This is a genomic window from Rhodococcus sp. NPDC003382, from assembly GCF_053589135.1.
Genome location: NZ_JBSFRH010000002.1, coordinates 113,367 through 168,713, shown reverse-complemented (window position 1 = coordinate 168,713; position 55,347 = coordinate 113,367). Strand labels below are relative to the sequence as shown.

At 69.0% G+C, this 55,347-nt stretch carries 54 protein-coding genes (2 of these 54 running past the window's edge); 30 read left to right on the top strand and 24 right to left on the bottom strand.

Annotated features, from left to right (window positions below; genetic code table 11):
• A protein-coding gene (locus tag ACWDUD_RS02720) for an SEC-C domain-containing protein (protein WP_450108244.1) crosses the window boundary here: on the top strand, positions 1 to 580 show its end. The gene continues 1,307 nt to the left of window position 1, outside the view; only the last 580 of its 1,887 coding nucleotides appear in the window; its start codon lies beyond the left edge, outside the window; its stop codon occupies positions 578 to 580.
• A gap of 20 nt (positions 581 to 600) precedes the next feature.
• On the opposite strand, the gene ACWDUD_RS02715 is transcribed toward ACWDUD_RS02720, so the two are convergent.
• The 3 genes from ACWDUD_RS02715 to ACWDUD_RS02705 are packed head-to-tail and all read right to left on the bottom strand — an operon-like array spanning position 601 to position 4,486.
• Positions 601 to 1,203 (bottom strand): DUF305 domain-containing protein, encoded by a 603-nt coding sequence (locus ACWDUD_RS02715; RefSeq protein WP_450108243.1) that lies wholly within the window; start codon positions 1,201 to 1,203, stop codon positions 601 to 603.
• Positions 1,200 to 2,732: an LVIVD repeat-containing protein gene (locus tag ACWDUD_RS02710; RefSeq protein WP_450108242.1), complete on the bottom strand. Its 1,533-nt coding sequence runs from the start codon at positions 2,730 to 2,732 to the stop codon at positions 1,200 to 1,202. The genes ACWDUD_RS02715 and ACWDUD_RS02710 overlap by 4 nt, the downstream gene beginning before the upstream one ends.
• Complete coding sequence (locus ACWDUD_RS02705) at positions 2,729 to 4,486, bottom strand: alpha/beta fold hydrolase (RefSeq protein ID WP_450108241.1); 1,758 nt, start codon at positions 4,484 to 4,486, stop codon at positions 2,729 to 2,731. Before ACWDUD_RS02705 ends, ACWDUD_RS02710 begins: the two co-directional genes overlap by 4 nt.
• A 44-nt stretch (positions 4,487 to 4,530) precedes the next feature.
• Here ACWDUD_RS02705 and ACWDUD_RS02700 point away from each other — a divergent pair, with 44 nt between their 5' ends.
• Positions 4,531 to 5,169: a TetR/AcrR family transcriptional regulator gene (locus tag ACWDUD_RS02700; protein ID WP_450108240.1), complete on the top strand. Its 639-nt coding sequence runs from the start codon at positions 4,531 to 4,533 to the stop codon at positions 5,167 to 5,169.
• Positions 5,170 to 5,383: 214 nt separating this feature from the next.
• Positions 5,384 to 6,742: an NlpC/P60 family protein gene (locus ACWDUD_RS02695; RefSeq protein ID WP_450108239.1), complete on the top strand. Its 1,359-nt coding sequence runs from the start codon at positions 5,384 to 5,386 to the stop codon at positions 6,740 to 6,742.
• Between the two features lie 87 nt (positions 6,743 to 6,829).
• Here ACWDUD_RS02695 and greA read toward each other — a convergent pair whose 3' ends face one another.
• Together greA and ACWDUD_RS02685 are read right to left on the bottom strand one after the other, a co-directional pair.
• On the bottom strand, positions 6,830 to 7,324 hold the full coding sequence (greA, locus tag ACWDUD_RS02690; protein ID WP_450108238.1) for a transcription elongation factor GreA: 495 nt from the start codon (positions 7,322 to 7,324) through the stop codon (positions 6,830 to 6,832).
• 220 nt (positions 7,325 to 7,544) lie between these two features.
• Entirely contained in the window at positions 7,545 to 7,979 is a 435-nt protein-coding gene (locus ACWDUD_RS02685) for a DUF4307 domain-containing protein (RefSeq protein ID WP_197257235.1), read from the bottom strand.
• Between the two features lie 152 nt (positions 7,980 to 8,131).
• Here ACWDUD_RS02685 and mca point away from each other — a divergent pair, with 152 nt between their 5' ends.
• The 3 genes from mca to ACWDUD_RS02670 are packed head-to-tail and all read left to right on the top strand — an operon-like array spanning position 8,132 to position 11,360.
• Positions 8,132 to 9,010: a mycothiol conjugate amidase Mca gene (gene mca / locus ACWDUD_RS02680; protein WP_197257234.1), complete on the top strand. Its 879-nt coding sequence runs from the start codon at positions 8,132 to 8,134 to the stop codon at positions 9,008 to 9,010.
• Positions 9,007 to 9,315, top strand: a complete 309-nt coding sequence (locus tag ACWDUD_RS02675) for a hypothetical protein (protein WP_248676129.1) — start codon at positions 9,007 to 9,009, stop codon at positions 9,313 to 9,315. The genes mca and ACWDUD_RS02675 overlap by 4 nt, the downstream gene beginning before the upstream one ends.
• Before the next feature lie 50 nt (positions 9,316 to 9,365).
• Positions 9,366 to 11,360 carry a thioredoxin domain-containing protein gene (locus ACWDUD_RS02670; RefSeq protein ID WP_450108237.1) on the top strand — a complete coding sequence of 665 codons (1,995 nt, stop codon included), beginning with the start codon at positions 9,366 to 9,368 and terminating at the stop codon, positions 11,358 to 11,360.
• Positions 11,361 to 11,364: 4 nt separating this feature from the next.
• On the opposite strand, the gene ACWDUD_RS02665 is transcribed toward ACWDUD_RS02670, so the two are convergent.
• Complete coding sequence (locus ACWDUD_RS02665; protein ID WP_197257231.1) at positions 11,365 to 12,027, bottom strand: TetR/AcrR family transcriptional regulator; 663 nt, start codon at positions 12,025 to 12,027, stop codon at positions 11,365 to 11,367.
• Between the two features lie 188 nt (positions 12,028 to 12,215).
• Here ACWDUD_RS02665 and ACWDUD_RS02660 point away from each other — a divergent pair, with 188 nt between their 5' ends.
• A complete protein-coding gene (locus ACWDUD_RS02660; RefSeq protein WP_450108236.1) occupies positions 12,216 to 14,300 on the top strand; it encodes an ABC transporter permease in 2,085 nt (694 codons plus the stop codon).
• 97 nt (positions 14,301 to 14,397) lie between these two features.
• Here ACWDUD_RS02660 and trhA read toward each other — a convergent pair whose 3' ends face one another.
• The gene (gene trhA / locus ACWDUD_RS02655) at positions 14,398 to 15,066 is read right to left on the bottom strand and encodes a PAQR family membrane homeostasis protein TrhA (protein WP_197257229.1); all 669 of its coding nucleotides are present in this window, start codon (positions 15,064 to 15,066) and stop codon (positions 14,398 to 14,400) included.
• 159 nt (positions 15,067 to 15,225) lie between these two features.
• On the opposite strand from trhA, the gene ACWDUD_RS02650 reads away from it, so the two are divergent.
• A complete protein-coding gene (locus ACWDUD_RS02650; RefSeq protein WP_197257219.1) occupies positions 15,226 to 15,993 on the top strand; it encodes an isoprenyl transferase in 768 nt (255 codons plus the stop codon).
• Between the two features lie 76 nt (positions 15,994 to 16,069).
• Here ACWDUD_RS02650 and coaA read toward each other — a convergent pair whose 3' ends face one another.
• Positions 16,070 to 17,002, bottom strand: a complete 933-nt coding sequence (gene coaA / locus ACWDUD_RS02645; RefSeq protein WP_197257217.1) for a type I pantothenate kinase — start codon at positions 17,000 to 17,002, stop codon at positions 16,070 to 16,072.
• 175 nt (positions 17,003 to 17,177) lie between these two features.
• Between coaA and ACWDUD_RS02640 the strand changes: the two genes are divergently transcribed.
• The 3 genes from ACWDUD_RS02640 (at position 17,178) to ACWDUD_RS02630 (ending at position 21,370) form a co-directional block, all read left to right on the top strand.
• Positions 17,178 to 18,368: a DUF885 domain-containing protein gene (locus ACWDUD_RS02640; protein WP_450108235.1), complete on the top strand. Its 1,191-nt coding sequence runs from the start codon at positions 17,178 to 17,180 to the stop codon at positions 18,366 to 18,368.
• A 94-nt stretch (positions 18,369 to 18,462) separates the two neighbouring features.
• Positions 18,463 to 19,758: a serine hydroxymethyltransferase gene (gene glyA / locus ACWDUD_RS02635; protein ID WP_197257213.1), complete on the top strand. Its 1,296-nt coding sequence runs from the start codon at positions 18,463 to 18,465 to the stop codon at positions 19,756 to 19,758.
• Between the two features lie 247 nt (positions 19,759 to 20,005).
• Entirely contained in the window at positions 20,006 to 21,370 is a 1,365-nt protein-coding gene (locus tag ACWDUD_RS02630) for a PhoH family protein (protein ID WP_248676134.1), read from the top strand.
• Positions 21,371 to 21,442: 72 nt separating this feature from the next.
• Here ACWDUD_RS02630 and ACWDUD_RS02625 read toward each other — a convergent pair whose 3' ends face one another.
• The 3 genes from ACWDUD_RS02625 to ACWDUD_RS02615 are packed head-to-tail and all read right to left on the bottom strand — an operon-like array spanning position 21,443 to position 23,921.
• A complete protein-coding gene (locus tag ACWDUD_RS02625; protein WP_197257209.1) occupies positions 21,443 to 21,841 on the bottom strand; it encodes a carboxymuconolactone decarboxylase family protein in 399 nt (132 codons plus the stop codon).
• A gap of 50 nt (positions 21,842 to 21,891) precedes the next feature.
• Positions 21,892 to 22,320: a limonene-1,2-epoxide hydrolase family protein gene (locus ACWDUD_RS02620; RefSeq protein WP_248673855.1), complete on the bottom strand. Its 429-nt coding sequence runs from the start codon at positions 22,318 to 22,320 to the stop codon at positions 21,892 to 21,894.
• Positions 22,317 to 23,921, bottom strand: a complete 1,605-nt coding sequence (locus tag ACWDUD_RS02615; RefSeq protein ID WP_248673856.1) for a serine hydrolase — start codon at positions 23,919 to 23,921, stop codon at positions 22,317 to 22,319. The genes ACWDUD_RS02620 and ACWDUD_RS02615 overlap by 4 nt, the downstream gene beginning before the upstream one ends.
• Positions 23,922 to 24,117: 196 nt before the next feature.
• On the opposite strand from ACWDUD_RS02615, the gene ACWDUD_RS02610 reads away from it, so the two are divergent.
• The gene (locus tag ACWDUD_RS02610) at positions 24,118 to 24,729 is read left to right on the top strand and encodes an LGFP repeat-containing protein (RefSeq protein WP_197257201.1); all 612 of its coding nucleotides are present in this window, start codon (positions 24,118 to 24,120) and stop codon (positions 24,727 to 24,729) included.
• A gap of 56 nt (positions 24,730 to 24,785) precedes the next feature.
• Positions 24,786 to 24,977, top strand: a complete 192-nt coding sequence (locus ACWDUD_RS02605; RefSeq protein ID WP_450108234.1) for a hypothetical protein — start codon at positions 24,786 to 24,788, stop codon at positions 24,975 to 24,977.
• A gap of 24 nt (positions 24,978 to 25,001) precedes the next feature.
• On the opposite strand, the gene ACWDUD_RS02600 is transcribed toward ACWDUD_RS02605, so the two are convergent.
• A complete protein-coding gene (locus ACWDUD_RS02600; protein WP_197257197.1) occupies positions 25,002 to 26,411 on the bottom strand; it encodes a class II fumarate hydratase in 1,410 nt (469 codons plus the stop codon).
• 93 nt (positions 26,412 to 26,504) lie between these two features.
• Positions 26,505 to 27,539, bottom strand: coding sequence for a class II fructose-bisphosphatase (glpX, locus tag ACWDUD_RS02595; protein WP_197257195.1), 1,035 nt, complete (start codon positions 27,537 to 27,539; stop codon positions 26,505 to 26,507).
• Between the two features lie 185 nt (positions 27,540 to 27,724).
• On the opposite strand from glpX, the gene ACWDUD_RS02590 reads away from it, so the two are divergent.
• Positions 27,725 to 28,294: a DUF4245 domain-containing protein gene (locus ACWDUD_RS02590; RefSeq protein WP_197257193.1), complete on the top strand. Its 570-nt coding sequence runs from the start codon at positions 27,725 to 27,727 to the stop codon at positions 28,292 to 28,294.
• A gap of 34 nt (positions 28,295 to 28,328) precedes the next feature.
• On the opposite strand, the gene ACWDUD_RS02585 is transcribed toward ACWDUD_RS02590, so the two are convergent.
• From ACWDUD_RS02585 to ACWDUD_RS02575, 3 genes are read right to left on the bottom strand one after another with little or no spacing between them, the layout of a single operon-like run.
• Positions 28,329 to 28,556, bottom strand: a complete 228-nt coding sequence (locus ACWDUD_RS02585; RefSeq protein ID WP_197257191.1) for an exodeoxyribonuclease VII small subunit — start codon at positions 28,554 to 28,556, stop codon at positions 28,329 to 28,331.
• Positions 28,557 to 28,572: 16 nt separating this feature from the next.
• A complete protein-coding gene (gene xseA / locus ACWDUD_RS02580; protein ID WP_197257189.1) occupies positions 28,573 to 29,820 on the bottom strand; it encodes an exodeoxyribonuclease VII large subunit in 1,248 nt (415 codons plus the stop codon).
• On the bottom strand, positions 29,817 to 30,419 hold the full coding sequence (locus ACWDUD_RS02575; RefSeq protein WP_248673858.1) for a lipid droplet-associated protein: 603 nt from the start codon (positions 30,417 to 30,419) through the stop codon (positions 29,817 to 29,819). Before ACWDUD_RS02575 ends, xseA begins: the two co-directional genes overlap by 4 nt.
• A gap of 101 nt (positions 30,420 to 30,520) precedes the next feature.
• Between ACWDUD_RS02575 and ACWDUD_RS02570 the strand changes: the two genes are divergently transcribed.
• The gene (locus ACWDUD_RS02570; protein ID WP_450108233.1) at positions 30,521 to 31,522 is read left to right on the top strand and encodes a 4-hydroxy-3-methylbut-2-enyl diphosphate reductase; all 1,002 of its coding nucleotides are present in this window, start codon (positions 30,521 to 30,523) and stop codon (positions 31,520 to 31,522) included.
• Positions 31,523 to 31,594: 72 nt separating this feature from the next.
• Here the strand turns inward: ACWDUD_RS02570 and ACWDUD_RS02565 are convergent, their stop codons facing one another.
• Complete coding sequence (locus ACWDUD_RS02565) at positions 31,595 to 32,560, bottom strand: DUF6542 domain-containing protein (protein ID WP_450108232.1); 966 nt, start codon at positions 32,558 to 32,560, stop codon at positions 31,595 to 31,597.
• A 23-nt stretch (positions 32,561 to 32,583) separates the two neighbouring features.
• Entirely contained in the window at positions 32,584 to 33,747 is a 1,164-nt protein-coding gene (locus ACWDUD_RS02560; protein ID WP_450108231.1) for a DNA recombination protein RmuC, read from the bottom strand.
• Between the two features lie 87 nt (positions 33,748 to 33,834).
• Between ACWDUD_RS02560 and ACWDUD_RS02555 the strand changes: the two genes are divergently transcribed.
• Together ACWDUD_RS02555 and ACWDUD_RS02550 are read left to right on the top strand one after the other, a co-directional pair.
• A complete protein-coding gene (locus ACWDUD_RS02555) occupies positions 33,835 to 35,010 on the top strand; it encodes an exonuclease SbcCD subunit D (RefSeq protein WP_450108230.1) in 1,176 nt (391 codons plus the stop codon).
• Positions 35,007 to 37,985 (top strand): AAA family ATPase, encoded by a 2,979-nt coding sequence (locus tag ACWDUD_RS02550; RefSeq protein ID WP_450108229.1) that lies wholly within the window; start codon positions 35,007 to 35,009, stop codon positions 37,983 to 37,985. Before ACWDUD_RS02555 ends, ACWDUD_RS02550 begins: the two co-directional genes overlap by 4 nt.
• Positions 37,986 to 38,000: 15 nt before the next feature.
• Here ACWDUD_RS02550 and ACWDUD_RS02545 read toward each other — a convergent pair whose 3' ends face one another.
• Positions 38,001 to 39,167 (bottom strand): AI-2E family transporter, encoded by a 1,167-nt coding sequence (locus tag ACWDUD_RS02545; RefSeq protein ID WP_450108228.1) that lies wholly within the window; start codon positions 39,165 to 39,167, stop codon positions 38,001 to 38,003.
• Between the two features lie 173 nt (positions 39,168 to 39,340).
• Here ACWDUD_RS02545 and ACWDUD_RS02540 point away from each other — a divergent pair, with 173 nt between their 5' ends.
• The 4 genes from ACWDUD_RS02540 to ACWDUD_RS02525 all read left to right on the top strand — a co-directional run bounded on the left by ACWDUD_RS02540 (position 39,341) and on the right by ACWDUD_RS02525 (position 42,255).
• Positions 39,341 to 39,823, top strand: a complete 483-nt coding sequence (locus ACWDUD_RS02540) for a hypothetical protein (RefSeq protein WP_197257908.1) — start codon at positions 39,341 to 39,343, stop codon at positions 39,821 to 39,823.
• A gap of 29 nt (positions 39,824 to 39,852) precedes the next feature.
• Positions 39,853 to 40,452 carry a class I SAM-dependent methyltransferase gene (locus ACWDUD_RS02535; RefSeq protein ID WP_197257910.1) on the top strand — a complete coding sequence of 200 codons (600 nt, stop codon included), beginning with the start codon at positions 39,853 to 39,855 and terminating at the stop codon, positions 40,450 to 40,452.
• Between the two features lie 20 nt (positions 40,453 to 40,472).
• Entirely contained in the window at positions 40,473 to 41,552 is a 1,080-nt protein-coding gene (gene ychF, locus ACWDUD_RS02530; protein WP_450108227.1) for a redox-regulated ATPase YchF, read from the top strand.
• Positions 41,553 to 41,760: 208 nt separating this feature from the next.
• A complete protein-coding gene (locus tag ACWDUD_RS02525) occupies positions 41,761 to 42,255 on the top strand; it encodes an ArsI/CadI family heavy metal resistance metalloenzyme (protein ID WP_248673862.1) in 495 nt (164 codons plus the stop codon).
• 55 nt (positions 42,256 to 42,310) lie between these two features.
• Here ACWDUD_RS02525 and ACWDUD_RS02520 read toward each other — a convergent pair whose 3' ends face one another.
• Positions 42,311 to 42,859, bottom strand: a complete 549-nt coding sequence (locus ACWDUD_RS02520) for a DinB family protein (RefSeq protein WP_450108226.1) — start codon at positions 42,857 to 42,859, stop codon at positions 42,311 to 42,313.
• A gap of 74 nt (positions 42,860 to 42,933) precedes the next feature.
• On the opposite strand from ACWDUD_RS02520, the gene ACWDUD_RS02515 reads away from it, so the two are divergent.
• Genes ACWDUD_RS02515 through ACWDUD_RS02500 form a run of 4 tightly spaced genes read left to right on the top strand, consistent with a single transcriptional unit; the run spans position 42,934 to position 45,977 of the window.
• Positions 42,934 to 43,335: an ArsR/SmtB family transcription factor gene (locus ACWDUD_RS02515; RefSeq protein ID WP_197257918.1), complete on the top strand. Its 402-nt coding sequence runs from the start codon at positions 42,934 to 42,936 to the stop codon at positions 43,333 to 43,335.
• Positions 43,336 to 43,370: 35 nt separating this feature from the next.
• The gene (arsB, locus tag ACWDUD_RS02510; protein ID WP_450108316.1) at positions 43,371 to 44,411 is read left to right on the top strand and encodes an ACR3 family arsenite efflux transporter; all 1,041 of its coding nucleotides are present in this window, start codon (positions 43,371 to 43,373) and stop codon (positions 44,409 to 44,411) included.
• Between the two features lie 58 nt (positions 44,412 to 44,469).
• Positions 44,470 to 44,910, top strand: coding sequence for an arsenate reductase ArsC (locus ACWDUD_RS02505; RefSeq protein ID WP_450108225.1), 441 nt, complete (start codon positions 44,470 to 44,472; stop codon positions 44,908 to 44,910).
• A gap of 14 nt (positions 44,911 to 44,924) precedes the next feature.
• A complete protein-coding gene (locus ACWDUD_RS02500) occupies positions 44,925 to 45,977 on the top strand; it encodes an ArsO family NAD(P)H-dependent flavin-containing monooxygenase (RefSeq protein ID WP_197257922.1) in 1,053 nt (350 codons plus the stop codon).
• Between the two features lie 133 nt (positions 45,978 to 46,110).
• Here ACWDUD_RS02500 and ACWDUD_RS02495 read toward each other — a convergent pair whose 3' ends face one another.
• Entirely contained in the window at positions 46,111 to 46,608 is a 498-nt protein-coding gene (locus tag ACWDUD_RS02495) for an ArsI/CadI family heavy metal resistance metalloenzyme (protein ID WP_450108224.1), read from the bottom strand.
• A gap of 95 nt (positions 46,609 to 46,703) precedes the next feature.
• On the opposite strand from ACWDUD_RS02495, the gene ACWDUD_RS02490 reads away from it, so the two are divergent.
• The 4 genes from ACWDUD_RS02490 (at position 46,704) to ACWDUD_RS02475 (ending at position 50,090) form a co-directional block, all read left to right on the top strand.
• Positions 46,704 to 47,063, top strand: a complete 360-nt coding sequence (locus tag ACWDUD_RS02490; protein ID WP_197257926.1) for an Rv2640c family ArsR-like transcriptional regulator — start codon at positions 46,704 to 46,706, stop codon at positions 47,061 to 47,063.
• Positions 47,064 to 47,220: 157 nt separating this feature from the next.
• Positions 47,221 to 48,153 carry an ATP-binding cassette domain-containing protein gene (locus ACWDUD_RS02485; RefSeq protein ID WP_248673864.1) on the top strand — a complete coding sequence of 311 codons (933 nt, stop codon included), beginning with the start codon at positions 47,221 to 47,223 and terminating at the stop codon, positions 48,151 to 48,153.
• Positions 48,150 to 48,953, top strand: coding sequence for an ABC transporter permease (locus ACWDUD_RS02480; protein ID WP_450108223.1), 804 nt, complete (start codon positions 48,150 to 48,152; stop codon positions 48,951 to 48,953). Before ACWDUD_RS02485 ends, ACWDUD_RS02480 begins: the two co-directional genes overlap by 4 nt.
• A 501-nt stretch (positions 48,954 to 49,454) precedes the next feature.
• Complete coding sequence (locus tag ACWDUD_RS02475; protein WP_450108222.1) at positions 49,455 to 50,090, top strand: sigma-70 family RNA polymerase sigma factor; 636 nt, start codon at positions 49,455 to 49,457, stop codon at positions 50,088 to 50,090.
• Positions 50,091 to 50,148: 58 nt separating this feature from the next.
• Here ACWDUD_RS02475 and ACWDUD_RS02470 read toward each other — a convergent pair whose 3' ends face one another.
• From ACWDUD_RS02470 to ACWDUD_RS02460, 3 genes are all read right to left on the bottom strand, one after another.
• Positions 50,149 to 50,718 carry a YdeI/OmpD-associated family protein gene (locus tag ACWDUD_RS02470; protein WP_197257932.1) on the bottom strand — a complete coding sequence of 190 codons (570 nt, stop codon included), beginning with the start codon at positions 50,716 to 50,718 and terminating at the stop codon, positions 50,149 to 50,151.
• Positions 50,719 to 50,802: 84 nt separating this feature from the next.
• A complete protein-coding gene (locus ACWDUD_RS02465; RefSeq protein ID WP_450108221.1) occupies positions 50,803 to 52,668 on the bottom strand; it encodes an ABC transporter ATP-binding protein in 1,866 nt (621 codons plus the stop codon).
• The gene (locus ACWDUD_RS02460; protein WP_450108220.1) at positions 52,665 to 54,173 is read right to left on the bottom strand and encodes an ABC transporter transmembrane domain-containing protein; all 1,509 of its coding nucleotides are present in this window, start codon (positions 54,171 to 54,173) and stop codon (positions 52,665 to 52,667) included. The genes ACWDUD_RS02465 and ACWDUD_RS02460 overlap by 4 nt, the downstream gene beginning before the upstream one ends.
• 496 nt (positions 54,174 to 54,669) lie before the next feature.
• On the opposite strand from ACWDUD_RS02460, the gene ACWDUD_RS02455 reads away from it, so the two are divergent.
• A protein-coding gene (locus tag ACWDUD_RS02455) for a hydantoinase/oxoprolinase family protein (protein ID WP_197257936.1) crosses the window boundary here: on the top strand, positions 54,670 to 55,347 show its beginning. 1,242 nt of this gene lie beyond the right edge of the window; 678 of the gene's 1,920 nt are visible here — the first part of the coding sequence; the start codon lies at positions 54,670 to 54,672; its stop codon lies off the right edge, out of view.

The following is a 55,347-nucleotide window of genomic DNA, read 5'->3' as shown; positions in this document are numbered from 1 at the left end:
CAAGGCCGATCACCCGCTCACCGAGCGCGCCGCATGGCTGTATCAGAAGGCCGCGATGCACACCGACCTCCCGCGATGGTCCGTTGTGCAGTTCGCGCTCGCCGAGAATCGCGTCGCCGACCTCGACGAGTTCGACGAGGAGTACGCCGAGGCCTTGAACGAGGCGCTCGCCGATCCGCTGATCACCGATCTGGTGCTGTTCGAGTGCGGGGCGTTCGCCGAGTTCGTCGAGCAGCGCGGTTACCTGCTGCCCGAGGACGAACTGGACCTGGCCAGGCAGTGGCTGGAGGCGAAGCGCTCACTGTACGAGGTCGAACGGGTGCAGCCGGGTGTGTCGGTGACCGCGCGGGATCTGGTCACCGGCGAGACCGTCGAGATCAGCGACCGTGTCGCGAGCCGGCAGGTCGGCGCAGGGGAACTGTTGCTGACCCGCCTCGTGTCCGTCGGCGACGCGTGGCGGATCGTCGGCGAGATCCAGCGGATCGCCGAGGAGCAGCGGGCCGCGATGCTCGAAGTCCTCGACGACCCGGACCTCGACCCCGCCGCGCTGGTCGACCCCTTCTCGGACGAGGCCGACTGACACGGGTCGACCGGCACAGGTCACGGATACGGCAGGACGGTCGCACCCCGCGCGTCCAGCGCCACGGCCATCAACGAAATCTCCTGGTGCTGTTCGTCGACGAGTGCGGTCGCACGGGTGCGCACGGCCGGCACCGCGGTCGTGTGCGCCACATCCGCCGCCATGTCGATCCCGCCCTGATGATGGCGAATCATCAACTGCAGGAACAAGATTTCACGCTCGGGGCCGGTGGCGTCGTGCAGGCGGGTCAATTCCACGTTCGTCGCGACGCCCGGCATGCCGACATGGTCGTGCCCGGTCGGCTGGGCGGGTGCACCCGCGAGTTCCAGCCAGCCGGTGAGGATTCCGATCTCCTGCACCTGCGACGTACGGATCTGCGCGGCGAGCGCACGCACGTCCGGCGCGACGTCCCGGCCGAGCATGTCGACCATGGTGATCGCCTGTTGATGGTGCATCGACATGGCCTGCGCGAACGCGATGTCGCCGTCGGTGAGCGCCACCGTCGCGGTCGCGGGGCCGGGATCGGTGCCGCCGCCGGACGAGATCCGTCCGACCGCGACACCGAGCGTCAGGCACAGTACGGCCACGGCGAGTACCAGCGTGGTGCGACGTGTCGTGCTCATCGCGGCGGATACACCGCCGGATCCAGTTGCAGCGCCATGAACCCGTTGTCCATGCACGTCACATACAGCTTGTCGCCGTGGAATTCCGGTGGCGAGAGGCACCAGTCGGCGGACAGGTCGCCGCCGACGAGCCGGCTGCGCTCGTTGACGATCCCGTCGGTTCCGGTCTCGCCCTGCAGGATCGCGCGGGCGACGGACAGAGTGCCGATGATCGGCGGGGCCGCGATCGATCCGAGCGTCGCGTGCAGCGAATTCGGCAACTGCAGGTTCTTCCCGGTCTGCGCAGGCGGGTTGAAGTACGCGATCTCCCGGAACCGGTCCGGGTCCGTCACGTCGAACACCCGGATGCCGGACTGGATCCAGCCGCACGCCATCGCGCGCGGATCGTCGGGGCGGTCGACGGTGCAGTAGTGCGCGTCGTAACTGAAGGCACCGTTCGCGGCGCTGCTCGACGCCCAGCGGTTCTGGTTCTCCGGCAGGTTGATCGCGAGCTTCGCGCTGGTGCGCCAGCGCGGGGCGGCCGGGTCGGTGATGTCGAACAGTTTCACGCCGCCGGAGCCGCCTTCGTCGACGGTGAAGATGTGCGGCACGCCGTCGTACGTGACGTACACGCTGTGCTGGCTGAGCAGGCCGTCGGTCCAGAACTTCGAACCCAGGTGCGGCAGCGGATGGCCGATCACGGTGCGCGGCGGCCGATTCTGCACCGCCGAGACGTCGAGGATTGTCATCCCGGCCAGATTCGACAGGAACATGGTGCTCCCGTCCGGCGTGAATCCCATGCCGTGCGCGGCGACACCGGTGAGGCCGCCCCACACGACCATCGGCTGCGTGGGATCGGTGAGATCGACGGCGCTGACCCAGCCCGGAGCGATCCCGGACGCCCAGTAGGTGTTGCCGTCGGGGGAGAAGGCGCCCTCGTGGGTGGTGATGGGCACCGGCATGTTCGGCAGCGAACCGGTGGTCGTGTTCAGCAACCGGGGGTGTGCGCAGTCCTCGGAGATGTCGTACACCGAGATGTAGCCGGCGCTTTCGATCAATCCGACGCCGGTGCCGACGAGCAGACCGCGCCCCTCGTGTACCTTCAGCGATTCCCAGGTGCCGCCGACCATCGCCGGTTCCGTGAGCACCGCTGTGCGCACCGGATGCGCCGGGTCGCCGACGTCGAGAACCTGCACACCGGCGTCCTCGCCGAGGAGATTGGTGGGGAAGGTCGACGCGATGTATGCGCAGTCGCCGTAGGTGGGGCTGATCGGACCGGCGCCCTGGCCCTGGTACTGCCCGATCAGGTCGATGTTGCAGTTGTATCCGCCGGTGCTGCGGCCGGAGGTGCGGTCCGCGAGCGGGACCTCGCCCTGGATCCCGGTCTCCACCAGATCTCCCGGCCGGCAGGACGCCGGGTCGACCGCGGTGTGCCACACGCCGGTGACTTCGTCGAATCCCGACGGCGGTTCTGCCGAGGCGACGGCGGAGCCGGCGAGGAGGACGGTGGCGGTGGCGAACGTGGTCACAGCCCTGATCGCGCGCCTCATCGGGTGGTTTCCACCAGGTCCCGCAGTACCGCGGTGACCTCGTCGGGGCGTTCGAGTGGCCCGCAGTGGCCCGAGTCGAGTTCGTGCAGACCCAGGGGGTGCTGCAGCCGCGCGGCGATCGCCTGCGACCGCGCAGGCGGGGCGATCCGGTCGTGACGTCCCGAGATCACCACTGCCGGAACCGGAACGTGCGCCGGGTCGACGTCGGTCACCATGTTCACCAGCAGTGCGCCGTAGCCGCCGCGTCCACGCGCGGAGGTCGCGGCGAGGATCACATCGACCTCGCGGGCGACCGACGGGTCCGCGGTGGCACCGACCGCGACACGGGCGAGCAGTTGCCGGCGCAGCGGCAGGCGACGCGGCAGCGGGAGACCTGCCGCGGGTGCCACCGACTGCGCCAACCGGCGACGCAGCGCGAGCGTGCGTTCGGGGCCGCGGAGGAACCGCAGGTTGTCGAGGATGTCGCCGGGCGTGGTGTTCACCAGCGCGACCGCCGACACCCGGGACGCCGCGTCCGCCGCGTACTTCTGCGCCCAGCTCATCACCGCGATTCCGCCCATCGAATGTCCCGCGACGACGGCGCGCTGCCCGTCCGGGACGGTCGCGGTCAGCACCGCCTGCAGATCGTCGGCGAGATGGTCGAGTTCGTAGTTGCCGGCGCGCGGGGCGTCGCTGCGGCCGTGCCCGCGATGGTCGAAGGCGACGACCCGGAACTCGCTGCTCAGATCACGAATCTGGTTGCGCCAGAACAGTGTCGAACACAGGATGCCGTGTGCCAGCACGATCGTGGGGGCGTCGTCCGGTCCGTGGATCTCGGCGTGCAGGCGGGTGCCGTCGGCGCTGCGCACGTCGACGACCCGGGCATCGGGATGCGAGTGCGTGCGGCGTTCCGCGCGGCGCAGTGCCCGGCGCGCCTGCGGCACCATACGGACGGTCCGGGGCAGTCGCGGTAGCACGGTGCGCGACGTGGCGGCGAGCGCGGCGAAGGCGAGTTCGTGGCTCCGGGTCCAGCGCATGCCGAACATCTCGCGCAGGTCCGGTGGCAGCAGACCGCCGGTGATCAGGGTCAGGACCCGTCCGGCGATCGGCCGTGAGGTGTAGTTCCAGAGGAACTTGTTGCCCACCAATGGAATCGGGGGAGGCTGCGGCGATCCGACGACCGCGAGGACGCGGTCGGTGATGTCCGAGCGCTCCAGCCGGGTCGCCGACATCTCGTCGAACCACGCGCAGAAGGCCGCCCAGTCGGCGGGCATGTCCTGCTCGCGGACGCCGTACAGCCGGCCCACCCGGCGCATCTCCAGGTAGAACTGCTCGACCTCGCCGGGACGCCAGCCGCGCCCGAGGAGTTTCTGCTGGGTGTACACGCCGTGCACCAGGCTCGCGTGAACCCAGTGGAACGCTTCGGGATTCAGTGAACTCCAGCGTGATCCGTCGGGATTCGTGCCCTTGATCGAGCGATGCAGATCCCGCAGGCGGCGTGCCGTGGCGAGCGCTTCCTCCTCTCCGTAGACGACGTCCATGATCATGTCGAGGGTGCGTTCGGCGCGCCCGTACGGGTCGGATTCGAAGACCGAGAATTCGCGCACGCCCGTCGCGACGATCGGATGCGCCACGTCGATCAGCAGCCGCCGCGAGGCGCCGAGTACGAACGTCAGGTCACCGAACACCGACCAGGCGACGGAATCCGGACCCAGCGGGGGCGGATCGAGGGGCGTGGTCTCCGGATGGGGGCGTGTCTCCACCGCGTTCGTCATGAGATCATTGGTAGCAGAATAGTCTCAGGTGCGATAGTGGATGGATGACCCGCCCCGGTGCGTCGCTACCCAGTCTTTTCGGTCGCGCGATCGAGCAGGTGTTGTCGGCGCCGGAGGCGGACGACGGGGTGTTCGACGCCGCGCTCGCCGTACTCGCCGAGCGCGGCACCCGGGCCGCGACGATGGACGACGTGGCCGCGCGCTCGGGGGTCAGTCGCGCGACGCTCTTCCGCCGTTTCGGCGGGAAGGACGCGCTGTTCGAGGCGGCGCTGGCGCGCGCGCTGCGCGGGTTCCTCGAAGAGATCGGCACGACCTTCCTCACGGTCACCGATCCGGTGGAACGCATCGAGGCGGCCTTCGTCGCGTGCCTGCGCTTTCGCCGTCGGTTCATCGCGGGGAACTCGGATCCGGCGCACGGTGCCACCCTGGTGGCGATGCTCTCGGCCGGTGACCCCTCGCCCCTCGAACTCGGCCGGCGGTTCATCGCCGCCCGCATCGTGGCCGGCCAGGCGGAGGGCGTCCTGCCTGCGGCGGACGCGGACATCCAGGCCGACGCGATCATCCGCCTGACGCTCAGCTATCTCGTGCTGCCCAGTGCCGTCTACGACCTCGACGACATCGAGGTCGCACGCTCGGTGGCCCGCAAGGCGATCGCGCCGCTGGTCACCGGCATTCCGGGCTGAGCGCCGCGGCGCTTCGCGGGCGGACGCCCCTGTTCCGGGCGGGATTTCTGTAACCTCTGGTACCGGGATTATACCGGGGGAGGTCCAACATGAGCCGACTTATTGAAACACGTTCCTACATATATGTGATATGAACGTGGTGAAACGACACCGGTGATCGACATCACAACGTACGGTGAAGTCGTTCCGGATATGGATGGTGGGGAGTTCGCGTATGTCAGTCGACGCGTCGGCCGTGATCGTTGCAGTGGCTACGGCCGCAAGCGCCCTGGTACAGGGGGCCGACATTCCGGCGGAGATCAAGGACCAGGTCACACAGGTCATCGAATCGTTCGAGGCGTCCGCGCCCGGCGTCGACCAGCAGGTAACGGACATGATCGCGACGCTGCCCGAAGCAGTTCGGCCGGCGGCGCAACAGGCGGTCGTGGACGCCACGAACTCCGTGGCGGCCGCGATCGAACCGCATCTTCCGCCCGAGGCGGCCGCGGCCCTCGTGACACCCCCGGAAAGCGCGGGACCCCCGCCCGGCCTGGCTCCCGCCGCTCCGGCACCGCGACCGAATCCGTTCGCGGTGACACCGCCGCCCGCGGTCGCGACCGGGCCGGTTGCGCAGGCCCCGGCCGGAATCACCGTCGGCGGCATCACGCTGCCGTCGATCCCGGCGATCCTGCCCGGAACGAGCCTCGCCCCGATCGGGGCCGTCGCGGTCTTCGCGCCGTGGCTCAAGAAGGCCGGGTCGCTGTGCGAGGGCATCACCACGCCCGTACTCGCCGCCCTGTACTCGGCCGAGAACGGCTTCCGCTACGGGCCCACCGCGCCGGTCTCGCCGACCGGCGCGAAAGGTCCGGGCCAGTTCATGCCGGGCACCTGGGACGCATACGGCAAGGACGCCGACGGCGACGGGATCGCGGACGTCCTCGGCATCGCCGATCCGGTGATGGCATCGGGTGCGCTGCTCTGCGACAACTACAAGCTCATCGACGACTGGAAGAAGCGCGGCCTGGTGCAGGGCGACACCCTGGACCTGACACTGGCCGCGTACAACGCCGGTATCGGCGCGGTCCGTCGCTCGGGCGGCATGCCGTCGGGCTCACCCGACTACGAGAACCAGACCAAGCCCTACGTCGCGAAGATCCGCGCGACCGAAGCGGCGTTCTCCCGGTTGCTGTCGCCGTTCCTGGGCCTGGGCCTGCCCGGCATCACCGATACCGGCAACAAGGTCGTCGACCTCGCATTCCGCTTCCTGGGCCTGCCCTACGTGTGGGGCGGCGGCAACATCAACGGCCCGTCCGGCGGCGGCTTCGACTGCTCCGGGCTCACGTCCTACGCCGTCTACGCCGCGACCGGCATCGCGCTGCCGCGCACCTCGGAAACCCAATGGCACGTCGGCACCGAGATCCCGCTGGATCAGGCCCGGCCCGGCGACCTGCTGTTCGGCAACTGGCAGGCCGGGGGACCGGGACACGTCGCCATCTACATCGGCGGCGGCCAGATGGTGCATGCGCCCACGACCGGTGACGTCGTCCGGGTCGGCGCGGTATTCCCCGACATGAAGGCCCGCAGGATCTTCTGAGTCCGGACACGAGAAAGGCCCCGACCGCACGGTCGGGGCCTTTCTCAGGCGTTCGACAGGACCGGCCGTGGATTCACGGCCGTCCGATCAGCCGTGGTACGGCTCCGCGCTGACGAGGGTCACCTTCATGGTGCCGCCGTTGGGCAGGACGTACTCACGGGTCTCGCCGACCTTCGCCTCGAGCAGCGCGCCGCCGAGCGGGGAGTTGGGCGAGTAGATCTCGATCTCGTTGCTGCGCGCACCCTCTTCACGGGTCGCGATCAGGAACGTCTCCTTGTCGCTCTCGTCTCCTTCGTAGTACACCGTGACAACCGATCCGGGCAGCGCGACACCGGACCGGGTGGGCGCAACGCCGACCTTCGCGGCACTGAGCAGCTCCTGGAGCTGGCGAATCCGGGCCTCCTGCTGGCCCTGTTCCTCGCGGGCGGCGTGGTAGCCGCCGTTCTCCTTGAGATCACCCTCTTCGCGGCGCTCGTTGATCTCGGCCGCGATGATGGGACGATTCGCGATGAGCTGGTCGAGTTCTGCCTTGAGTCGGTCGTACGACTCCTGTGTCAGCCAGGTGCCCTGGGTCTCGGTCATCCTCGATCACTTCCTTCGGGTTGGAGCCCCCGGCTCCGTCGACAGGCCGCGCACATGCAGCGACCACGACAGCATGGGCTCCTGATCGTTACCCCCACTGGGTGTGGTGAACGGAGCCGTACTGCCTACTATGCAGCAATACACGGCCCCAAAGGGTGGAACCGTGTATCCGACCATTCTAGCACCAACGCGGATCCGGGGACGGAAAGCCGCTGTTCGGTCAGGGCGTGTGCAGATATTCGGGAACGACGAAGCTGCAGCCGTAGATGTCGCCCATGCCGGGGCGCTGCGAGGTCTTCACCGTCGAATTCAGGACGACCGTTCCGGAGTCGGACGGCGGGATCAGCACCTCGCGGCGACCGGTCTCCTGGCCGTCCTTCGACCGGGCCCGGATCACGCAGACCGCCTCCTGCGAAGGGTCCCGGCGGGTCACCGTGAACTGGAGGTCGACGGTCGAATCGTCGATGACCTCGAAGGTGATGATCTCCGATTCGATCTCCGACCGGCCGAACTGCAGATACACCACGAACGCCAGGGCCAGACCGACGGCGACACTGATCGCACCGAGAACCCACTTGCGGGTGCGCCGGGACGAACCGCCGGCCGTCGGGTAGCGGCCGGCCGGGTATCTGTCGTTCGCGGTGGTGTTGCTCATCACTTTGCTTTCGTGCCCGTCTGCGCGGGCCCGGGGCCACGGCTGACGGAGGACTGGTCAGGTGGAACTATAGGGGAAGGACCGACGTGCCCCGCCTGCGGTGCCGGGCGCGCGGTCGGACAGAGCACACAACGGCGAGGTGGAGGAAACACGTGAGCGGACTACGGCTCATGGCCGTGCATGCCCATCCCGATGACGAGTCGAGCAAGGGTGCCGCCACAACGGCCCGCTACGCGGCCGAGGGGAACGAGGTCCTGGTCGTCACCCTGACCGGTGGCGAACGCGGCGACATCCTCAACCCGGCCATGGACGTCCCGGGCATCCGCGAGCGGATGGAAGAGGTGCGCCGCGAGGAGATGGCCGAGGCCGCCCGAATCCTCGGGGTGCAGCACCGCTGGCTCGGTTTCGTCGACTCCGGCCTGCCCGAAGGCGACCCCAAGCCCCCGCTGCCCGAAGGCTGCTTCGCGCTCGTTCCGCTCGAAGAACCCACCCGCAAGCTCGTCCAGGTCATCCGCGAGTTCCGCCCGCACGTCATGACCACCTACGACGAGAACGGGGGCTACCCGCACCCCGACCACATCCGCTGCCACGAGGTGTCGATGGCCGCCTACGAGGCCGCCGCCGATCCCGACTACCACCCCGAGGACGGCGAGCCGTGGAAGGTTCGCAAGCTGTACTACTCGCACGGCTTCATCCGCCGGCGCATCGAGCTGTTCCGCGACGAGTACGAACGGCGCGGTGAACGCTTCCCGATGGAGGAATGGCTCAACCGCTGGCGCACCGAACAAGGCGACATCATGGCGCGCGTGACCACCCAGATCACCTGCGGCGACTACTTCCCGCAACGTGACGACGCGCTGCGCGCGCACGCGACGCAGATCGACCCCAACGGATCGTTCTTCGCGATTCCCCTGGACATTCAGCAGAAGGTGTGGCCGACCGAAGAATTCGAGTTGGCCAAGACCCGCGTGCACACGGTGATCCCCGAGTCGGATCTGTTCGCGGGCATCGAGGACGGACGAGTGCGATGACGATCGGCATGCTGGCAGCGGACGTTCTGGCGCAGGACCCCGCAGGCCCCGAGTTCGGCAAGGCGTCCCCGGTCGGGCTGGCGCTGATCGTCGTCCTGCTCGTCGCGACGGCACTGCTCATCCGGAACATGAACAAGCGGATCGGCAAGCTGCCCGAGACGTTCCGGCCCGAGCATCCCGAGCCCGATCAGGCCGCCGACGAGGGCACCGACCGGGGCGCGGCCACCGCGCCGGGCACGGAGAAGACCGCGCCCGAGATCGAGGGCACCGAAAAGACCGAAAAGAAGGGGTCCGAGAGCAAATAGCTCTCGCTTGTCACGAGCCCCACGCTGCCCGGCGTGGCAGGCTCGGAAGCATGGCCAACCGCCTCCGCCACAGCACCTCGCCCTACCTTCAGCAGCACGCCGACAACCCGGTGCACTGGCAGGAATGGACCGACGCGGCTCTCGCCGAGGCGCGGGAGCGCGACGTGCCGATCCTGCTGTCCATCGGCTACGCGGCATGCCACTGGTGTCACGTGATGGCGCACGAGTCGTTCGAGGACGAGGCGACCGCGGCCGTCATGAACGAGAACTTCGTGTGCATCAAGGTCGACCGGGAGGAACGACCCGATCTGGACGCGGTGTACATGAACGCCACCGTCGCCACGACGGGGCACGGCGGCTGGCCGATGACGTGCTTCCTCACCGCCGACGGTGCCCCGTTCTACTGCGGCACCTACTACCCGAACGTCGCGCGTGGCGGCATGCCGTCGTTCACCGAACTGCTCCAGGCCGTCACCCACACCTGGCGGACCCGCCGCGACGACGTGGCCGGCGCGGCCGGTGCGATCGTGGCGGAACTGCAGCGCAGCAGCAGCGGGCTGCCGGAGGGGGCCCGGCCCGTCGACGCCGCGCTGCTCGACGTGGTCGCCGGCACGGTCGCCGCCGACGAGGACCGCACCCACGGCGGGTTCGGGGGCGCTCCGAAGTTCCCACCGTCGGCGCTGCTCGAAGGGCTGCTGCGCAGCTACGAACGCAGCGGAACGGCGGAGACGCTCGCGGTCGTCGAACGGACGGCCGACGCGATGGCGCGTGGGGGCATCCACGACCGGCTCGCCGGGGGTTTCGCCCGGTACAGCGTCGACGCGGCCTGGGTGGTGCCGCACTTCGAGAAGATGCTCTACGACAACGCGCTGCTGCTGCGGGTGTACGCCCACCTCGCACGCATCACCGGACTGGACGCGACGCGGCGCGTCGCCGAGGGCATCGCGGGATTCCTGCTGCGGGACCTGGGCACCGCCGAAGGCTGCTTCGCCTCCGCCCTCGACGCCGACACCGCAGGCGTCGAAGGCCTGACCTACGTGTGGACACCGGCGCAGTTGATCGAGGTCCTCGGCCCGGACGACGGCGCGTGGGCCGCGCGGCTCTACGAGGTCACCGAGGCCGGCACGTTCGAAGACGGTATGTCGGTGCTGCAGTTGCCGTCGGACCCCGACGACGCCGAACGCGCCGAGCGGGTGCGTGCGCGGCTGTTCGAGGCCCGGCAGTCCCGGCCGCAACCGGGACGCGACGACAAGGTCGTCACGGCCTGGAACGCATTCGCCGTCACCGCACTCGCCGAGGCCGGCGCCGCCTTCGGGCGCGCGGACTGGATCGACGCCGCCGCGACCTGCGCGCGTCGCCTTCTGGAGACGCACCTCGTCGACGGGAGGCTGCGGCGCGCGTCGCTCGGTGGTGTCGTCGGCGCACCCGTCGGCGTGCTCGAGGACCACGGAGCCCTGGTCACCGCGTTGCTCGCGCTGTATCAGGCGACCGGCGACCCGTCGTGGATCGCACCGGCCCGCGACCTGGCCGACATCGCGCTCGCGCATTTCGCCGACCCTGAGCAGCCGGGCAGCTGGTTCGACACCGCCGACGACGCGGAGACGCTCGTCGCCCGGCCCCGCGACCCGATCGACGGCGCCACCCCGTCGGGCGCGGCGCTCGTAACCGAGGCGCTGCTGACGCTGTCCGCGGCGGTCGAGGACGGCGGTCGCTACCGGGAGGCCGCCGACGCGGCGCTCGCCACCGCCGCATTGCTGCTCGAACGGGCACCCCGATCGGCCGGGCACTGGCTCACGGTCGCCGAGGCCGCGGTGCGCGGTCCGATCCAGGTGGCCGTCGTCGGCGGGGGAGAGCTGCTCGACGTCGCGCGGCGGACGGCTCCGGGCGGATCGCTCGTGGTGGGCGGTGAACCTGAGTCGTCGCCGCTGTTCGCCGGTCGGTTCCTCGTCGACGGAGCGCCGGCGGCCTATGTGTGCCGCGGGTTCGTGTGCGATCGGCCGGTGATCTCGGTGTCGGACCTGCGCGCCGCGCTGGCCGTCGGGTGACCGATCAGGCCCACGCGGACGTGGTGCGGTAGCCGAGGAAGTCGCCCGCGCTGGTGACCGGGGCTTCGAGCATGCCCGCGCACGCGTCGATGAGGAAGTTGGCGAACCCGGTCCAGTCCGGCTCCACGTCCTCTCGTTCGAGCCGTTCCTCGTAGTCGGCGCACGCGTCGATGACCAACCGTCCCAGCAGCCACGAACGCCCGGTGTACACCGAGTCCGGGAGCTCGGACACGTATGCCCGGACCCGCTGGACGAGATCCTCCACGATCGGGTCCGCGATGGTGTTCGCGGCGACGGTCTCGACCATCGACGGCACGGTCCTGAGCTGCTGGAGGAACCGTGCCCGCCAGCTCGGGACGGGCATCGACGCGAGCTGATCGGTGAAGGGAATGATCAAGCAGCCCAACAGGTCCCGCAGTCCCGGGTCGGGTCCCAGCAGTGCGACGAGTTCTCTGCGCCGGGCTGCGGCGTCCTCGGAATAACGGAGGAGCGTGGCGCGCACGAGTTCGTCCCGGCTGCCGAAGTGGTAGCTCACGGCGGAGTGGTTCGCGTTGCCCGCGTGTTCGGCGATGCGCCGGTTCGACACCGCGTCGACCCCGAAGGTGGCGAACAGTTCCTCCGCCGAATCGAGCAGTGCTCGTCGTGCTTGGTCGCCGTAACTGCCCACGATTGGTCCCGTCGCTTTCTCTCGCTCGGGTCACAGTGTGCCCCGACGCCGAGTGGGACGAAGGTCACCACGGCTCGGCTTGGCCACTTTAAGACACTCGGCGTAATTTTTTAAGTCAACCAGCGTATTTTTCCGGGCCGGGCCGTGGAGACGACCGGGTCGCCGGAGGGCATCGAGGAGTCCCCGAATTGACCGACACCATCACGCTCGAGAAGAACGACCCGCCGGGCGGCGAACCCACCGAGGCCGACCTCGCCCGCGCCCGTAAGGAACACATCGGGCGCTACGTCGCGATCTTCGTGATGCCGTTCCTGATGGTCGGGATGATGATCACCGGGTACCTGTACGCGATGCACGCCCCGGCTCCGCGCGACATGCCGATCGCGGTCGCCGGTCCCACCCAGCAGGCCTACGACTTCGCGCGTGCGCTCGAGGACGCGGATCCGGACGCCGTCGACGTCCGGATCGTCGCCGACGACGCGGCTGCGCGCGATCTCGTGCTGGCGCGTGAGGTCTCCGGTGCGGTCTCGCTGTCCGACGCCGGCACCGCCACCGTCTACACCGCGGGCGCGGCGGGAGCGTCGCAGTCGTCGCTGGTCACCGGACTGCTGGCCCCGCAGGTCCTCGGACAGGGTCTCGACCTCACCGCTCGGGACCTCGCTCCGCTGCCGGGGAACGACATGGCCGGCCTGGGCGTCATGTTCATGGCGCAGGCACTCATGCTCGCGGGCTACATGCCGCTGAGCATCATGCTGTCCAACTCCCCGGAGTTGCTGCGGTTCCGCCGCATCGTGCCGTTGCTCGCCGGATGGTCCGTCCTGATCGGCAGCCTCGTGTGGCTCGTCGCCGGGCCGATCCTCGGCGTGATCCAGGGCCACACCGCGACCGTGCTGGGAATCTGCTGGCTCTCCATCTTCGCCGTGGGCTCGGTGCAGCTGTTCCTGACCCGGATCCTCGGACCGATGGCGGTCCTGGCGGGCATGCTCTTCGTCATGGTTCTCGGCGTCCCCGCCTCGAACCTGGGCATGTCGGTCTACTCGTTGCCGTCGATCTACTCGAGCCTGCACGGCTTCCTGCCGACCGCGGCCGCGGGGGAGTCGCTGAGGTCGGTCCTGTACTTCGGTGGGGAAGGACTCGGTGGCCACCTTATGGTCCTGGTCCTCGGTGCCGTGCTCGCCCTCGCCGCGACCCTCGGTGTCGACGCCCTGAAGCGTCGCCGCAACCCCGATGCGGGGGACCCCGAGATCACGATGCCCTCGCTCACCAACGGGCCGCGTCCCGAAAGCGATCGGGTCCGCTACCTCACCCTGGCGTTCTTCCCCTTCGCCATGGTCGTGCTGATGCTCTCGATCATGCTCGGCGCGATGTACCAGCCGACGCCGCGCGCGATGCCGGTGACCGTGGTCGCCGGGACGACCGAGCAGGCCGGCCAGGTGGTCGCAGGGCTCGAGCAGAACATGGCTGGTCTGTTCGACCTGCGCACCTCCGACTCGCTCGACGAGGCACGCGCCGAGGTGCAGGACCGCACGATCGTGGCGGCCTTCGTCCTGCCGTCCGCCGCGTCGCCCACCGCGACCCTGATCACCAACGAGGCTGCCGGCATGAGCCAGCAGCAGGTCGTGCAGCGGGTCTTCGACCAGGTGGCCGGCGGCATGCAGGTGCCCCTCACCATGGAGAACGTCGCCCCGCTGCCGGACTCCGACACGATGGGCACGGTCACGCTCTACGTCGCGATGGGCTGGATCATGTCCGGTTTCATGGTGGTCGTCGTGGCCGGCGGTGCGCAGCCCGCCGCCATGGTCCTGCGGCGCATGCTGCCCATCGCCGCCGGATGGGCGCTGTTCATGCCGGCCGTGCTCTGGGTGATCGCCGACCCCATCACCGGAGCGGTCGACGGGCACTTCCTGCCGCTGTGGGGAGTGGGGATCGTCGCGACGTTCACGACCTCGATGTTCACCCTGGCGCTGCACCGCCTGTTCGGGCTGCTCGCCGTCATCCCCGCGGTCGGGACCTTGATGTTCCTCGGCGTGCCGGCCTCGAACGGCGCGATGTCGATGTACATGACGCCGGAGATCTTCAAGTTCCTGCACGGCGTGCTGCCGATGCCGGCGGCGGTGGAGTCGGTCCGCTCGATCCTGTACTTCGGCGGCGACGCCGTCGGGTCGCACCTGGTCACCTTCGTGATGTGGGGTGTGGTGTCGCTGCTGTTCGTCGTCGCGATCGATGCCGTCCGGTCACGGAAGGAACCCGCCGAGCAGGCGATCGACGCCTGAACCGCCCCGAACTCCGCAGAACCCCGACCGGCACATCTCGCCGGCCGGGATTCTCCGGTTCAGGCGAACACGGCCGGTTCAGGCGAACACGACCGGTTCAGGCGAACACCACGAGCCAGACCGCGACCGCATGACACAGTGCCGCGAGCACGGTCGCGGCGTGGAAGAACTCGTGATGCCCGAACGTGTGCGGCCACGGGTTCGGCCATTTCGTCGCGTACAGCACCGCGCCGACGCTGTAGAGGATGCCGCCGATCAGCAGGAGCAGCATCGGGACCAGCCCGGCCGTGTCGACCACCGTGCCGGCGACCGGGACGATCGCCCAGCCGAGCAGCAGATACAGGGGCACGCCGACCCAGCGAGGAGCGGTCGGCCACAGCATCTTCAGCGCCACACCCGCCACCGCGCCCGACCACACCACGATCAGGAGGGTGCGGCCGGTGTCCGGCGGGAGGGCGAGGGTCGCGAACGGGGTGTAACTGCCGGCGATGAACAGGAAGATCATCGAGTGGTCGGCGCGCTTCATCCACATGCGAGCGCGGGGATCGTGCCAGTGCACCCGGTGATAGAGGGCGCTGACGCCGAACACCCCGCACACCGTGAGGCTGTAGATCGCGGTCGCGATGCCCGCGGGTGGTTCGGCGATGGTTGCGGCCAGGGCGACGAGCACGATGCCCGCGATCACCGAGACGGCGAACGCCCACAGATGGATCCATCCCCGCAGGCGCGGCTTCACCGGCAGTTCGTCGATCCCGAACACCGCCATAGGCCCGACCCCCTTCGTACTGCTCGGTAACCTACGCAACCGTAGGTTCTTGCTGGAATGTCACGTTACCCCTGTGCCGCCCGCGCCGCGTGTGGGTGTGACCACCATCGCGACCGGAGGGTCCGGTGGGCGTAGTGTGACCCCCGTGGTGATGTCGGGGTGAATGCGCGCGGGGTGTTGTATCAGCTGTACGAACGGCGTCTGCTGCGCCAACTCGAAGGTGCTCAGCACCCGCGGCACGTCGCTGTCATGTGTGACGGCAACCGTCGCTGGGCCCGGGAGAACGGTTTCACCGACGTCAGTCACGGCCACCGTGCCGGCGCCCGCAAGATCGCCGAGTTGCTCCGCTGGTGCGACGCGGCGGGCATCGAGACCGCGACGATTTATCTGCTGTCCACGGAGAACCTGCGCCGCGAACCCGAGGAACTCGACGTCCTGATCGAGATCATCACCGACGTCGTGGAGGAGATCTCCGGGCCGGAGCAGAACTGGAGCGTCAAGATCGTCGGCACGCTGGAGTTGCTGCCCGAGGAGCAGGCCCGCCGGCTCAGCGAGGCCGCCTGCCGCACCGAAGGACGCACCGGCACCCACGTCAACGTCGCCGTCGGCTACGGCGGGCGGCAGGAGATCGTCGACGCCGTCCAGTCGCTGCTGCGGGAGAAGCAGGCCGCCGGGCTGTCCGGTGAGGAACTGATCGAGTCCGTCACCGTCGACGCCGTCGACGGGCACCTCTACACCTCCGGCCAGCCCGACCCCGACCTCGTCATCCGGACGTCGGGGGAGCAGCGGCTTTCCGGGTTCCTGCTGTGGCAGAGCGCGTACTCGGAGATCTGGTTCACCGAGGCCTACTGGCCGGAATTCCGTCGCGTCGACTTCCTGCGCGCCCTACGCGATTTCGCTGCCCGGCACCGCCGCTTCGGGGCGTAGCACCCGGTAGCCGCGCCCGTGCCCGTGCGCGTTTTCGGTAGCAGCCGCTACCGAAAACGCGCACGAGGGGCGGGGGTCAGAGCTTGCGCAGCCGCAGCCGGTTGATGGCGTGGTCGGCGTCCTTGCGCAGCACCAGCGTCGCGCGCGGACGGGTCGGCAGGATGTTCTCGACCAGGTTCGGCAGGTTGATCGAGTGCCAGATCTCCTTGGCCGCGTTCACCGCATCGCGATCGGACAGGTTCGCGTAGTGGTGGAAGTGCGCGTCCGGATTCGCGAAGGACGTCTTGCGGAGCGCGAGAAACCGTTCCACGTACCACTTTTCGATGTCCTCGATGCGGGCGTCGACGTAGATCGAGAAGTCGAACAGGTCCGAGACCATCAGGCGCGGACCGGTCTGCAGGACGTTGAGGCCCTCGATGATGAGGATGTCCGGCTGCCGAACCACGTGGTACTGACCGGGAATCACGTCGTACGAGATGTGCGAGTACACCGGCGCCGCGACCTCCGCGGCCCCGGACTTGACCTCCGTCACGAAACGGAGCAGCTTCCGGCGGTCGTAGCTCTCGGGAAAACCCTTGCGGTGCATGATGTTCCGACGGATCAGCTCTTTGGTCGGATACAGGAATCCGTCGGTGGTGACCAGGTCGACCCGGGGGTGGTGGTCCCAGCGCGCGAGCAGTGCCTGCAGCACACGTGCGGTGGTGGACTTGCCGACGGCGACCGAACCGGCGACCCCGATCACGAACGGCACCTGCTGGTCCGGGTGTTTCTCCCCGAGGAACGTCGCGGTCGCGGCGAACAACCGCTGCCGGGCCGCGACCTGGAGGTGGATCAACCGCGACAGCGGCAGGTACACCTCGGCGACCTCCGCGAGATCGATCTGCTCGCCGAGGCCGCGCAGGCCGATGAGTTCGTCCTCGGTGAGCACCAGCGGCGTCGCCTTGCGCAGCGTGCGCCACTGCTTGCGGTCGAACTCGACGTACGGGCTCGGCTCGCTCAGACGTGCCATCGACACGATCCTTCCGCGGCTAGCGAACCGGCAGTGCAGCCCGGGTGCGGCTTGCGACGAAGGAAGTCCATGCACCGAATTGTGCGCGCTGCCACAGCGGCGTGTCCGCCCGGGGTCCCGCATCGGAGTGTCCGGCCCCGTCGCGACGCCGCACGAACGACTAGTGTTCGGAAGCATGGGATCGGACGGTTTCGTGCGTGAATATCTGCTGCTCGGCCTCGCTTTCGACCGGCTCGAGGAGGGCTTCGTCGACGCGTACACCGGCGACGCGTCGCTGCGTCGCCAGGTGGAGAACGCGCCGAAACCGGATCCCCGTGACCTATCCCACACCGCGAACCGGCTCCGCGCGGAACTGGCGGGCGCCGGATTGTCCGACGAACGCACCCGGTTCCTCGACGTGCACCTGCGCGCCATGGAGTGCTCGGCACGCAAATTCGCAGGTGAGGACATAGCTTTCGTCGACGAGGTCGAGGCGTACTTCGACGTGCGCATCGCCCCCGGCAACGAGGACGACTACCGCGACGCGCATCGTCGTCTCGACGCGCTGCTCCCCGGATCGGGACCGCTCGCCGAACGCCTGCAGGCTCACCGCAAGAGCGAGATCGTGCCCGCCGACCGCCTCGCCGAGTGCGTCGAGGCGTTCTCCAGCGCACTGCGCGACAAGGTTCGGGCCGTGTACCCGCTGCCGGAGGCCGAGCAGATCGAATACGAGGTGGTCGGCGACAAACCGTGGTCGGGTTTCAACTACTACCTGGGGAACTACCGCTCCCGCGTGGCGATCAACTCCGACCTCGAGCAGCACATGTCGCACCTGCCGCGCCTGATCGCGCACGAGGCGTACCCGGGTCACCACACCGAACACTGTCGCAAGGAAGCCGGTCTGGTCGCCGGCGGGCAGGCCGAGCAGACGCTGTTCCTGGTGAACACCCCGCAGTGCCTCATGGCGGAGGGTCTGGCCGACCTCGCGCTCGAGGCGATCGTCGGCCCGGGATGGGGCCGGTGGGCTCAGGAGATCTACGCCGACCTCGGCCTGCGTTTCGACGGCGAACTGGCGGAGCAGCTGCACGAGGCGTCCGCGGGGCTGCTGTCGGTGCGTCAGGATGCCGCGCTGCTGCTGCACGACCGCGGTCGCAGCCACGACGACGTCGCCGCGTTCCTGCAGCGTTGGTCGCTGTCGACCCCGGAACGGGCACGGCAGTCGCTGCGATTCCTGTCCTCGCCGCTGTGGCGCGCGTACATCAGCACGTATGTGGAGGGTTACCGGCTGCTCGGCGGCTGGCTCGAGCGGGTTCCGGCCGGTGCCGAGCGTGCCGAACGGTTCCGCAGGCTGCTCGACGAACCGCTGGTGCCGAGTTCGCTGCGGTGACCTCGATCACGGCGGGGTCCCGGGTTCCTGATTTCGGGATGCGCTTCGTAGACTGGAGGTCGTATCCTGCCGCCCCCAGCTTGGAGAATCCTCGATGACCACCGTGCCTGGCACCGACGTCAACACTGCCTCGCTCGCCGATCTCGACCCGGAAGTCGCGCAGGCGATGGCGGGTGAGTTGTCCCGTCAGCGCGACACCCTCGAGATGATCGCGTCGGAGAACTTCGTTCCGCGCGCCGTGCTGCAGGCCCAGGGCAGCGTGCTGACCAACAAGTACGCCGAGGGCTACCCGGGTCGCCGCTACTACGGCGGCTGCGAGAACGTCGACATCGTCGAGGACCTCGCGCGCAACCGCGCCAAGGAACTGTTCGGTGCCGAGTTCGCGAACGTGCAGCCGCACTCCGGCGCCCAGGCGAACGCCGCGGTGCTCATGGCGCTGATGACGCCGGGCGAGAAGCTCCTCGGCCTCGACCTCGCGCACGGTGGCCACCTCACCCACGGCATGAAGCTGAACTTCTCCGGCAAGCTGTACGACGTCGCGTCCTACGGGGTCAGCAAGGAAGACCACCGTATCGACATGGACGAGGTCCGCGACATCGCGCTGCGGGAGAAGCCGAAGGTCATCGTCGCCGGCTGGTCGGCGTACCCGCGTCACGAGGATTTCGCCGCGTTCCGGTCGATCGCGGACGAGGTCGGCGCCTACCTGTGGGTCGACATGGCGCACTTCGCCGGTCTGGTCGCTGCCGGCCTGCACCCGTCGCCCGTGCCCTACGCCGACGTCGTGTCCACCACCGTGCACAAGACCCTCGGCGGACCCCGCTCGGGTCTGATCCTGGCCAAGCAGGAGTGGGCCAAGAAGATCAACTCCGCGGTGTTCCCGGGCCAGCAGGGCGGACCGCTCATGCACGCGATCGCCGCGAAGGCCGTCGCCCTGAAGATCGCCGCCGGCGAGGAGTTCAAGGATCGTCAGCGGCGCACGCTCTCCGGCGCGAAGATCCTCGCCGAGCGCCTGTCGCAGGCGGACGTCGCCGACAAGGGCATCTCCGTGCTCACCGGTGGCACCGACGTGCACCTGGTGCTGGTGGACCTGCGCAACTCGGAGCTCGACGGCCAGCAGGGTGAGGACGCGCTGCACGAGGTCGGCATCACCGTCAACCGCAACGCCGTGCCGTTCGACCCGCGCCCGCCGATGGTCACCTCCGGCCTGCGCATCGGCACCCCGGCCCTCGCGACCCGCGGATTCGGCGACGAGCAGTTCACCGAGGTCGCCGAGATCATCGCGCAGACCCTGATCGGTGGCGCCGACGTCGACGCGCTGCGCGCCCGCGTCAGCAAGCTGGCTCAGGATGTGCCGCTGTACCAGGGCCTGGAGGACTGGACGCTCATCTGATCGCCCGCCTGCGTTAACGCATTCTTCACCGACACGCCCCGCGCTCATCGAGCGTTCGGGGCGTGTCGGCGTTAGCGTCGACGTTGTAGCCGACACAGTTGCCGGTTACACGGGAGGTCCTGGTCGTGGCTGAGGCAATCAGTGCGAGGGGCCGGCACCCGGCCCTCGTGTCCGTAGCGGACACCCGGGACGACCGGCCCACCGAGAAAGACACTTGCGTGGTGCCGCGCAGGTCTAGGAGCCTCACGTGACCGCAACACGCTCCGTCCCCGCTCGCACCGGCGATCGCTCCGCGAAGTCCGCTGCGAAGAAGTCCCCGGTCCGCACGTACGTGCTGGACACTTCGGTGTTGCTCTCCGATCCGTGGGCGGTGACCCGCTTCGCAGAACACGAGGTGGTGCTCCCCCTGGTGGTGATCGGGGAACTGGAGGGCAAACGGCATCATCACGAACTGGGCTGGTTCGCACGCGAATCGCTTCGGCTGCTCGACGATCTGCGCCTCGAGCACGGTCGTCTCGACCAGCCGATCCCGATCGGTGACGCCGGCGGCACCCTCCACGTGGAGCTGAACCACACCGACCCGTCGGTGTTGCCCGCCGGGTTCCGCACCGACGACAACGATTCCAGGATCCTGGCGTGCGCGCTCAATCTCGCGGTCGGCGGCCGGGACGTGGTGCTGGTCAGCAAGGACATCCCGTTGCGGGTGAAGGCGGGCGCCGCGGGTCTGCCCGCCGACGAGTACCACGCGCAGGACGTGGTGATCTCCGGTTGGACGGGCATGACCGAACTCGACGTGGACCGGTCCGTGATCGACACCCTGTTCTCCGAGGGAGTCATCGACCTCGACGAGGCGCGGGATCTTCCGTGCCACACGGGAATCCGGATGCTCGGTGGGGCGTCGAGCGCGTTGGGCCGGGTGACTCCGGACAAGCGGGTGCAGCTGGTGCGCGGCGACCGCGAGGCCTTCGGGCTGCACGGACGTTCCGCGGAACAACGTGTGGCGCTGGACCTTCTGCTCGACGATTCGGTCGGCATCGTGTCCCTCGGTGGGAAGGCCGGCACCGGCAAATCGGCGCTCGCGTTGACCGCCGGGCTGGAAGCGGTGCTCGAGCGGCGCACCCAGCGCAAGGTCGTGGTGTTCCGCCCGCTCTACGCGGTCGGCGGCCAGGATCTCGGCTACCTGCCGGGCAGCGAGAGCGAGAAGATGGGACCGTGGGCGCAGGCGGTCTTCGACACCCTCGACGGCCTGGCCAGCCCCGCCGTGATGGACGAAGTGATCAGCCGCGGCATGCTGGAGGTGTTGCCGCTCACGCATATTCGCGGCCGGTCGCTGCACGACTCGTTCGTGATCGTGGACGAGGCGCAGTCCCTCGAGCGCAACGTGCTGCTCACGGTGCTCTCACGGCTGGGGTCCGGTTCGCGGGTCGTGCTCACCCACGACGTCGCGCAGCGCGACAACCTGCGTGTGGGTCGTCACGACGGCGTCGCCGCGGTCATCGAGAAACTCAAGGGGCACCCGCTGTTCGCGCACGTGACCCTCACGCGCAGCGAGAGGTCGCCGATCGCCGCGCTGGTCACCGAGATGCTCGAGGAATTCGCCCCCGGCGCCTGAAATCCGTTGGGTGATGGGACATCCATCCGGTCTCACCGGGTGGATGTTCCCATCCTGCGGGTTCGTGGTCGGTCAGGCGGGGCCGAGCTCGGCCTCGAGGACCTCCTGGGTGACGCGCATCGCGGCGAGGGCGGCGGGGGAGCCGCAGTAGGCGGCCGAATGGATGACGGCTTCGGTGATCTCGGTGCGCGTCAGGCCGTTTCGGAGGGCGCCGCGGATGTGGCCGCGCAGCTCGTTCTCGGCGCGGAGGGCGATGAGCATGCCGATGTTGAGCAGGCTGCGGCTGCGGCGATCGAGACCGGGACGGGTCCACACCGCGCCCCACGCGTGCTCGGTCACGAACTCCTGCAAGGCCTCCGAATCCGTGCCACGGGCACGGTCGAACGCGCGCTCGACGAAGTCGTCGCCCATCACCTCCCTGCGGACCTCGAGTCCGGCCTCGAAACCGGGGGTGCGCTCGGCGTCGCTCATCGTACTGCTCCCTGTTCACACCGCCGAACGGTTCGGCGGCCTCGAGAATTCTACGACCGGCGCAGCACCGCCCGGAGGACACCGGTCGCGGTGGCTCCCAGGAAGGTGGCCATGTCGTAGTGGTCGCGCCACACCCGGATCCGTCCGTCGCGCACCTCGAACGTGCCGCACACCCAGAACGCGATCGACACCCGGCCCACCCGCAGCACGTCGGTGCGTTCGGTCAGCACCACGCCGTTCCCGTCGTCGGCGATGTGGTGCATCACCACGTTCAGGCCTACCGAGGGGCGGGACATTCCTTGGAGCGTGCGGCTGACCCTCGGGAGCCCGCGCAGCGTCGGCAGTCCGGTGTTGTACCAAGCGATTTCGGGATCGAGCAGCGCGACCGCGGTGGCGATGTCGGATGCCGCCAGTGCGTCGAGGAAATTGCGCACCACCGCGATCGCGGACTGGGAAGTGGTCGTGTCGGATGTGGTCATGATGCTCCCTGTCGTGTGAAGGTTCCCATGCCGTCGGAATTCCAGTACTCGAACGTCACCGCATCGGGGGTGAACGTCGCGGTCGAGATCGTCCCGTCCGGGGCGTTCTCGCCGGTGACTTCGAACGTGAACACGTCACCGTCCCAGTGGGTCAGCGGATAGGTCTGGCCCACCGGCCCGATCGTGAGCGCGAGGCTGCCGTCCCGCTGGTCGATGCGTGCCGGTCCGAAGTACGGATTGTCGTAGATCCCGGTGTACCGGTCGAGGGGCTTCGCCGGCGCCGGATCCGTGGGCGGCTCCTGGCCGACCAGCGAACCCTTCGGGTCGGCGTAGGCCGAATATGCCTTCTCGTACAGCCCTGCCCAGTCCTCGCGGATCTCCCCGAACTGCACCAGGTCGACGAACTCGGCATTGAGCGTGTCGGGGACCCCGATCGGCGCGGCGTTGGTGAGCGTGACGATCGCGACGTCGGCCGACGGCACCGCGGTGAACGCGGTGGCCGCGCCGAGTGCGAACGCCCCCGCGTGACCGACCGAGGTCCGTCCCGACGCGAGCGTTCCGACGTTGAACCCGTAGCCGTAGAAACCGCCGCGGCTGTCCGGGGTCGCGGGCGCACGCGACACCACCTGCGGGGACAGTGCGGGTTGCAGCGCCGACGCCTCGACGACGGTGCGCCCCTCGAACTGCCCGTCGGCGAGCAGCATGGTGAGCCATTTCGCCACGTCGTTCACCGACGAGGAGATCCCGCCAGCCGGCGATTGCTCGTCCGGATCGCGGACCTCACGCGCGACGTACTCGCCGTCGACCAGCATGTGCCCCGGCGCCCGGTTCTCCCGAGCGGTGAAATCGTCGAATCGTGAACTGGTCGAGCTCATTCCGAGCGGCTCGTACAGTACTCGCTGCGACAGGTCGGCCCAGTCCGCACCCGCCGCGTCCGCGACCGCCTGGGCTGCCGCGGTCACACCGAAGTTCGTGTAGTCGTAGGTGATACGGAAAGGCGAGAGGGGAAGCAGCCGCAGCCGTTCGAGAATCTGCGCGCGATCGTAGCCGAGATCCTCGAGGTCGTCGCCGGCGTGATCGGGCAGCCCCGAACGGTGTGCGTACAGGTCCCCGACGGTGACGTGTTCGGTGACGTACGGTTCGGCGAGCGCGAAGGTCGGAAGGTGCTCGATCACGGGATCGTCCCAGCCGACCACACCGGCACCGACCTGCTGGGCGACGACGGTCGCCCCGATCGACTTCGACATCGACGCGAGCTGGAACACCGTGTCGGCATCGACCGGCTCGTCGGAACCGGCCGCGCGGACACCGAAACCCTTCGCATACACGGTTTCCCCGTCGTGCACGACCGCGACCGCCATACCCGGGATCCCGGTGTGATCGAGCAGTTTCTGCGCGAGGCCGTCGAGCTGCGCGATCGCGTCGTCGATCTGCCCGTCCGGAATGGGAACTCCCGCAACCTGGTCGGGCGCGAGATCGGCGGTCTCGGAGGGCTGCGACGGGGGTCGGTCGCGATCGTTCGGGTCGATCGTGACGCAGCCGGTCGCCGTGGCCGCGAGAGCGAGCACGACACCGAGCGCGAAGCGAGGGAATGCACGCATGAGCGACCTTTCCGTCGGTCGGATGATAGTCCCGCGCGAGCCTGCCTGTCGGCGAAAGCGTACCCCCGGGTCCGGGAACTGCAACGATTCGGAGGAGTCTGTGCGGATTCGCGACGAGGCACGCGAGGGGATGGCAGCGTGCGAAGGGACGCATGCGTAGTGCACAGCCGTGTAGTTCAGCAGTGAGGAGTCAGCCGTGAAGGGAATCCCACGACGAGTCGCCACCACCGCCGCCGCGGTTGCCACCGTCGGGCTGGTGGTCGCGGGCTGCAGCGACGACAACGACACCACCTCCGAGAGCGCCTACCAGAGTGAGACCAGTGCCGCCGAGGCCGCGCAGTCCGCTGCGGAGTCGGTGGTGGAGAGCGCCCAGTCCGCGGTCGAGAGCGCTGCCGAGAGCGCCGTGGGCGCCGCCGAGAGTGCCGGAAACGAGATCGCCGGTGACGCGACCACCGTGGTGGCCGGCCCCGACGGTCAGGAATACGCGATCAGCGGCGCTGTCCTCGACAAGTACAACGAGACCGGGGGAGCGGCCGGTCCGCTCGGCCCGCCGACCGGAAGCCAGGAGAGCATAGGCGACGGCAGCATCGGCGAATTCGAAGGCGGCGTCATCGCGTGGAGTCCGGACACCGACGCCCACATCGTGGGGGGCGAGATCCGGGTCGCGTGGGAGGCCGCCGGTGGTGCCGCCGGCGAACTCGGCTTCCCCACCAGCGACGAACATCCCATCCCCGGCGGTGTGCAGAGCGATTTCGAGATGGGGCACATCACCTTCATCGACGGCAGGACCGAGGTCGTCACCGAGTAGCGTCCGCCGGTGTGTCGGGACGTTTGGCGTCTCCTGGGCGCGGGAAGCCGGTCCTCATGGCTACCTACAGAGTGATCAACCCGGAGGGCGAGGTCGTGGACACCCGCGACATCGAGAGCGCGGAGGACGCGCACGCCTGGTTCGTCGATCAGCGAGCCGACAACAGCGAACTCGGCTGGCGGATGGAGGCTCGGCACGAGGACGGCACGTGGCACTTCTTCGACGACACGGAGGGTGCGGCGCAGTGACGTGTGCGCCGCACCCGTCCTCGTCTAGGAGTCGCGCTCGACGTTCGTCATCGCGAGCACGTCGAGGCGCCGGTCCAGTTCCTCCTCGCTGAGGCCGTCGCCGATCAGACCCCGGTCCACGACGGTCTGTCGGATCGTCTTCTTCTCCTTCAACGCCTGCTTGGCGACCGCCGCGGCCTCCTCGTATCCGATCGCCGAATTCAGCGGCGTCACGATCGACGGCGACGATTCCGCCAGCGTCCGAAGGTGTTCGACGTTCGCCTCCAGCCCGGTGATGCACCGGTCGGCGAACAACCGGGACACGTTCGCGAGCAGGCGCATCGATTCGAGCAGGTTCCGCGCCATCACCGGGATGTACACGTTCAGCTCGAACGCCCCGGCCGCGCCGCCCCACGCGACAGTGGCATCGTTCCCCACGACCTGTGCCGCGACCTGGGTGACTGCTTCGGGCAGAACAGGATTGACCTTGCCGGGCATGATCGAGCTGCCCGGCTGCAGGTCGGGCAACCGGATCTCGCCGAGCCCGGTCAGCGGACCGGACCCCATCCACCGGATGTCGTTCGCGATCTTCGTCAGCGACACCGCGATCGTGCGCAGCGCACCCGACGCCTCGACGAGCCCGTCCCGCGCGGCCTGCGCTTCGAAACTATCGCGGGCGGGGCGCAACTCGTCGATGCCCGTGGACTCGACGAGTTCGGCGACGACCAGCCGCCCGAACCCCTCGGGGGCGTTCAGCCCGGTGCCGACGGCGGTGCCGCCGATCGGCAGCTCTCCGAGTCGCGGCAGGCACGCCTGCACCCTTTCGATCCCGGCCTCGACCTGCCGGGCATAGCCCCCGAACTCCTGCCCGAGCGTCACCGGAACGGCGTCCATCAGATGCGTGCGCCCGGACTTGACGACGGTGCGCCACTCGGTGGCCTTCGCGGCCAGCGCGGCGTGCAGATGCTCGAGCGCGGGAATCAGATCGCGCACCGCGGCTTCGGTGGCGGCGACGTGCGTCGAGGTGGGGAAGGTGTCGTTCGACGACTGCGACATGTTGACGTCGTCGTTGGGATGCACCGTCACCCCGTTGCGGGCGGCGATCGACGCGATGACCTCGTTGGCGTTCATGTTCGAGCTGGTGCCCGAGCCGGTCTGGAAGACGTCGATGGGGAACTGGTCGTCGTGCTCACCGGCCGCGATCTCACCGGCCGCGGCGATGATCGCGTCCGCCTTGCCGGCGTCGAGCAGCCCCAGGTCCTTGTTGACCTGCGCGCAGGCCGCCTTGAGCAGGCCGAGCGCCCGGATCTGGGCGCGTTCGAGACCGCGACCCGAGATGGGGAAGTTCTCCACGGCGCGCTGCGTCTGCGCGCGCCACAGGGCGTCGACCGGAACCCGGACCTCGCCCATCGTGTCGTGTTCGATGCGGAACTGCGGTTCGCTGTTCTCAGTCATGAACCTCAGCTTGCCACCGAGGCGGCTTCGCCGCCGGTGTGTCGAAGTGGCGGTTCCGACCGCCACAAAGACACACCGGCGCGAAGCGCACTGTCAGGGCATCGGGGGCTGCGCGCCGTCGACACCGGTGAAGTTGATCGACGAGAACTCGTGCAGCTTCTCGAGGCGGTGGTAGGCCTCGATCATGCGGACCGTGCCGGACTTGCTGCGCATGACGATCGACTGCGTGGTCGCGCCGCCGCCGTAGTACCGCACGCCCTTGAGCAGGTCGCCGTCGGTGACACCGGTCGCGCAGAAGAAGATGTTCTCGCCGGTGACGAGTTCCTCGGTGGTCAGGATCCGGTCCAGGTCGTGGCCGGCGTCGATGGCCTTCTGCCGCTCGGCGTCGTCCTTGGGGGCGAGCTTGCCCTGCAGCGCGCCACCCATACAGCGCAGCGCCGCCGCGGCGATGATGCCCTCCGGGGTGCCGCCGATGCCCAGGAGCATGTCGACACCGGAATCGGGGCGGGCGGTCGCGATCGCACCGGCGACGTCGCCGTCGGAGATCAGGCGGATGCGCGCACCGGTCTCCCGGATCTCCCGGATGATCTCGGAGTGCCGCGGACGATCCAGGATCGTGACGGTCGTATCGGAGATGGTGCGATTCTTGGCCTTCGCGACGCGACGGATGTTCTCGGCGACACCCGCGGACAGGTCGATGACGTCGGCAGCCTCGGGACCCACGGCGATCTTGTCCATGTAGAACACGGCCGACGGGTCGAACATGGCGCCGCGCTCGGCGACCGCGAGGACCGCGATCGCGCCCGGCGCACCCTTCGACATCAGCGTGGTGCCGTCGATCGGGTCGACGGCGACGTCGCACAGGGGGCCGTCGCCGTTGCCGACCTCCTCGCCGTTGTACAGCATCGGGGCTTCGTCCTTCTCGCCCTCGCCGATCACCACGATGCCCTGCATCGACACCGAGCTGACCATGTGACGCATCGCGTCGACGGCGGCACCGTCGCCGCCTTCCTTGTCGCCGCGGCCGACCCAGCGGCCTGCCGCCATCGCCGCGGCCTCCGTGACGCGGACCAACTCGAGGGCGAGGTTGCGGTCCGGAGCTTCGCGGTGCGATGGGGTGGCCGTCATGGGCTACTGCCTCCTGATGCTGTCGGTCGACGCGGTGCGCCGGCACGAGGGACGGCCGTCGAGTCGCGCGGCCGCCGAATCCGATGGTGGTTCAGGCTGCAATTGTCTCATCAGCGCCGGTGCGGCGGAGGCTGGGACCCGGACCGGCCGCGGCCCGTTCCTGCGGAGGCTGTCAGACTGGACGCGTGGCTTCCGAGAAACCCCGCATCCTGAACGACGCCCGTGACATGACGTGGTCGCTCATTCCGCTCGTCCTGGCGTGCCTCGTCATCGCTGCGATCGCAAGCCAATGCTCGTTCAACCCGGGCGGTCCCACCGCGGGTCCGGTGCCGAGCTTCGACATCGATGCAGGTCTCGAGTACGACGCGAGGGAACTGGGATTCCCCATCCGGCATCCGCAGGTCCCCGAGGACTGGCAGGCCAACTCGGGCAGCCGCAGCATCATCACCGGCCAGCAGGGCGGCGACTCGAGCACGGTCGGGTTCATCACCCCGTCCGGCCGCTACGTGCGCTTCACCCAGTCCAACGCCGGTACCGACGAGCTCGTGCGGTTCGTCGCGGGCTCGAGCCGGTTCGTCACCGGCACCGAGACCATCGACGGCCGCGACTGGACGGTGTACGCCGAGGAGGGGAGCGAGCCGCTGTGGGTCTCGGACTTCGGTGACGTGCGGATCCTGATCGGCGGATCCGGCGACGAAGCCGAGTTCGCCACGATCGCTGCCGCGGCGAACGCAGCGGAGCCGCTCACCCCGTAGGCCGCGACCGGGCCGGTCGGTTGTCCCCGACCGGTCAGTCTTCTTCGTCGTCCTCGCTGTGCGACAGGGCGTTCTCGACCCGTTGCCGAGCACCCGCGAGGTGCTCCTCGCACCGCTTGGCGAGCGCTTCGCCGCGCTCCCACAGCGCCAGCGACTCGTCCAGGTCCAGGCCACCCTGTTCGAGCATCTTCACCACGTTGACCAGTTCGTCGCGGGCCCTCTCGTAGCCGAGCTCCGCCACATCCGCGTTCGTGTCACTCACACCGTCATCCTCGTCGTCACTTCTCTCGTCCCATCACCGCGGCCCGCGCGGCACCGTCACCGACCCGGACCCGCAACTGGGTTCCCGGGGGCATCTCGTCGATCGACCGGACGACCTCCGGGTCGCCGTCGGGCACGATCCGCTGCACTACCGCGTAGCCGCGTGCGAGGGTCGCGGCCGGACCCAGCGTCGCCAGCCGGGCCCGCAGATGCTCGATCGTGGTGGCCTGCGCCGCCAGCACCCGATCGATGTCGCGGCGACCGGCCTGCCGTAACCGCTCGACCTCCTCGCCACGCTGATCGATCGCGCGCAGCGGATCGGCCAGGACCGGCCGGGACCGCAACTGTGCCACCACGTGCTCCTCGCGGCGCACCCAGTTGCGCAGCGCCGACGCGGCGCGCGCCCGCAGATCGTCGACGAGCGCCTGCTCGGCGGCGGCATCCGGCACGACCCGTTTGGCGGCGTCGGTGGGGGTGGCGGCCCGCAGATCGGCGACGTGATCGCACAGCGGACTGTCGGGTTCGTGGCCGATCGCGCTGACCACCGGGGTCGTGCACGCGACGATCGCGCGGCACAGCGTCTCGTCGGAGAACGGCAGCAGATCCTCGACACTGCCGCCGCCGCGGGCCAGGACGATCACGTCCACCGCGGGGTCGGCGTCGAGTTCGGCGAGCGCATCGAGGATCTGCGGTACCGCGGTCGGGCCCTGCACCGCAGTGTTGCGGATCTCGAACCGCACCGCGGGCCACCGGCGCTGCGCCACCGACACCACGTCGTGCTCGGCGGCGCCGCCGCGGCCGGTGATCAGGCCGATACGGCCCGGTAGGAACGGCAGCGGCCGCTTGAGCCGCGGATCGAACAGACCTTCCGCTGCGAGCAGCGCGCGCAGCCGTTCGATGCGGGCGAGCAGTTCGCCGATGCCGACCGCGCGGATCTCGGTGACACGCAGCGAGATGCTGCCGCGCGCCGGCCAGAACGACAGTTTCCCGAACATCACGACCCGCGCGCCCTCGACCAGCGTCACCGGCGAACTGTGGATCAGCTGCGGGGAGCACGTCACCGACAGGGACATGTCCACCGAGGGATCACGCAGGGTCAGGTACGCCGTGCGCGTTCCGGGGCGCACGTTCATCTGGGTGATCTGGCCCTCGACCCAGATCGTGCCGAGCCGATCGATCCAGCCCGCGACCTTCTGCGACACGGTGCGTACCGGCCACGGATTGTCCGCGGAGTTCGGTTGGGTGGTGGGATGCGCCGAGGTCACTTCGTGGTGGTGGTCGTGATCCGATTCGACAACATCGTCACGAACGGCGCCCGCGCCCGTGTCGCGTTCTCGTAGTCGAGCAGCGCCGTCAGGTCCTCCACGGACAGGGTGCGCAGGCGCGCACGCAACTGCGCAAGGGTCAGCGAGGTGTAGTCGAGGTCCTCGACGATCCCGGGCACCTCGGTCTCCGCCGCGGTCGGGGCCGGTTTCGCGCTCTCACCCGGTTCCGGGGCGTCGGCCGCTTTCTCGGCCGCGGTTTCGGTCTCGACGGCCGGCGGCATGGAATACAGCGCGAACCGGCCGGGCGCCTCCGACTGCTCCGCCCCGTTGGTGGCGGCGTTCGGTGCCGGAGCCTCGTCCTCGTCGAACACCGCCCACTCCGGGGTTTCCTCGGCTCGGGCGCCCAGCGCCTCGAACAGACGATCCCCCTTGATCGCGAGCGCGGTCATCGACTGCTGGATCCTCATCGTCGTCTGCAGGACCTGACTGACCGTCGTCATCGGCAGCGCGAGGGCGGTCGACGGCAGCTTGAGTGTCTCTTCGTAGGCGGTGACGGCGACCCCGGCCGCCACCCGAGCCATGAACGGTGGACGGATCATGCCCCCAAGACTGCCTCACGAGCCCCACGATTGGTAGCCGAGGGGGACCGTGACGGAAGCCGAGGCGGGCTGCGCCCCGCGGCGGCCCGTACCCTGGAGGCATGTCTGCGCCTGTTCCACTCGAAGTCGGTATCACACGGTCGGCGGGGACCGCGTCCGCAGGGAAGCGGGTGTTGCTCGCCGAACCCCGCGGATACTGCGCCGGGGTCGACCGCGCGGTCGAGACCGTGGAGAAGGCGCTCGAGAAGCACGGCGCCCCGATCTACGTGCGGAAAGAGATCGTCCACAACCGGCACGTGGTGGACACGCTCGCCGAGCGCGGTGTCGTGTTCGTCGACGAAACCGACCAGGTTCCGCCCGGATCGGTCCTGGTCTTCTCCGCACACGGGGTGTCCCCGGCGGTCCACCAGGCGGCCGCCGCCCGCGACCTGCACACCATCGACGCGACCTGCCCGCTCGTGACCAAGGTCCATCAGGAAGCCAAGCGCTTCGCCCGCGACGACTACGACATTCTGCTCATCGGGCACGAAGGCCACGAGGAAGTCGAGGGCACCGCAGGGGAGGCCCCCGATCACGTGCAACTGGTCGACGGCCCCGACGCCGTCGACGCCGTCCGGGTCCGCGACGAATCGAAAGTGATCTGGCTCTCGCAGACCACGCTGAGCGTCGACGAAACCATGGAGACCGTGAAACGGCTGCGCGAGAAGTTCCCGCAGCTGCAGGACCCGCCGAGCGACGACATCTGCTACGCCACCCAGAACCGTCAGGTCGCGGTGAAGGCGATGGCTCCCGAATGCGATCTGGTGATCGTCGTCGGATCACGCAACTCGTCGAACTCGGTGCGCCTCGTCGAGGTGGCGCTCGGCGCCGGCGCGAAGGCCGCGCACCTCGTCGACTACGCGCGTGAGGTCGATCCGACCTGGCTCGACGGCGTCGAGACCGTCGGCATCACCTCGGGGGCGTCGGTGCCCGAGATCCTCGTGCGCGGCGTGCTCGATCTGCTCGCCGAACGCGGCTACCGCGACGTGCAGACCGTCACCACCGCCAACGAGACGCTGGTGTTCGCACTCCCACGCGAGCTGCGCGCAGCCAGGGCCAGGTAAGGCGGCTGCGCCGCCGGTGTGCCTTTGTGGCGGCCGGAGCCGCCAGAAGTACACACCGGCGCGAAGCGCAGCTCAGTCCTCGTAGCGGTCGCGGTAACGCACCGCGGGCGGCGGGTAGGCGGGGGTGCTCACCTGCGGTCGGGGCGTCGCGCGCGGCGTTGCCTGCCGCTCCGGCTGCGGCTCGCGGCGCCGCGGATCCGGTTCACGGCGCGGCGCCGATTCCGACCTCCGTGCGCGGGCGTCGTCTGCCGGGCGCCGCTGCACGGACGGATTGTCGCGGGTATCGGCGACCTGCCGGACGGACGTCTTCGTCGGGTCGGCCGCCTCGCGCTCCCGGCGGGACCGGGCCGGATTCTGCGGGGCACGCTCCGCGCTCTGCCGGGTGCGGGCGGGTGCGGCCGCGGTCCGCGGCCGCCGGCCGGGTTCGTCGACGACCTCGCGACGGGGAGCGGTCGCGCTTCCGGATGCCTTCTGCTCGGCCGGGCGCGAGCTCCTCACCGCTGCGCCCTTCGAGGCAGCGCTCTTGGACGCAGGGCTCCTGGATGCAGTGCCCTTGAATGCGGCGGGCCGGGACCTCTTCGCCCCGCCGGAACGATTCGCCGTCTCCTGCTGGGCCATGTAGATCCGGACACCACCGATGATCAGCACCGCCGCGGTGGCAACGAACATCGCGGGGAACCGGTTCACCAGCGGATACGCCACGTTCAGCGCGAGATCCCGCAGGCCGGAGCCACTCGATTCGAACAGCAACTCCTGGGCGAGGGGAATTGCCGCCACCAGCAGCAGCGGAGGCTGTGCCATCGCGGTGAACACACCGCGCTGCTGCACCGCGACGACCGCGGCGATGCATCCGAGGACATAGAAGACGGAGAAGACCGTCGTCAGCTCGTCACCGCGGAACGAGTCGATCAGCGCACCGAGCAGAGTCGACCCGGCAGCAATGACGACGGCACCCCACCAGGGCACTCCGGGCATGGTCGGAGCGAGCGAGCGCATGTCGAGCGCCACCGCCGGGCGAGCACGTTGGGATGCAGACACACATAGACAGTAGACCCACCGACTCAGATTGCTTCGTCGACGGCACCGGCCGGATCCGGGTTTTCGGTCAGGGTGGCGCGCCGCGGCCACGCGTCGACCCGACGCACCTCGGGCACGTCGCCGTCGAAGATCTCCAGTTCGCTGAGCTTCCGGGCCGTCACCCCGACACGTGTCTCCATCGACGACACCGTCTGATTGAACGAATCGACCGCCTTGCCCAGTTGCGCGCCGAGCCGGTCGAGGTGACTGCCCACGGTGCCGAGCCGCTGATACAACTCGCGGCCGAGCCGGTGGATCTGCGCGGCGTCGCGCGACAGTGCCTCCTGCCGCCATGTGTGCGCGATGGTGCGCAGCAATGCCACCAGCGTCGTGGGTGTCGCGAGGATCACGTTCCGGCCGAACGCGTACTCCAGCAGACCCGAGTCCGCGGTGAGCGCGGCGTCCAGGAACGGATCGCCCGGCACGAACAGCACCACGAATTCGGGCGTCGGGTCGAACGACTCCCAGTACGCCTTCGCGGACAACTGGTCGATGTGGGTGCGCAGCTGCCGAGCATGCCGTGCCAGGTGCCGATCGCGTTCGGCGACGTCCTCTTCCTGCGCCGCGTCGAGGTACGCGGCGAACGGGACCTTCGCGTCGACGACGATCTGCTTGCCGCCTGCCAGGTAGACGAGCAGATCAGGTCGCACCCCCTCGGCGGCGACCTGCGTGTCGAAATCGCAGTGCCGGACCATCCCGGCCAGTTCCACCACCCGCTCGAGCTGGATCTCACCCCACCGGCCGCGGATCTGCGGGGCCCGCAGCGCCGTCACGAGCTGCTGGGTCTGCTGCGACAGCGACAGCGACGCCCGGTGCATGCCCTCCACCTGCTCGGTCAGGCCGGCATACGCGTGGACCCGATTGCGTTCGACGTGCTCGACCTGACGGGCAAGCGCGCCCACCGCCTCCTGCAGCGGCCCCACCAGTCGCGACACCTGCTCGCCGATCGCGCCGGACTGCCGGCGCGCCGCGTCCTCGCTGACCGCGCCGAGCGACTGCCGCAACTGCGTCTCGTTGTCCCGCAGCGCCGCGAGCTGCGCCTCGGCGCGCGCGGCCCGGTCGCCGATCCGCGACGCCTGCGCCAGCCACCCCAGCCCGAACCCGAGAACGAGCGCCACGATCAGCCCGAGTGCCGTGAGAGCAGTCATGAGGCGGATGATGCCGCACGGGACCGACATGCGCGGGGCACTCACCCCGAACCGGACGTGTCGGTGCGGTCCTCTACGGTCGTCGCCATGCGGATCCTGCACACCTCCGACTGGCACATCGGCCGCACCTTCCACGGTGTGGACCTGCTGGGAGACCAGGCGCGCGCCCTGACCGCGATCGCCGAACTGGTCGCCGAGCGCAGCGTCGACATCGTGGTCGTGCCCGGCGACGTGTACGACCGGTCGATCCCCAGCTCCGACGCGGTAGCGGTGTGCAACGCCGGGTTCGAGGCGATCCACGAGGCGGGCGCGATCATCGTCGCGACCTCCGGCAACCACGACTCGCCGGTGCGGCTCGGTGCCGGCGCCGCGTTCGCCGCCAAGGGGGGACTGCACCTGATCACCAAGGTCGCCGACGTGGACCGCCCGGTGATCGTCGACGACGAGCACGGCCCGGTCGCGTTCTACGGCATCCCCTATCTCGAGCCGGAGATCACCCGAGCAGAACTGGGCGTGCCCAAGGCCCGCTCCCACCAGGAGATCCTCGACGCCGCGATGGGCCGGGTCCGCGCCGACGCCGAGATCCGCGGCGGCCGGACGGTGCTGCTCGCGCACGCGTTCGTCGTCGGGGCGGAGGCGACCGGTTCGGAACGGTCCATCTCGGTCGGCGGTGTCGAAACCGTGTCCGCGTCCGCGTTCGACGGCATGGACTATGTCGCCCTCGGGCACCTGCACTCCCCGCAGACCGTGGCCGAGCACGTGCGTTACTCCGGGTCTCCGCTGCCGTACTCCTTCGGCGAACGCAGTCACCGCAAGGCGGTGTGGCTCGTCGACCTCGACGTGACCGGCGTGGCGTCGGTCGAACGGGTCGAGCTCCCCGTCGTGCGGGGCCTGAGCCAGCTGTCCGGAACACTCGAGGATCTGCTCGCCGATCCCGAGCACGCCGCCGCGGAGGACCACTACGTCGCGGCCGAGCTGACCGACGCGGTTCGGCCGCTCGATGCGATGCGACGGCTGCAGACCCGGTTCCCGCACGCGGTGCACGTCGTCTGGAACCGCCCCGACACGACGTCGGGAACCAGCTACCGGGAGAAGGTGCACGGCCGCAGCAACCTCGACGTCGCGTGCGCGTTCCTGACGGACGTGCGGTCGGAGCCGTCGCAGCGGGAGGCCCGCTGGATCGAACAGGCGCTGCGCGAGGCCGACCGCGTCGGCGCGGACAAGATCGCGGCCGCGGACGAGGTCGTGGAGGTTTCGGCGTGAGGCTGCACGCACTCGAAGTCACCGCGTTCGGGCCGTTCGCGGACACAGTCCGGGTCGACTTCGACGAACTCGGCGCCGACGGGCTGTTCCTGCTGCACGGCCGCACCGGAGCGGGCAAGACCTCGATCCTCGACGCGGTCGCGTTCGCGCTGTACGGGACGGTGCCCGGTGCGCGCGCCGAGGGGCGCCGGCTGGTGTCCGATCACGCCGCCGCCGGTGCCGTCCCGAAGGTGATGCTCGAGGCCACCATCGCCGGCCGACGCCTGCGGATCGTGCGCAGCCCCGAATACGAACGCCCGAAGCTGCGCGGCACCGGCACGACCAAGGAGAAGGCGAAGGCGACGCTGACCTGGCTGGACGGGTCGGGGCAGAACCTGTCGCGGCACGAGGACATCGGCGAGGTGATCGGGGCACTGCTCGGCATGAGCGCGGCTCAGTTCTTCCAGGTCGTCCTGCTGCCCCAGGGGGAGTTCGCGAAGTTCCTCCGGGCCGACAGCAAGGAACGCGGCGCGCTGCTCGAGCGGCTGTTCGACACGACGCTCTTCGGCGGTGTCGAGAAATGGTTCCGCGAGCGGGCCGCTGCCGGTGCGAAGAAGTTCGCCGAACAGCAGAAGAAGGTCGACGTGCTCAGCGCGAAGGTCGACGCGGCGGCCGGGATCGAGGCCGGTGCCGACGCCGACCCGGTCGGGTGGGCGCGCAAGCTGCGCGAGGACGCCGTCGACACCCGGGACAGCATGATCGTCGCGCTGGACACCGCCCGCGACGCGGAGCGCAGCGCCCGCGCGGAACTCGAGGAGGCGGTCGCGCTGGCCCGTCGCCTGGAGCGCCGCGCCGCCGCACAGTCCGAACTCGCGGCCCTCGACGCCACTGCGGACGAGCGGGCCGCGCTGGCCGCCGAGCGGGCGGCTGCGCTGCGGGCGGCGCCGGTCGCGGTGACCGGTGAGGAATCCCGCCGCGCCGCGTCGACCGCCGCGGCGGCGTTGCAGGCGGCGGCGGATGCACTCGCCGCGCTGTCCGGCGACGACGACGGTCGCATGCTGCTCGACGAACTGCCCGAACAGCCCGAGGACGGCGACCGCGATCGGATCCGCGGACACGAGCAGCGGTGGTCCGCGGAGGTCGTGCGGCTCGACGATCTCATTGCGCAGCAGCGTCGCGTCGCGACCCTCGACGACGAACGGTCCCGGCTGGACGCGCGTCGTCGCACGCTCGCCGCCGACATCGAACAACTCACCGCGCAGCGGGATGCGTTGCCGGTGCGCCGCGACGAGGCTGCCGCCGCCGTCCGCGCCGCGGAACAGGCCGCGGCCGCACTGCCGGGTCTCGCCGCAACCCGCGACCGCGCCGCCGATGCGGTCGCCGCAGCGGACGAACTTGCTTCGCGCAGAACCGAACTCGACAAGCGTGAGCAGCGCGTCGTGGAGCTGCGTGCGGCGCATCTCGACGCCCGGGCCGTCCTGCTCGACGTGCGAGAACGGCGAATCGCCGGTATGGCAGCCGAATTGGCGGCCGAACTCGTCGACGGGCAGGAATGTGCCGTCTGCGGATCCACCGAGCATCCCGCGCCGGCGCGGCCCGCACCGGACACTGTCACCAAGGCCGACGAGGACGTGGCCCGCGAGGCGGAGCAGCGCGCCGAGGCGGCACTCGCCCAGGCAACCGCTGCCGTCGCCGAGGCGGCCGAAGTCGTTGCGGCGCTGCGCCAGCGGTGCGGCGATCGATCGCTCGACGAACTCGTCGCCGAACGTGACGCCGCCAGGTCGGCTCACGACGCGGCGGCCACGGAGGCCGGGGAACTCGATCGGCGTCGCGCGCAGGTCGACACCCTGGAACGGCTAGACGCCGAGCTGCAGGAGCGGCTGCGCGGCACGGACGCCGAGGTCGCGGAGATCGCGCAGGCCGACGCGGTCGCCGCTGCCGAAGCCGACGAGATCCGGGCTCGCATCCACGCCGCGGTCGGGGACGGGGGTTCGCTCGTGGACCGCCGCGCGCGGCTGGCGGCCCTCGCGGCCGCGGCCACCGAACTGCTAGACCGGCGAGCGGCCGCCGTCCGGGCCCGGACCTTCGCCGACGAGCGGGCCCGCGACGCCGAGCAAGCCGCCGTCGACGCCGGATTCCACGACCTGGACGCGGCACTGGCCGCCGTGCGATCCGACGCGCGTCTGGCCGAGATCGACGCACTCGTCCGCGCCGCCGAGGAAGCCCGCGCGGTCGCGGCCGCCACGCTCGCCGAACCCGAGATCTCGGCGCTCACCGGAGACGAGACGGCCGACGTCGCGGCGCGGCAGGAGGCCGCGAACCGCGCCGCCGCCGAACTGCACGCGGCGCTCACCGCTGCCTCGGAGGCCGATCGGCGGCTCACCGACATCGACAAGTACACGACGCGCCTCGAGCAGGAGGATGCGAAGCTCGCGCCGCTGCGGGCCGAGCAGAACGAACTGGCCGGACTCGCGGATGTGATCGCCGGTGGCGGGCAGAACTCGCGGAAGATGTCGCTGCGGTCGTATGTCCTCGCGGCGCGACTCGAGGAGGTCGCCGAGGCGGCGTCCGAGCGGCTGCGTCGAATGTCCGGTGGACGCTACGAATTCGTGCACTCCGACGCCGCGGGCAGCCACGGCAAACGAGGCGGTCTGGGTCTGGACATCCACGACGAGTACACCGGGATGGTCCGGTCCACGAAGACCCTGTCGGGTGGTGAGTCGTTCCAGGCGTCGCTCGCGTTGGCGCTCGGGTTGGCCGACGTCGTCGCCGCCGAATCCGGGGGGCTCGTGCTCGACACCATGTTCATCGACGAGGGGTTCGGCACGCTCGACGCCGACGCCCTCGACTCGGTGATGGGTGTGCTCGACGAACTGCGTGCCGGTGGCCGCGTCGTCGGGGTGGTCAGCCACGTCGACGAGATGCGGCAGCGCATCCCGAGCCGGCTGCACGTCGTCCGGGGCCGGGCCGGCTCGACGGTCGAGATCGCGAGCTGAACCCGGCCACGTCGGTCAGCTCGGTTCGGGTGCCGAGCCCTCCCCGGGAGCGGGCAGCGCCAGGGTTTCCTTGTTGGCTGCTTCGACGCGTTCGTCGATCTGTTCGCCGATGTAGCGGATCACCACCGCGGCGACCGCCGCGACCGGCACGGCGAGGAACGCCCCGACGATGCCGAACAGCGACGACCCGGCCGTCACCGCGAGCAGCACGATGACCGCGTGCAGGTGCATGCTCCGTGATTGCAGCACCGGCTGGAGCACGTTCCCTTCGAGCTGCTGCACCGCGATGATGATGCCCAGCACGATGATCGCGGTGGTCAGGCCGTTGGCCACGAGCGCGACGAGGACCGCGAGGGCGCCGGCGACGAACGCGCCGACGATCGGGATGAACCCGCCGATGAAGGTGATGATCGCCAGCACGGGTGCGAGCGGAACACCGAGGATGACCAGGCCGAGACCGATGAAGAACGCATCGATGAAGCTCACCAGCGCCTGCGTGCGGATGAACCCGCCGAGCGTGTCCCACATGCGGACGAGCACTTCTTCGAGGTGACGTCCCGCGCGCCCACCGCCGACGGCGTGCAACCACGGGATGAACCGCGGGCCGTCCTTGATGAAGAAGAACGTCAGGACCAGCACCAAGCCGAGGGTGACCAGCAGCGAGCCGGCCGTGCTGACGCCCGAGAACACGCCGCTGGCGATGGTCGCGGCGCTGCCCTGAACCTTCTCCACCACCACCTGGACCGCGTTCTCGAGCTGCTCGTCGCGGAGGTTGAACGGCGGTCCCTGAATCCAGTCCTCCACCTTGTGGATGCCCTCGGTGGCCTTGTTGCCCAGCTCCGGGGCCTGCGACACCACCGACGGCACGATGCCGGCGATGATGCCGCCGACGACCGCGAAGAACAGCAACAGGGTGACCGACGCGGCCGCCGCGGGTGGGACCTTGCGTTTCACCAGGGCACGGGTCGGTGGCCACAGGACCGTCGACACCACGATCGCGAGGGCGACCGGGAGTACGACCACCCACATCTTCTCGATGATCCAGCCGAGGACGACAGCGCCCGCGGCGATCAGGACGACGCATGCCGACACCTTGGCCAGCCAGATGCCGCCGGCGCCGATGACCGCGCCCCGATCGAGGGGACGTGCGGGTAGTTCGGGCGGGGACTTCGCTTCGCTCAACGGGGATCCTTCCGACGGCCTCGTTCCGACAATCTAACGGAGCGAGCGTCCGGTTCGCCGATGCACACGGGCCTCGCGTCGGACCCCGCGGAACTCCGGGCTGTGAGTCGTGTACCTGGCGGAATTCGACGATTCCCGCGTTCGGCCGCGGGACGCGTGGGACCCTCGAGTGCATGAGCACACGAAGCGTGGGATCTCGGATCCGGAAGTCGGTTCCGGCGGCCGTCGCCGCACTCGCGGTCGCATGCACACTCGCCGCCTGTTCCTCCGACGAGGACAACACCCCGGCGAGCGAGGAGGCGCAGTCGTCGCTGGGTGCGGTCGTGACGAGTGTCCGCGAGCAGGCGGAGGGTGCGGTGTCGTCCGTGCAGAGCGCCGCGGAGAGCGCCGCGGAGAAGGCCGGGGAAGCGATCGACCAGGCGAAGCTCAGCGCATTCGTCGGTACGTTCCGCACCGCCTACCCGGACCTGGCGGCGGATCGGGAAACGGAGTCGATCGAGAAGATCGTCACCGACACGTGCCCGATGATCGAGGACGGCGCTCCGCAGCAGGACATCGACGCGACCGTCCAGGAACTCGCCACCAACGGCTCGGTGGAACCGACCGACGACCAGGCGGCGCGCATCGCGCAGCTCGTGAAGGTCGCCTGCCCGTAGGCACTGCCGGCTCGGTACGTTCGGGTGCCATGGGCACCCGATGGCAGACCGAGCGCAGCGCCGACGATTCCCGCGCCTACATCGAACGGTTCACCGGTCTCGAGGAATCCGGCGCCGACCTGCACGGTGAAGCGCGTTTCGTGGACGTCCTCCTCGCGCGCGGCAGCCGGGTGCTCGACGCCGGGTGCGGCACCGGCAGGGTGGGGGCCGAACTGGCCCGGCGCGGTCACCGGGTGACCGGCGTCGACCTCGATCCCGTGCTGATCGACGAGGCACGCCGCCGCCATCCCGACCTGACCGTGCACCTCACGGACCTGGCGACCCTGGACCTGCCGGGGGAGCCGTTCGACGCGGTCGTCGCCGCCGGCAACGTGATGGTGTTCCTGGAACCGGGCAGCGAACGCACGGTGCTCGCCGCGATCGCCGCGCACCTGCGGCCCGGCGGGGTGTTCGTCGCCGGATTCACCACCGGCAGCGTCTACCGTCCGGAGCAGTTCGCCGCGGACCTCGCCGCCTCCGGGATGGTGCTCGAGCAGCGGTTCGCGACCTGGGATCTGCGCCCCTGGCACGACGCCGCGGACTGGCTCGTCGCCGTCGCACGTCGTGCGGCTGACGGGGCCGGCGCGTGAACACGTAGAATGCTGATTCCGTGAGCCTTACTCTCGGAATCGTCGGACTTCCCAACGTCGGCAAGTCGACGCTGTTCAACGCGCTGACCCAGAACGATGTGCTGGCCGCGAACTACCCGTTCGCCACCATCGAGCCGAACGTCGGCCTGGTCGAGCTGCCCGATCCGCGGCTGAAGAAGCTCGCCGAGATCTTCGGGTCCGAGCGCATCCTGCCTGCCACGGTGTCCTTCGTCGACATCGCCGGCATCGTCAAGGGCGCATCCGAGGGTGCCGGCCTGGGCAACAAGTTCCTCGCCAACATCCGCGAGGCCGACGCCATCTGCCAGGTGGTGCGCGTGTTCTCCGACGACGACGTTGTGCACGTCGACGGCCGCGTCGACCCGGCCTCGGACATCGAGATCATCGAGACCGAGCTCGTCCTCGCCGACATGCAGACCCTGGAGAAGGCGCTGCCGCGTCTCGAGAAGGAAGCGAAGAAGAACAAGGACCTCAAGCCCCAGCACGAGGAGGCCGTCAAGGCTCAGGCGTTCCTCGAAGAGGGCAGGACGCTGTTCAGCGTCAAGGACAAGCTCGACTTCGGCCTGCTGCGCGAACTGCACCTGCTGACCACCAAGCCGTTCCTGTACGTCTTCAACGCCGACGAGGCGGTGCTCACCGACGAGGCGAGGGTCGCCGAGCTGCGCGCATCCGTCGCACCTGCCGACTCCGTGTTCCTGGACGCGAAGGTCGAGCAGGAATTGCTCGAGCTGGACGAGGAGGACCGGCAGGAGATGCTGGACTCGATCGGCCAGACCGAACCCGGTCTGCATGCCCTGGCCCGCACCGGCTTCCACACCCTCGGTCTGCAGACCTACCTGACGGCCGGCCCGAAGGAAGCTCGCGCCTGGACGATCCACAAGGGCGACACCGCTCCGCAGGCTGCCGGCGTCATCCACACCGACTTCGAGCGGGGCTTCATCAAGGCCGAGATCGTCTCCTTCGACGACCTCGCCGAGGCCGGTTCGATGGCCGCCGCCAAGGCCGCCGGCAAGGTGCGCATGGAGGGCAAGGACTACATCATGCAGGACGGCGACGTCGTGGAGTTCCGCTTCAACGTGTAGGACCCCGACGCGCGCAAGCGCAGACGAGAAAGATAGCCGCGCGATGCATGCCTCGCGCGGCTATCTTTCTCATTTGCGGCTATGCCACCGGTTCACTGGCCGAGTTGCGTCCTTGCGGGACGAGCCTCGTCAGTAGGGGCGGCACACGGTGACGAGAGTCCGATGGGGACGCTCGCGCCGGTGCCCGAATTCCCGAAAGGTGACGACGATGCCTACCTCCCGAGTTCAACTCGCGCTCAACGTCGAAGACGTGACCGCGGCGACCGCGTTCTACTCGACGCTGTTCGGGGTGTCCCCGCACAAGCAGCGCGACGGATACGCCAACTTCGAGATCGAGGATCCTCCGCTGAAGCTGGTGTTGATCGAGAATCCCGGTGCCCAGGAGAGTCTGAACCATATCGGTGTCGAATCGCCGACATCCGAGGACGTCTCCGCCGCGTTGGCGCGGTTCCGGGACGTGGGTCTGACCGCGACGGTGGCCGAACAGGATTTGTGCTGCCATGCGGTGCAGGACAAGGTGTTCGTCGAGGCACCGGACGTGCCCAACGGGTGGTGGGAGTTCTACGCGGTGACCGACGACAGCCCCGCCAACCCCGAGGGTCTGACGACCTCGGCGTGTGAGGTCGCGTGCAACGGGCAGGACAACGCTGAGCAGGACGGCGCCGAGCAGGATGCGTCGGCCGGCAGCGTCTGCTGCGGATGACCTCGGTGGGGTGGGGTGCCGCGGGATTGCGGCGCCCCACGCCGGTGCCCTCCTGTCAGAGCGGGGGATTTCTGTCGAGGGTGAGCTGGTTCCGGTGGAAGTCGAAGTGCCGGCCCGGGTAGCGGTAGAGCTGTTCGACGGTCATCGTGTCGGTGAAGAACGGGTCCCAGCGCACCGGAAACGCCATGCTGCGCTGCATGTTCGTCTCGGGTTCGGTGGCCAGCGAGCGCTGGAGCTTCGCGATCACGCGATCGCAGTGCCTTCCCATCCGGCGGCGGTCGAAGACGAACGCGGCCGCGCACGAGCCCCGGTAATTGACCTCGTGGAAAGCCGGTGTCGCCGCGTTCAGGGCGCGCGCGAATCCGCGGCCGACCGGGTCGGGCAGCCGGGAGAACACCCGGACCAGCGGTAGTAGCCGGCGGACGACCATGTAGCCGAACACCATGTGGAACAACAGCTGTTCGTTGGTCCAGCGGGTGCCGTGCGAGCGGCGGTCGAGTTCCTCGGACGAGGCGTGATCGAGGAGTGAGTGCAGGGTGCGGCGGGCACGTTCGAGGTCGGCGGCGATCTCCCGGCGGTCGACCGGCGGTTGTGGTTCCGGCATGGTGTGCCTCTGATCGAGATGGGACGTCCGCACCGGAGTTTGGCGGTTGATTCGACGTCTGTCAATATTGATCCATGTCAATGCAAGCAGATCCGAGCGGCGACGCCTGCTGTTCCCCGCTGATGCGGCAGCCCCTCACCTCGGATTGGGCCGCCGACTTGGCCCGGATGTTCAAAGCCCTCGGTGATCCGGTGCGGCTGCGGATGCTCAGCCTGATCGCCAGCCACCAGGGCGGGGAGAGTTGCGTGTGCGATATCAGCCCGGCCTTCGACCTGTCCCAGCCGACCATCTCGCACCACCTGAAGGTGCTGCGCGAAGCCGGGCTGCTCGACTGCGAGCGCCGCGGGACCTGGGTCTACTACCGAGTGATTCCGCCCGTGCTCGAACAGCTCTCCGCGGTGCTGGCCACCGAATCCGGCGTCCTGCCCGGATCGGCTTGCGCCCCGACCGAAGCCGTTCAGGAGGCCCTCTCGTGACCACGACCACCGAACACCCGGCTGTGGTCGGGAAGATGTCGACCCTCGACCGGTATCTGGCGGTGTGGATCGGCGCCGCCATCGTTGCCGGCCTGCTGCTGGGACGGATGATCCCCGGACTCGGAGAAGCATTGAGCTTCATCGAGATCGACGGAATCTCGCTGCCCATCGCCCTCGGTCTGCTGATCATGATGTACCCGGTGCTGGCGAAGGTTCGCTACGACCGCCTCGACACCGTCACCGGCGACCGCAAACTCCTCGTCGGTTCCCTGCTCCTCAACTGGATCCTCGGCCCGGCGCTCATGTTCGCCCTCGCCTGGCTGATGCTCCCGGATCTACCCGAGTACCGGACCGGCCTGATCATCGTCGGCCTGGCCCGCTGCATAGCGATGGTCGTCATCTGGAACGACCTGGCATGCGGCGACCGCGAAGCTGCCGCCGTGCTGGTGGCGATCAACTCGGTCTTCCAGGTGATCATGTTCGCCGTGCTCGGCTGGTTCTACCTGTCGGTGCTGCCCGGGTGGCTCGGTCTCGAGCAGACCACCCTCGACGTCTCTCCGTGGCAGATCGCCGAGTCGGTGCTGATCTTCCTCGGCATCCCACTGATCGCGGGGTTCCTAACCCGTTACTTCGGTGAGAAGGCCAACGGCCGGCAGTGGTACGAGGACAAGTTCCTGCCGAAGATCGGGCCGTGGGCCCTGTACGGGCTGTTGTTCACCATCGTGATCCTCTTCGCGCTGCAGGGCGAGCAGATCACCTCGCGGCCGCTGGACGTGGTGCGTATCGCGCTGCCCTTGCTGGCGTACTTCGCGCTGATGTGGGGCGGCGGGTATCTGCTCGGTGCCGCGATCGGACTCGGCTACGAGCGCACCACCACCTTGGCGTTCACCGCGGCGGGCAACAACTTCGAACTGGCCATCGCGGTCGCAATCGGCACGTTCGGGGTGACCTCGGGGCAGGCCTTGGCCGGGGTGGTCGGACCGCTCATCGAGGTGCCGGTCCTCGTCGCCCTGGTCTATGTCTCGCTCGCACTGCGCAAACGCTTCACCGGCCAGGCTGCCGTCGCCACGAGCTGACGGGACCGGACAGCGCCGTCTCCGTCCGAACTTCCTGCGGAAAGGAATCCCCAGCGTCATGACCACCGACTCCACCACCAGCGGCAACACCCGGCCTTCGGTGCTGTTCGTCTGCGTCCACAACGCCGGCCGCTCCCAGATGGCCGCCGGATTCCTCGCTGCGCTGGCCGGGGACCGGATCGAGGTCCGATCCGCCGGCAGCGCACCCGCCGAGCACGTCAACCCGACTGCCGTCGCCGCGATGGCCGAAGTGGGCATCGATATCTCGAAGGAAAATCCGAAGGTCCTCACCACCGACGCGGTGCAGGCCTCGGATGTGGTGATCACGATGGGCTGCGGGGACACCTGCCCGGTGTTCCCGGGCAAGTCCTACCGCGACTGGGTGCTCGACGACCCGGCCGGGCAGGGCATCGACGCGGTGCGCCCGATCCGCGACGAGATCCGCGCCAAGGTCGGAGCGCTCATCGCCGAACTGACCGCGCAGCCGTCCCAGCGCTGACTGCAGGATCTTCGATGACGACGAGCGTCGACGTGGTCGTGATCGGCGGCGGCCAGGCGGGCCTGGCCGCCGGCTACTATCTGCGCCGGGCCGGGCACCGCTTCGTGATCCTCGACGACCAGCGGGGTCCGGGTGGAGCCTGGCCGCACATGTGGCCGTCGCTGCGGCTGTTCTCGCCGGCGGAATTCGCTTCCCTGCCGGGCCGGCCGATGCCCCGGTGGCCGGACGGGTTCCCGCCGGCACGTCATGTCGTGGACTATCTCACCGCCTACGAAACCCGCTACGACCTGCCGGTCGAGCGGCCGGTGCGGGTGCACGCGGTCCGGCGTGACGGCCTCGATCTGCTGGTCGACACCGACAGCGGGCAGTGGCGGGCGCGCCGGGTGATCAGTGCCACCGGCACCTGGCAGCGACCGTTCCGGCCGAGCTACCCGGGCGCGAACTTGTTCACCGGACGGCAGTTGCACACCGTCGACTACCGCACCCCGGCCGAGTTCGCCGGGGCGGACGTGGTGATCGTCGGCGGTGGCAACTCCGCCGCTCAACTCGTCGCCGAGATCTCCACCACCGCGACCACCACCTGGGTCACCACCCGGCCACCACGATTTCTGCCCGATGGCGTCGACGGCCGGGCCTTGTTCGAGTTCGCCTCCCGCCGCGCGATCGCCCTGGCCTCCGGCCGGCCCGATCCCGGTGGCATCGCCGCCCTCGGAGACATCGTGATGGTCCCGGACGTCCTCGCAGCGCGCGACCGCGGGGTGCTGACCGCGCTGCCGATGTTCGACCGGCTCACCGTCGACGGCATCGCCTGGGGTGAGCGTAGGCAGCACGCCGACGTCGTGCTGTGGGCCACCGGCTTCCGGCCCGCACTCGCGCATCTGAGACCGCTTCGGCTGCGCGATCACACCGGCACGGTGCCGGTCGCCGGCACCCGTTCCCTGAAGGAACCGCGCCTGCATCTGCTCGGCTACGGCGACTGGACCGGCCCCGGCTCGGCCACGATCCTCGGCGTCGGCCGCACCGCTCGATCTGCCGTCGCCGAACTGGACCTCGACCTCGACAACTGATCTCGGTGAAAGGACTTCGACCGGGCGCACCCCGGCGATCAACGCCTCGCGTCCGAAGTCCTGCTCCCGAGGAGTGCGTCGCCGAGGGCACCGATGTCGGCCACCTGAAAGGCAGCCGACACCGGTATGTGATTCAGCAGCAGGGTTTTTCGGCGGTTGCAGGCTGCGGCTGCTCGTTCTCCTCCGGGGTGCAGGCGGCGGTGCCACAGCACACGCCACCCTCGCCGGCCGGGCTGTCGAGGTGCTGCGGGCTCGTCCCGAAGGTCTCCGAATCGGCGAGGACGGTGTACACCTCCCACTTCTCACCGGCCGGACCGGTGACCCACACCTTGTCCTGCGTGGCGAAACAACAAGTGGTGCCGATCTCCTCGTCGGTGAACAGCCCCTCGCCGGTCAGGCGGGCGATCTCGGCATGCACCTTCTCGCTCGATTCGACCTCCACCCCGAGGTGGTTGATGGTGCCGCCCTTGCCGGGGTTCTCGAGCAACACCAGCTTGAGCGGCGGCTCCGCGATCGCGAAGTTCGCATAGCCCGGCTTGAGCTTGGCCGGTTCGGTACCGAACAGCTTCGAGTAGAACGTGACCGCTTCCTGCAGGTCGTCGACATTGAGGGCGAGTTGGGCGCGGGACATGATGACCTCCACCTCTGAGACATATATCGAAGTATGACGGCTACAGGGTGCGCCACCTTTTCGATATATGTCAAGCTTTTGGGTAGTCTCGAATCATGCCGAAAGCCCTGCCCGTGATCGACGTCAGTGCACCGATCTGCTGCGCTCCGGTGTCGGCCGCGCCGATGAGCGACGACGCTGCCCTCGAGCTCGCACTCCGATTGAAGGCACTGGCCGATCCGGTCCGCATCAAGCTCGTATCCATCCTGCTCACCGCCGACGGCGGCGAGGTGTGTACCTGCGATCTCGCCGCCGGTGTCGACCTGGCCGAATCCACCGTCAGTCATCATCTCGGGCAGCTCCGCAAGGCCGGCATGGTCGAATCCGAACGCCGCGGGATGAACGTCTTCTATCGCGCCCGTACCGAGTCTCTCGACGCACTGCGGATCGTCCTCGATCCGAACTGCTGCCGCTGACGCCCCAACGCTCGGCGGCAGTGCGTCCGGGCAGCGATTGGTTCGTCTGAGCTAGCGGACCCCACGTTCGTGTGGGGGCACCGCCAGCTCGAGAGGAACCAGCGATGACCACCCAACTGTCCGCCCGTCCCGCCGCCGACCCCGCCGGGGGTGTGCGATGACCGCCCCGGCCGTCGTGGTCGAAGACCTCCACGTCGCCTACGGCAAGACGTGGGCGCTCGACGGCGTCGACCTGGAAGCCGCTGCCGGAACCACGGTCGGGGTGCTCGGCCACAACGGCGCCGGCAAGACCACCCTGATCCGCACCCTGACCACCCTGGTGACCCCGACCATCGGACGAGTGCAGGTCGACGGTCTCGACGTCGTCGCCGACGCCACCGCAGTCCGCCGCCGCATCGGGGTGACCGGTCAGTACGCCGGTCTCGACGAATTCCTCACTGCCCGAGAGAATCTGGAGCTGATCGGTCGCCTCACCGGGCTGCGTCGCACCGCCCGCCCCCGGGCGGACGCGCTGATCGAGAGGCTCGGGTTGCACGAGTACGCGACCCGCCGGGTCGGGGAACTGTCCGGGGGATCGCGCCGGCGAATCGACCTGGCCGCCAGCCTCGTCGGCTCCCCGTCGGTGCTGTTCCTGGACGAGCCGACCACCGGCCTGGACCCGATCGCCCGCACCGGGCTGTGGGAGGTCGTCGAGGAACTCACCGCCGCGGGTACCACCGTGGTGCTCACCACCCAGTACCTCGAGGAAGCCGACCGGCTCGCCGACCACATCGTGGTCCTGCGCAGTGGCCGGGTCGCTGCCCGCGGTACCCCGAGCGATCTGAAGCGGATCGTCGGCGGCAAGGTCCTCGCCGCCACCGTCCCGGCCGTTCGAGCAAGCGCGCTGCCGTTCACCCCGGACACCGAACGTCCGGTCGACGGCGGCGCCCGGATCCGGGTGTCGGTCACCGTCGACGACGCTCCTGCCGCCACCGCACTGGTCGCCGACCTGCACCGCTCAGGTATCGAGCTCACCGATCTGGATGTGACATCCCCGAGTCTCGACGACGTCTTCACCCACCTCGCCCACAACACTGGAGCACACCGATGACCACCATCCGCCCGACCGTCTCCCCGTTCGGGAGCCAGGTCGCCGCCCTGACCATACGCAACCTGCGCACCAGCGCCCGCGTCCCGCAATTGCTGATGTTCTCGCTGACCATGCCGATGGCGATGCTGGTGCTGTTCAGCCAGGTGTTCCGCAGCGTCGCGGCCGGAGCGGAGTTTCCGGCCGGAGTCAGCTACATCGACTTCCTCACTCCGGCGATGCTTGCCGTCTCCACCGTGATGGCCGGCACCAACGCCGGGGTGTCCGCGGCGATCGATCACACCAACGGCCTCCACGACCGGTTCGCTGCTCTGCCCATGCGCCCGAGCGTGCCGGGGGTGGCCCGCACCCTCAACGAAGCGATGTTCACCCTGGCTCGGGCGGTGCTGCTCGGGATCGCCGCAGTGGCACTGGGTTTCGAATTCCACGGCACCGCCGCCGACGCCGTCTCCGCGGTGATTGTGCTGGTGGTCCTGGCCGGGGCGATGAGTGCGCTGTTCGGGCTGATCGGGGACCGGCTCCGGCGTCCCGACGTCGTGCAGTTCGCCGGAATGATGGTGATGATGCCGCTGATGTTCGTGTCGAGTGCGTTCGCGCCGCTCGAAACGATGCCCGGCTGGATGCGGGCGATGGCGTCGCTCAACCCGGTCGCGCATGCCACCGACGCCCTGCGCGGGCACGTGCTCGGCACCGCCACCGGCGGTGACACCGTCACCGCCCTGATCGCGGCGATCGGGTTGTGGGTGACGGTCGTCGCTGTCCCGGTCGTGATCCGCCGGATCCGGCCATCGCTTGTCCGCTGAGCGCCGGGATCCCGCTCTGCGCCGTTCCCGCTCCGGTAGCGGGTTCGGGCAGGGCGGTTCCGGTGCGTCGGCAACGACCCGGCACCGGGCACGGCAGGTACCCCTATCCCGTGAAGGGGATAGGGGTACCGGGTTCAGTGGATACGTCCGGTCCGGGCGTCGACAGCGCTCATTCGGCGGTGTCGAGCAGATGCAGTTCCTCCGCCAGGATCAGGTCCACCTCTTCACTGGTCAGACCCGACAACAGATGCGTAGTCAACATCGCTCTCACCTCCTCGCCGCGCTTCTACAGGTACGTCGAATCGGGAAACCCGATATCGACATCGACACCTCTACAGACGAGACCCATGTGAATCGGACGCAGCGCCTGCCTCGCTGCAGCCGCGAAGGGTTGCGTCCGAGAGCCCTTTGGATCGTCCGTCTCGACGAGACGGCAACCGTCCGGGACTCGCGGACGCGCAGCGCGGCGAGGATGCTGGAGACGGAGAGGAACCAGAGATCATGAGCGAGACGACGGACCCCACTGCGACGACACTGCAACCGGCACCGGGCGATCTCGAGCAACTGTGGCGGGACTTCTCGGGTGACCTGCGGGCTTTCATCGCCCGCCGGGTCTCGACCCCGGAGGACGCCGACGACATCCTGTCGATCGTGTTCCTGCGGATGGCCAGGAGTCTCGACGGTCTGCGCGACCAGGATCGGCTCCTGGGGTGGATGTATTCGATCACCCGCAACGCGATCACCGACTACTACCGGTCCGCGGCCCATCGCCGGGAACTGCCCGTCGACGCCGTCCCGGACAACCCGGCCGCCGACCGTTTCGAGACCGATGAGGCGGTTCAGAAGGAACTCGCCGCGTGCCTGGTGCCGATGCTCTCGGGTCTGCCCGCCGAGCAGGCCGAGGCGGTGAAGATGGTCGATCTCGGCGCCCGCACGCATGCCGACGCCGCCGACGAGGCCGGAATCTCCGTCTCCGGCATGAAATCTCGCGTCCAGCGAGGCCGCGCCCACCTCCGCCAGCGGTTGCAGGCCTGCTGCCGGATCAGCCAGGACCGCACCGGTCATGTGCACGACTACCAACCGCGTAGCGGCGGCGCCTGCGCCTGCGGTGCCACACAGCCCGCGTCGGACCGGTGAATCGGTCGGCCGGCAGACGACGGGCAAGACCATCCTGGTTCCGTAGGCGCGGCCCCGATCACGGTCGCTCGTTGCGGGCGGCCTTCTCGACGATGCCGGCGATCCGCCTGGTCTTGGTCGCCGGCTGCTTCGCGAATGCGATCTGGCTGAGCGCGAATTTGCGGACGCTCGGCGGCCACGCGTCCCAGTTGGTGCGCGCCCGAGGGTCGGCGTCGAGGGCTGCGGTGAGTTCCGGAGATTCGACGAGTGCCTCGGCGTCGTCGAGCAGCGTCCACAGACCGCGTTGCTTGGCGTCGTCGACGACGGCCTGCCCGGGCGGCTGCATTCGTCCCTCGGCGATCAGTTCGGTCACGCGAGCCTTGTTGGACGCGGCCCACGCGCTGTTGCGCGCGCGTCGGGTGAACCACATGCCACGGCGGTGCTCGTCGATGATCCGGGTGTGCCCGTCTACCCACCCCCAGCACAGTGCTTCCCGCACGACCTGCTCGTAGTCGAGGGGAGTGTTACCGGACTCCTTGCGCCAGAACACGATCCAGACGCCGGGGGGCCGGTCGTGGTTGTCCCGCAGCCACGCGTGCCACTCGTCGAGGGACTCGAGGTGCAGGTGTTCTGCGTTCGGGTCGGCCATGCGGACCAGGCTAGGGCCTGCGGTCGCGCAACGGCCGGTCTCGGCGCAAGAGGGGCGAGTTGCCGGTCCGGATGGAGCACGCGGCTACGTGGTCACCCCCGAAGTGACGAGGTCGGGATCGGAATCTCCGTCCGGAGCGCGGCCGGCGCTGCCGATCTCTCGCCGACCGGCAGTCCAAGCGGCCCACAGACGGTGGTAGATCCCGCCGGCGGCGAGCAACTGGTCGTGGGTGCCCTGCTCCACGACCTGACCCGCGTCCATGACGAGAATGTTGTCGGCACGCGAGGCCTGGTCCAGGCGGTGCGCCACCACCAGGGCCGAACGATTACGGGTCACCACATCAGCGGCATCCTCCAACGCCCCCGCCCCCGCCGAGCCGGCTTCGGCAGTCGCCTCGTCCATGATGACGATGGCCGGGTCGAGAAGTAGAACGCGAGCCAGCGCCAGCTGCTGCGCGGCGACCGGCTCCAGCTGGATGCCACGCGCGCCGACCACCGTGTCCAGCCCCTGCGGAAGCCGGTCGAACCATGAGCGGGCATGTACCAGATCGAGTACCGAACGGAGCTCTCCATCGGTGGCATCGGGCTTGGCGAGGGTCATGTCCTGGCGCAGGGTTCCGGAGAAGACATGCACCTCCTGGCTGACCATGGCGAGACGCGCGACGCGCTCACGGTCGGACAGTGACGACACGGGGTGTCCGTCGACGAGCACCTCGCCTTCGTCGGGTATGTGCAGTCCCGCCAGCAGCGCTGCCACCGTTGTCTTTCCGGCCCCTGACGCGCCCACGATGGCGACGGTCTCGCCCGGGGTGATGGTCAGGTTGATGTTGCGGACGGCCCAGGGGCCGCCGTAGCTGAAGCTGACGTTGCGCAGCTCGACGTGCCCTCGGGGAGCATCTGCGCCGCTGTCGGGCACCGGCACCGGCGGATCGGAGACCACGCCCACGATTCGTGCCAACGATGCGTACCCGGACTGCACGACGTCGAGCACGCGCATGAACGTGTTCAAAGGACCACGCAATCGGATGATCATGAGCACCGCCCCGGTCACGGCGCCCACGGTGAGGGCGCCGGTGGACACCAGCCGGTAACCCACCGACAGCGCGATCGTCAGCATGAGGAACTCGGCACCGAGCATCCAGACGTTGAGGACGAGCATGGTGCTGCGAGCCCTGATGCCCTTGCGGACCACATCCCACGAGGCGTTCTCGATTTCGGTGTGGACGCGGTTTTCCATCGAGAACGCACGCACCGTCGCGCGACCGCGGATGGACTCCAGGACGCGACGGGCACGCTCGGCCATGGCGGCGCGCTCGGCGGCATAGCGCTCGGGGGCCTTGGCGAGGTAGCGGCGCGCGGCGATGTAGTACACCGGCGCGACGATCACCGGGATGATCAGGAACTGCCAGTCCAGCGCGAACAGGGCCGTGACGGTGGCAATGACAGTGAACAGTGAGGTGGACAGCGTCGGCACGGTCTCCGTGACGGCGGCGGACAGCTCGGCGACGTCATCGGTGGAACGGCTGACCAGATCGCCTGCGCCTGCATCCTCGACTCGGTGGGTGGGCAGTCCCAGAGCGGTGCCGACCATGTCCTGGCGCAGGTTCGCGATCACGCGCTCGGACAGCCGTGACACCAGATAGAAGCCGCAGGCATTCACGACCGCGCCGGCGATCGCGGCGGAAATCAGACCTGCGCCGATCAGCCACAGCGATCCCTGGGTGTGGTCCGTCACCAGGTCCACGATCCGGCCCATCAGCTGCGGCACCAGCACACCGGCGTACGCGCCGAGGACGAGCAGTACCAGGGCGAGCAGGAACAACAGCTTCGCATGGCGGACTTGGCCCAGCTGACGCGCGACCTCGCGCCGCACCTGCGTCAGCGTGGCCAGGGGGAACCGAAGGGCGGTGTCGGTCTTGACGGGTGGGCTCGCGTTCGTCGACGGATTCATCGGGCGGCCCCCGCCAGCAGCTCCTCCGCCGTCGCCTTCAGCTCCGCCACGCTCGAGTGGTTGGCCGCCACGGCGTTCCAGGCCGGGGCCTCGCTGAACACGAGCGTGATCTTGCCTGCCCGGTGCCGGGACACCCGCTCGGCGAGGTTCTGCTCCGTCACCGAGTCCACCGCGGTGGTCGGATCCTGCAGCACGAGGACCTCGGGGTCGAAGGCGATGGCGCGTGCCAGGGCCACGCGTTGCCGCTGACCGCCGGACAGCATGCGTCCGTTCTCGCCGACGCGCTTGTCGGGGCCCTCGGGGATGTCGTCGCAGCAGGCGACGCGGAGTGCTTCCTCGGCGGTGGCCCGGTCGGGGTGGACGTTGTCGGCGACGCTGCCGTCGAACAGGTCAGCCGCGTGCGGGACGACGATCACCCTGGTCCGGGGTAGCGACTCCAGCTGGGAGATCAGCTCGTGGTCGGTGCCGCGCACGACAGTGAGACCGGTCGGCAGGGCCTCCAGGAAGTTGGCGGTCCTGGCTTCGTCGATTTCAGTGGTGTGTTCGAAGTCTGCCCCGAGAACCTCGCGGATACGCCGTCCGGATGCCTCGGCCGAGGCCCATCGCGAGGCGAGGTTCCTGCCGAACATGGTCATCGGAGTGATGAGGAACTGCGTCAGGCCGACGACGGTGATGAGGTCGCCGATGGTCATGTGCCCGTTGAGTGCGAACGCGCCGGCGGTGATGCCGAGGGCGGAGACGAAGATCGCGCCGGTGGCCTCTGTGGCCCCGTTGAGGCGCGCCTCGGCGGCATTGGCGTGAATGGTCTTGTGATAGGCGATGTCCGAGACCTCGGCATAGCGAACCCGGACGGTGACGATCGCGCCCAGGCCTTTCAGGATGCGCAGTCCCTGCACCACATCCGCGGCGGTCGCCGCGGCCTGAGCAATCGCATGCTGACGTGCGACCGAACGACTCTGCAGCGGGCGGGCCACCCGGAGGGCCACGATCGCCAGGAGCGGACCGCCGATGAGGGTGGCCAGGCTCAGCCAGGGACTGATGGTGAACATCATGGTGGCGCCGTAGACGATGGCCGCCGCCTCGGCTACAGGCATGACCGTCATCATCACGATCTCGCCGACCCGGCTGGTGTCGGACGATGCGATCGACAGCAAGCCGCCTGCGGTGCGCTCGCGGCCGGCGAACCCACGTGGATCCTGGATGCGGTCGGTGACCATGGTGCGCAGATCATGGCTGACCAGCTGCTGACTGCGGATCAACATGAAGCGCGCGATCCAGTTCGCGACGATGGCGAGCACGAAAAGACAACCCAGAACCAGGATCCAGAATCCCAGTCGGCCGGCAGACGAGGTGGCGATGGCCTCATCCACGGCCCTGCCCACGACGACGGGCGTCAGGCCGTTGCAGATGAAAGCGACCGCCATGCCGACCGAGGCGACGAAGCTCCACGGACGCTGCGAGAGCGCGACCTTCAGCGTCCACTGCCGTGCGTCGAGCGCAGGCATCTTGGACTGTTGCCCGCCAGGTCCGGGAAGCGCCGAATAGTCGACGATACTTTCCTGTCCGTGAGCTTGAGGGATGACGAGCACGAGCGAAAATGTTACACGTGCGAACTACCGCGGCCCGGCTGTCGTGTCGCGGTGGTCTGTCTCCGGTTTCACGCATCAGCGGCAGGGACCGAGAGTCCGAAGGGACTGCCCTCACTTCGAGTGGGGCAGTCCCCTACGGGGCCGGGTCCGAAACGGGTCGTCCCCAGCTCTAGGAGATCTGTGGTTCCCGTGTTCGCCTGCACTCCCCATCGAACCGGAAAGTGTCCCTCATCCGGACACTTCCCTCCACCACGCCGACACCCGCGCGCATCGGTCGTGCGGGACGAACACCGAAACCCCAGGTTGGGGCGTATATCACTCAAGGTGTCCGCAAGTGACACACTTCACACGATGTCTGCAGCCCCAGGATTTCCTCATCCGAATCGCAACACCGCATTGGACCGAGGACACCATGGACAGACTGATCAACATCGACAATGGCGGTACCCTCACCGACATCTGCGCGTGGGACGGCCACGACTTCAGCTTCACCAAGACCCTCACCACCCCGTTCGACCTGTCGCAGTGCCTGTTCGACGGTCTCACCAAAGTGTCGCGGGAGATCTACGGCACGGAGAATCTGCCCGAGCTGCTGCACTCGACCGCACACATCCGCTACTCGACAACGCAGGGTACGAACGCGCTCGTGGAGCGGAAGGGTCCGAGTGTCGGCATCCTCACCGACTCGGCCGGCACGGTGGACGAGCTCAGGCGCACCCCCGAGCAGCGCGCGCTGTTCGACGACCTCGTCGGCAGCCGCGTCGCGGTGATCGACAGCGCCGCCGACGACCTCGACAGCGAACTGGTCGCCAAGGTCAACCGGCTCATCACCGACGGCGCGGCCCGCATCGTCGTCGCGGTCGGTGACACCAACGACGGCCGCGAACGCGAGATCCGCAGGGTCCTGCTGCGCAAGTTCCCGCGCCACCTGCTCGGGTCGGTGCCGTTCCTGTACTCGTGGGACTTCAGCACCGATCGCACCGCGTCCCGGCGCATCTGGTCGGCCGTGATCAACACCTTCCTGCACCCGACGATCGAACGGTTCCTGTACAACACCGAGCATCGTCTGCGCGACCATCGCGTCCGCAAC

What these genes read in the sequence shown, in the direction of transcription:
- glpX (WP_197257195.1), bottom strand. Translation starts at nt 27,539, where the DNA reads ATGACGGCCACCCCATCGCACCGCGAAGCTCCGGACCGCAACCTCGCC.
- ACWDUD_RS02625 (WP_197257209.1), bottom strand. Translation starts at nt 21,841, where the DNA reads ATGAGCGACGCCGAGCGCACCCCCGGTTTCGAGGCCGGACTCGAGGTC.
- ACWDUD_RS02460 (WP_450108220.1), bottom strand. Translation starts at nt 54,173, where the DNA reads ATGCCTGCGCTCGACGCACGGCAGTGGACGCTGAAGGTCGCGCTCTCG.
- ACWDUD_RS02535 (WP_197257910.1), top strand. Translation starts at nt 39,853, where the DNA reads ATGGGCACCCGATGGCAGACCGAGCGCAGCGCCGACGATTCCCGCGCC.
- ACWDUD_RS02700 (WP_450108240.1), top strand. Translation starts at nt 4,531, where the DNA reads ATGACCCGCCCCGGTGCGTCGCTACCCAGTCTTTTCGGTCGCGCGATC.
- ACWDUD_RS02570 (WP_450108233.1), top strand. Translation starts at nt 30,521, where the DNA reads ATGTCTGCGCCTGTTCCACTCGAAGTCGGTATCACACGGTCGGCGGGG.
- ACWDUD_RS02470 (WP_197257932.1), bottom strand. Translation starts at nt 50,718, where the DNA reads ATGGCCGACCCGAACGCAGAACACCTGCACCTCGAGTCCCTCGACGAG.
- ACWDUD_RS02525 (WP_248673862.1), top strand. Translation starts at nt 41,761, where the DNA reads ATGCCTACCTCCCGAGTTCAACTCGCGCTCAACGTCGAAGACGTGACC.
- ACWDUD_RS02715 (WP_450108243.1), bottom strand. Translation starts at nt 1,203, where the DNA reads ATGAGCACGACACGTCGCACCACGCTGGTACTCGCCGTGGCCGTACTG.
- ACWDUD_RS02705 (WP_450108241.1), bottom strand. Translation starts at nt 4,486, where the DNA reads ATGACGAACGCGGTGGAGACACGCCCCCATCCGGAGACCACGCCCCTC.
- ACWDUD_RS02675 (WP_248676129.1), top strand. Translation starts at nt 9,007, where the DNA reads ATGACGATCGGCATGCTGGCAGCGGACGTTCTGGCGCAGGACCCCGCA.
- ACWDUD_RS02500 (WP_197257922.1), top strand. Translation starts at nt 44,925, where the DNA reads ATGACGACGAGCGTCGACGTGGTCGTGATCGGCGGCGGCCAGGCGGGC.
- ACWDUD_RS02640 (WP_450108235.1), top strand. Translation starts at nt 17,178, where the DNA reads ATGGGATCGGACGGTTTCGTGCGTGAATATCTGCTGCTCGGCCTCGCT.
- ACWDUD_RS02555 (WP_450108230.1), top strand. Translation starts at nt 33,835, where the DNA reads ATGCGGATCCTGCACACCTCCGACTGGCACATCGGCCGCACCTTCCAC.
- ACWDUD_RS02670 (WP_450108237.1), top strand. Translation starts at nt 9,366, where the DNA reads ATGGCCAACCGCCTCCGCCACAGCACCTCGCCCTACCTTCAGCAGCAC.
- arsB (WP_450108316.1), top strand. Translation starts at nt 43,371, where the DNA reads ATGTCGACCCTCGACCGGTATCTGGCGGTGTGGATCGGCGCCGCCATC.
- ACWDUD_RS02485 (WP_248673864.1), top strand. Translation starts at nt 47,221, where the DNA reads ATGACCGCCCCGGCCGTCGTGGTCGAAGACCTCCACGTCGCCTACGGC.
- trhA (WP_197257229.1), bottom strand. Translation starts at nt 15,066, where the DNA reads ATGGCGGTGTTCGGGATCGACGAACTGCCGGTGAAGCCGCGCCTGCGG.
- ACWDUD_RS02685 (WP_197257235.1), bottom strand. Translation starts at nt 7,979, where the DNA reads ATGAGCAACACCACCGCGAACGACAGATACCCGGCCGGCCGCTACCCG.
- ACWDUD_RS02475 (WP_450108222.1), top strand. Translation starts at nt 49,455, where the DNA reads ATGAGCGAGACGACGGACCCCACTGCGACGACACTGCAACCGGCACCG.
- ACWDUD_RS02540 (WP_197257908.1), top strand. Translation starts at nt 39,341, where the DNA reads ATGAGCACACGAAGCGTGGGATCTCGGATCCGGAAGTCGGTTCCGGCG.
- ACWDUD_RS02695 (WP_450108239.1), top strand. Translation starts at nt 5,384, where the DNA reads ATGTCAGTCGACGCGTCGGCCGTGATCGTTGCAGTGGCTACGGCCGCA.
- ACWDUD_RS02505 (WP_450108225.1), top strand. Translation starts at nt 44,470, where the DNA reads ATGACCACCGACTCCACCACCAGCGGCAACACCCGGCCTTCGGTGCTG.
- ACWDUD_RS02710 (WP_450108242.1), bottom strand. Translation starts at nt 2,732, where the DNA reads ATGAGGCGCGCGATCAGGGCTGTGACCACGTTCGCCACCGCCACCGTC.
- ACWDUD_RS02620 (WP_248673855.1), bottom strand. Translation starts at nt 22,320, where the DNA reads ATGACCACATCCGACACGACCACTTCCCAGTCCGCGATCGCGGTGGTG.
- glyA (WP_197257213.1), top strand. Translation starts at nt 18,463, where the DNA reads ATGACCACCGTGCCTGGCACCGACGTCAACACTGCCTCGCTCGCCGAT.
- ACWDUD_RS02490 (WP_197257926.1), top strand. Translation starts at nt 46,704, where the DNA reads ATGCCGAAAGCCCTGCCCGTGATCGACGTCAGTGCACCGATCTGCTGC.
- ACWDUD_RS02520 (WP_450108226.1), bottom strand. Translation starts at nt 42,859, where the DNA reads ATGCCGGAACCACAACCGCCGGTCGACCGCCGGGAGATCGCCGCCGAC.
- coaA (WP_197257217.1), bottom strand. Translation starts at nt 17,002, where the DNA reads ATGGCACGTCTGAGCGAGCCGAGCCCGTACGTCGAGTTCGACCGCAAG.
- ACWDUD_RS02560 (WP_450108231.1), bottom strand. Translation starts at nt 33,747, where the DNA reads ATGACTGCTCTCACGGCACTCGGGCTGATCGTGGCGCTCGTTCTCGGG.
- ACWDUD_RS02495 (WP_450108224.1), bottom strand. Translation starts at nt 46,608, where the DNA reads ATGTCCCGCGCCCAACTCGCCCTCAATGTCGACGACCTGCAGGAAGCG.
- ACWDUD_RS02600 (WP_197257197.1), bottom strand. Translation starts at nt 26,411, where the DNA reads ATGACTGAGAACAGCGAACCGCAGTTCCGCATCGAACACGACACGATG.
- ACWDUD_RS02515 (WP_197257918.1), top strand. Translation starts at nt 42,934, where the DNA reads ATGTCAATGCAAGCAGATCCGAGCGGCGACGCCTGCTGTTCCCCGCTG.
- ACWDUD_RS02465 (WP_450108221.1), bottom strand. Translation starts at nt 52,668, where the DNA reads ATGAATCCGTCGACGAACGCGAGCCCACCCGTCAAGACCGACACCGCC.
- greA (WP_450108238.1), bottom strand. Translation starts at nt 7,324, where the DNA reads ATGACCGAGACCCAGGGCACCTGGCTGACACAGGAGTCGTACGACCGA.
- ACWDUD_RS02615 (WP_248673856.1), bottom strand. Translation starts at nt 23,921, where the DNA reads ATGCGTGCATTCCCTCGCTTCGCGCTCGGTGTCGTGCTCGCTCTCGCG.
- ACWDUD_RS02480 (WP_450108223.1), top strand. Translation starts at nt 48,150, where the DNA reads ATGACCACCATCCGCCCGACCGTCTCCCCGTTCGGGAGCCAGGTCGCC.
- ACWDUD_RS02605 (WP_450108234.1), top strand. Translation starts at nt 24,786, where the DNA reads ATGGCTACCTACAGAGTGATCAACCCGGAGGGCGAGGTCGTGGACACC.
- ACWDUD_RS02575 (WP_248673858.1), bottom strand. Translation starts at nt 30,419, where the DNA reads ATGATCCGTCCACCGTTCATGGCTCGGGTGGCGGCCGGGGTCGCCGTC.